The organism is Isoptericola sp. AK164 (assembly GCF_029643425.1).
In the GTDB taxonomy this organism is placed as follows: domain Bacteria; phylum Actinomycetota; class Actinomycetes; order Actinomycetales; family Cellulomonadaceae; genus Isoptericola; species Isoptericola haloaureus.
This window is the reverse complement of sequence record NZ_CP119106.1, coordinates 169,507-226,787: the sequence shown is the minus strand read 5'-3', so window position 1 is coordinate 226,787 and position 57,281 is coordinate 169,507. Positions and strand designations below refer to the sequence as shown.

50 protein-coding genes and 1 riboswitch (2 of these 51 only partly in view) are annotated in these 57,281 nt (G+C 71.8%); of the genes, 21 read left to right on the top strand and 29 right to left on the bottom strand.

Features of this window, described 5'->3' with window-relative positions; genetic code table 11:
• On the top strand, positions 1-375 hold the 3' portion of the coding sequence (locus tag PO879_RS01015; protein WP_278236090.1) for a family 78 glycoside hydrolase catalytic domain. It extends 1,872 nt beyond the left edge of the window; 375 of the gene's 2,247 nt are visible here — the last part of the coding sequence; its start codon lies beyond the left edge, outside the window; it ends in the stop codon at positions 373-375.
• A gap of 81 nt (positions 376-456) precedes the next feature.
• Here PO879_RS01015 and PO879_RS01010 read toward each other — a convergent pair whose 3' ends face one another.
• The 9 genes from PO879_RS01010 to PO879_RS00970 form a co-directional block, all read right to left on the bottom strand.
• Positions 457-1,458 (bottom strand): aldo/keto reductase family protein, encoded by a 1,002-nt coding sequence (locus PO879_RS01010; RefSeq protein WP_278236089.1) that lies wholly within the window; start codon positions 1,456-1,458, stop codon positions 457-459.
• 10 nt (positions 1,459-1,468) lie between these two features.
• Positions 1,469-2,299 (bottom strand): carbohydrate ABC transporter permease, encoded by an 831-nt coding sequence (locus tag PO879_RS01005; RefSeq protein ID WP_278236088.1) that lies wholly within the window; start codon positions 2,297-2,299, stop codon positions 1,469-1,471.
• Positions 2,296-3,228, bottom strand: a complete 933-nt coding sequence (locus PO879_RS01000; protein WP_347568609.1) for a sugar ABC transporter permease — start codon at positions 3,226-3,228, stop codon at positions 2,296-2,298. The genes PO879_RS01005 and PO879_RS01000 overlap by 4 nt, the downstream gene beginning before the upstream one ends.
• Positions 3,229-3,301: 73 nt before the next feature.
• Positions 3,302-4,636 carry an ABC transporter substrate-binding protein gene (locus PO879_RS00995; RefSeq protein ID WP_278236087.1) on the bottom strand — a complete coding sequence of 445 codons (1,335 nt, stop codon included), beginning with the start codon at positions 4,634-4,636 and terminating at the stop codon, positions 3,302-3,304.
• 250 nt (positions 4,637-4,886) lie between these two features.
• Positions 4,887-8,345 (bottom strand): family 78 glycoside hydrolase catalytic domain, encoded by a 3,459-nt coding sequence (locus PO879_RS00990; protein ID WP_278236086.1) that lies wholly within the window; start codon positions 8,343-8,345, stop codon positions 4,887-4,889.
• 334 nt (positions 8,346-8,679) lie between these two features.
• Positions 8,680-9,735, bottom strand: coding sequence for a rhamnose ABC transporter substrate-binding protein (gene rhaS / locus PO879_RS00985; RefSeq protein WP_278236085.1), 1,056 nt, complete (start codon positions 9,733-9,735; stop codon positions 8,680-8,682).
• A gap of 50 nt (positions 9,736-9,785) precedes the next feature.
• Entirely contained in the window at positions 9,786-10,841 is a 1,056-nt protein-coding gene (locus PO879_RS00980; RefSeq protein ID WP_278236084.1) for an ABC transporter permease, read from the bottom strand.
• Positions 10,838-11,866: an ABC transporter permease gene (locus PO879_RS00975; RefSeq protein WP_278236083.1), complete on the bottom strand. Its 1,029-nt coding sequence runs from the start codon at positions 11,864-11,866 to the stop codon at positions 10,838-10,840. Before PO879_RS00975 ends, PO879_RS00980 begins: the two co-directional genes overlap by 4 nt.
• Positions 11,863-13,383, bottom strand: a complete 1,521-nt coding sequence (locus PO879_RS00970) for a sugar ABC transporter ATP-binding protein (RefSeq protein ID WP_278236082.1) — start codon at positions 13,381-13,383, stop codon at positions 11,863-11,865. The genes PO879_RS00975 and PO879_RS00970 overlap by 4 nt, the downstream gene beginning before the upstream one ends.
• A gap of 161 nt (positions 13,384-13,544) precedes the next feature.
• On the opposite strand from PO879_RS00970, the gene PO879_RS00965 reads away from it, so the two are divergent.
• Entirely contained in the window at positions 13,545-14,552 is a 1,008-nt protein-coding gene (locus PO879_RS00965) for a LacI family DNA-binding transcriptional regulator (RefSeq protein WP_347568608.1), read from the top strand.
• 58 nt (positions 14,553-14,610) lie between these two features.
• Here PO879_RS00965 and PO879_RS00960 read toward each other — a convergent pair whose 3' ends face one another.
• Complete coding sequence (locus PO879_RS00960) at positions 14,611-16,932, bottom strand: glycoside hydrolase family 3 C-terminal domain-containing protein (RefSeq protein WP_278236080.1); 2,322 nt, start codon at positions 16,930-16,932, stop codon at positions 14,611-14,613.
• A 120-nt stretch (positions 16,933-17,052) separates the two neighbouring features.
• On the opposite strand from PO879_RS00960, the gene PO879_RS00955 reads away from it, so the two are divergent.
• The gene (locus PO879_RS00955) at positions 17,053-17,889 is read left to right on the top strand and encodes a Cof-type HAD-IIB family hydrolase (protein ID WP_278236079.1); all 837 of its coding nucleotides are present in this window, start codon (positions 17,053-17,055) and stop codon (positions 17,887-17,889) included.
• A gap of 48 nt (positions 17,890-17,937) precedes the next feature.
• On the opposite strand, the gene PO879_RS00950 is transcribed toward PO879_RS00955, so the two are convergent.
• From PO879_RS00950 to PO879_RS00940, 3 genes are all read right to left on the bottom strand, one after another.
• Positions 17,938-19,428, bottom strand: a complete 1,491-nt coding sequence (locus PO879_RS00950; RefSeq protein ID WP_347568607.1) for a VaFE repeat-containing surface-anchored protein — start codon at positions 19,426-19,428, stop codon at positions 17,938-17,940.
• 240 nt (positions 19,429-19,668) lie between these two features.
• Entirely contained in the window at positions 19,669-21,171 is a 1,503-nt protein-coding gene (locus PO879_RS00945; RefSeq protein ID WP_278236078.1) for a DUF5979 domain-containing protein, read from the bottom strand.
• Positions 21,172-21,216: 45 nt separating this feature from the next.
• A complete protein-coding gene (locus PO879_RS00940; RefSeq protein WP_278236077.1) occupies positions 21,217-21,726 on the bottom strand; it encodes a collagen-binding domain-containing protein in 510 nt (169 codons plus the stop codon).
• A 132-nt stretch (positions 21,727-21,858) separates the two neighbouring features.
• Between PO879_RS00940 and PO879_RS00935 the strand changes: the two genes are divergently transcribed.
• The gene (locus PO879_RS00935) at positions 21,859-22,512 is read left to right on the top strand and encodes an MBL fold metallo-hydrolase (RefSeq protein ID WP_278236076.1); all 654 of its coding nucleotides are present in this window, start codon (positions 21,859-21,861) and stop codon (positions 22,510-22,512) included.
• 153 nt (positions 22,513-22,665) lie between these two features.
• On the opposite strand, the gene PO879_RS00930 is transcribed toward PO879_RS00935, so the two are convergent.
• On the bottom strand, positions 22,666-23,046 hold the full coding sequence (locus PO879_RS00930; protein ID WP_278236075.1) for a DUF3817 domain-containing protein: 381 nt from the start codon (positions 23,044-23,046) through the stop codon (positions 22,666-22,668).
• A gap of 101 nt (positions 23,047-23,147) precedes the next feature.
• Between PO879_RS00930 and PO879_RS00925 the strand changes: the two genes are divergently transcribed.
• Complete coding sequence (locus PO879_RS00925; RefSeq protein WP_278236074.1) at positions 23,148-23,906, top strand: GH25 family lysozyme; 759 nt, start codon at positions 23,148-23,150, stop codon at positions 23,904-23,906.
• Between the two features lie 50 nt (positions 23,907-23,956).
• Here the strand turns inward: PO879_RS00925 and PO879_RS00920 are convergent, their stop codons facing one another.
• Positions 23,957-26,023 carry a thioredoxin domain-containing protein gene (locus tag PO879_RS00920; RefSeq protein ID WP_278236073.1) on the bottom strand — a complete coding sequence of 689 codons (2,067 nt, stop codon included), beginning with the start codon at positions 26,021-26,023 and terminating at the stop codon, positions 23,957-23,959.
• 148 nt (positions 26,024-26,171) lie between these two features.
• Here PO879_RS00920 and PO879_RS00915 point away from each other — a divergent pair, with 148 nt between their 5' ends.
• A complete protein-coding gene (locus PO879_RS00915) occupies positions 26,172-27,287 on the top strand; it encodes an endonuclease/exonuclease/phosphatase family protein (protein WP_278236072.1) in 1,116 nt (371 codons plus the stop codon).
• Positions 27,288-27,426: 139 nt separating this feature from the next.
• Here the strand turns inward: PO879_RS00915 and PO879_RS00910 are convergent, their stop codons facing one another.
• A complete protein-coding gene (locus tag PO879_RS00910; protein ID WP_278236071.1) occupies positions 27,427-28,590 on the bottom strand; it encodes a GNAT family N-acetyltransferase in 1,164 nt (387 codons plus the stop codon).
• Between the two features lie 105 nt (positions 28,591-28,695).
• Here PO879_RS00910 and PO879_RS00905 point away from each other — a divergent pair, with 105 nt between their 5' ends.
• From PO879_RS00905 to PO879_RS00895, 3 genes are all read left to right on the top strand, one after another.
• Positions 28,696-29,265, top strand: coding sequence for a GNAT family protein (locus tag PO879_RS00905; protein ID WP_278236070.1), 570 nt, complete (start codon positions 28,696-28,698; stop codon positions 29,263-29,265).
• Between the two features lie 78 nt (positions 29,266-29,343).
• On the top strand, positions 29,344-30,576 hold the full coding sequence (locus PO879_RS00900) for an MFS transporter (RefSeq protein ID WP_278236069.1): 1,233 nt from the start codon (positions 29,344-29,346) through the stop codon (positions 30,574-30,576).
• Between the two features lie 39 nt (positions 30,577-30,615).
• Positions 30,616-32,067, top strand: coding sequence for an ATP-binding protein (locus PO879_RS00895; RefSeq protein WP_278236068.1), 1,452 nt, complete (start codon positions 30,616-30,618; stop codon positions 32,065-32,067).
• A 63-nt stretch (positions 32,068-32,130) separates the two neighbouring features.
• On the opposite strand, the gene PO879_RS00890 is transcribed toward PO879_RS00895, so the two are convergent.
• The gene (locus tag PO879_RS00890) at positions 32,131-33,591 is read right to left on the bottom strand and encodes a nucleobase:cation symporter-2 family protein (protein WP_278236067.1); all 1,461 of its coding nucleotides are present in this window, start codon (positions 33,589-33,591) and stop codon (positions 32,131-32,133) included.
• Between the two features lie 181 nt (positions 33,592-33,772).
• Between PO879_RS00890 and PO879_RS00885 the strand changes: the two genes are divergently transcribed.
• Together PO879_RS00885 and PO879_RS00880 are read left to right on the top strand one after the other, a co-directional pair.
• On the top strand, positions 33,773-34,894 hold the full coding sequence (locus PO879_RS00885; RefSeq protein ID WP_278236066.1) for a Fic family protein: 1,122 nt from the start codon (positions 33,773-33,775) through the stop codon (positions 34,892-34,894).
• A 365-nt stretch (positions 34,895-35,259) separates the two neighbouring features.
• Entirely contained in the window at positions 35,260-35,739 is a 480-nt protein-coding gene (locus tag PO879_RS00880) for a very short patch repair endonuclease (RefSeq protein WP_278236065.1), read from the top strand.
• A gap of 78 nt (positions 35,740-35,817) precedes the next feature.
• Here PO879_RS00880 and PO879_RS00875 read toward each other — a convergent pair whose 3' ends face one another.
• The gene (locus PO879_RS00875) at positions 35,818-37,242 is read right to left on the bottom strand and encodes a hypothetical protein (protein WP_278236064.1); all 1,425 of its coding nucleotides are present in this window, start codon (positions 37,240-37,242) and stop codon (positions 35,818-35,820) included.
• Between the two features lie 146 nt (positions 37,243-37,388).
• Here PO879_RS00875 and dcm point away from each other — a divergent pair, with 146 nt between their 5' ends.
• On the top strand, positions 37,389-38,861 hold the full coding sequence (gene dcm / locus PO879_RS00870) for a DNA (cytosine-5-)-methyltransferase (protein ID WP_278236063.1): 1,473 nt from the start codon (positions 37,389-37,391) through the stop codon (positions 38,859-38,861).
• A gap of 810 nt (positions 38,862-39,671) precedes the next feature.
• Here the strand turns inward: dcm and PO879_RS00865 are convergent.
• From PO879_RS00865 to PO879_RS00855, 3 genes are read right to left on the bottom strand one after another with little or no spacing between them, the layout of a single operon-like run.
• The gene (locus PO879_RS00865; protein ID WP_278236062.1) at positions 39,672-39,896 is read right to left on the bottom strand and encodes an ATP-binding domain-containing protein; all 225 of its coding nucleotides are present in this window, start codon (positions 39,894-39,896) and stop codon (positions 39,672-39,674) included.
• Between the two features lie 36 nt (positions 39,897-39,932).
• Positions 39,933-40,214 (bottom strand): hypothetical protein, encoded by a 282-nt coding sequence (locus tag PO879_RS00860; protein ID WP_278236061.1) that lies wholly within the window; start codon positions 40,212-40,214, stop codon positions 39,933-39,935.
• Positions 40,190-41,335: an NERD domain-containing protein/DEAD/DEAH box helicase gene (locus tag PO879_RS00855; RefSeq protein ID WP_278236060.1), complete on the bottom strand. Its 1,146-nt coding sequence runs from the start codon at positions 41,333-41,335 to the stop codon at positions 40,190-40,192. Before PO879_RS00855 ends, PO879_RS00860 begins: the two co-directional genes overlap by 25 nt.
• 102 nt (positions 41,336-41,437) lie before the next feature.
• Between PO879_RS00855 and PO879_RS00850 the strand changes: the two genes are divergently transcribed.
• A complete protein-coding gene (locus PO879_RS00850; protein WP_278236059.1) occupies positions 41,438-42,127 on the top strand; it encodes a PepSY domain-containing protein in 690 nt (229 codons plus the stop codon).
• Between the two features lie 26 nt (positions 42,128-42,153).
• On the opposite strand, the gene PO879_RS00845 is transcribed toward PO879_RS00850, so the two are convergent.
• Complete coding sequence (locus PO879_RS00845; RefSeq protein ID WP_278236058.1) at positions 42,154-42,444, bottom strand: hypothetical protein; 291 nt, start codon at positions 42,442-42,444, stop codon at positions 42,154-42,156.
• Between the two features lie 71 nt (positions 42,445-42,515).
• Positions 42,516-42,634, bottom strand: a riboswitch (SAM riboswitch).
• Positions 42,635-42,701: 67 nt separating this feature from the next.
• The gene (locus tag PO879_RS00840) at positions 42,702-43,514 is read right to left on the bottom strand and encodes a DUF4352 domain-containing protein (RefSeq protein ID WP_278236057.1); all 813 of its coding nucleotides are present in this window, start codon (positions 43,512-43,514) and stop codon (positions 42,702-42,704) included.
• Between the two features lie 396 nt (positions 43,515-43,910).
• Between PO879_RS00840 and PO879_RS00835 the strand changes: the two genes are divergently transcribed.
• The 5 genes from PO879_RS00835 to PO879_RS00815 all read left to right on the top strand — a co-directional run bounded on the left by PO879_RS00835 (position 43,911) and on the right by PO879_RS00815 (position 47,289).
• The gene (locus PO879_RS00835; RefSeq protein ID WP_278236056.1) at positions 43,911-45,209 is read left to right on the top strand and encodes a histidine kinase; all 1,299 of its coding nucleotides are present in this window, start codon (positions 43,911-43,913) and stop codon (positions 45,207-45,209) included.
• Positions 45,210-45,311: 102 nt separating this feature from the next.
• Entirely contained in the window at positions 45,312-45,950 is a 639-nt protein-coding gene (locus tag PO879_RS00830; protein WP_278236055.1) for a response regulator transcription factor, read from the top strand.
• 28 nt (positions 45,951-45,978) lie between these two features.
• Positions 45,979-46,371: a YchJ family protein gene (locus tag PO879_RS00825; RefSeq protein WP_278236054.1), complete on the top strand. Its 393-nt coding sequence runs from the start codon at positions 45,979-45,981 to the stop codon at positions 46,369-46,371.
• 49 nt (positions 46,372-46,420) lie between these two features.
• Positions 46,421-46,723 (top strand): putative quinol monooxygenase, encoded by a 303-nt coding sequence (locus tag PO879_RS00820; RefSeq protein ID WP_278236053.1) that lies wholly within the window; start codon positions 46,421-46,423, stop codon positions 46,721-46,723.
• A gap of 146 nt (positions 46,724-46,869) precedes the next feature.
• Positions 46,870-47,289, top strand: coding sequence for an Hsp20/alpha crystallin family protein (locus tag PO879_RS00815; protein WP_278236052.1), 420 nt, complete (start codon positions 46,870-46,872; stop codon positions 47,287-47,289).
• Positions 47,290-47,431: 142 nt separating this feature from the next.
• Here PO879_RS00815 and PO879_RS00810 read toward each other — a convergent pair whose 3' ends face one another.
• Together PO879_RS00810 and PO879_RS00805 are read right to left on the bottom strand one after the other, a co-directional pair.
• Positions 47,432-47,965 carry a nucleotidyltransferase domain-containing protein gene (locus tag PO879_RS00810; RefSeq protein WP_278236051.1) on the bottom strand — a complete coding sequence of 178 codons (534 nt, stop codon included), beginning with the start codon at positions 47,963-47,965 and terminating at the stop codon, positions 47,432-47,434.
• Between the two features lie 126 nt (positions 47,966-48,091).
• On the bottom strand, positions 48,092-49,300 hold the full coding sequence (locus PO879_RS00805) for a cobalamin-independent methionine synthase II family protein (RefSeq protein ID WP_278237420.1): 1,209 nt from the start codon (positions 49,298-49,300) through the stop codon (positions 48,092-48,094).
• A gap of 126 nt (positions 49,301-49,426) precedes the next feature.
• Here PO879_RS00805 and PO879_RS00800 point away from each other — a divergent pair, with 126 nt between their 5' ends.
• A complete protein-coding gene (locus tag PO879_RS00800; protein WP_278236050.1) occupies positions 49,427-50,152 on the top strand; it encodes a methyltransferase domain-containing protein in 726 nt (241 codons plus the stop codon).
• Between the two features lie 212 nt (positions 50,153-50,364).
• Positions 50,365-51,612, top strand: a complete 1,248-nt coding sequence (locus tag PO879_RS00795; protein ID WP_278236049.1) for an endonuclease/exonuclease/phosphatase family protein — start codon at positions 50,365-50,367, stop codon at positions 51,610-51,612.
• A gap of 54 nt (positions 51,613-51,666) precedes the next feature.
• Here PO879_RS00795 and PO879_RS00790 read toward each other — a convergent pair whose 3' ends face one another.
• The 4 genes from PO879_RS00790 to PO879_RS00775 form a co-directional block, all read right to left on the bottom strand.
• Complete coding sequence (locus tag PO879_RS00790) at positions 51,667-52,173, bottom strand: GNAT family N-acetyltransferase (RefSeq protein ID WP_278236048.1); 507 nt, start codon at positions 52,171-52,173, stop codon at positions 51,667-51,669.
• A gap of 68 nt (positions 52,174-52,241) precedes the next feature.
• Positions 52,242-53,243 (bottom strand): NAD-dependent epimerase/dehydratase family protein, encoded by a 1,002-nt coding sequence (locus tag PO879_RS00785; RefSeq protein ID WP_278236047.1) that lies wholly within the window; start codon positions 53,241-53,243, stop codon positions 52,242-52,244.
• A complete protein-coding gene (locus tag PO879_RS00780; RefSeq protein ID WP_278236046.1) occupies positions 53,240-55,975 on the bottom strand; it encodes an alpha/beta fold hydrolase in 2,736 nt (911 codons plus the stop codon). Before PO879_RS00780 ends, PO879_RS00785 begins: the two co-directional genes overlap by 4 nt.
• Positions 55,972-56,994: a 3-oxoacyl-ACP synthase III gene (locus PO879_RS00775; RefSeq protein WP_278236045.1), complete on the bottom strand. Its 1,023-nt coding sequence runs from the start codon at positions 56,992-56,994 to the stop codon at positions 55,972-55,974. Before PO879_RS00775 ends, PO879_RS00780 begins: the two co-directional genes overlap by 4 nt.
• A gap of 251 nt (positions 56,995-57,245) precedes the next feature.
• Between PO879_RS00775 and PO879_RS00770 the strand changes: the two genes are divergently transcribed.
• Positions 57,246-57,281 carry the start of a beta-eliminating lyase-related protein gene (locus PO879_RS00770; protein WP_278236044.1) on the top strand. It continues 1,197 nt past the right edge of the window, so only the first 36 of its 1,233 coding nucleotides appear in the window; its start codon is at positions 57,246-57,248; the stop codon falls past the right edge of the window.

The window sequence follows — 57,281 nt, the reverse complement described above, 5'->3', positions numbered from 1 at the left end:
GGCGCGACCACGGTGTGGGAACGCTGGGACTCGATGCTGCCCGACGGGTCGATCAACCCGGGCGAGATGACGAGCTTCAACCACTACGCGCTCGGTGCCGTGGCCGACTGGATCTACCAGGTCGTCGGCGGCCTCCGTCCCGCCGCCCCCGGCTACGACCGCGTCCGGGTCGAGCCCGTGCCCGGCCCGGGGATCGACTGGGCCGAGACCGCGTACGAGACCCGGCACGGTCGGGTCTCGGTCGCGTGGCGGCGCGACGACGACGGCTTCACCCTCGATGTCGCGCTGCCCGACGGGCTCCCCGCCGAGATCGTCCTGCCGGACGGCCGCGTCGAGGAGGTCGTGGGCGGCACCCACCACCTGACCGCGGCCTGAGCACGACCGCGGCCTGAGCACGCACGACCGCGCCCGTCGTCCCCGGCCGGGGACGACGGGCGCGGTCGCGCTCCGGGGCCCTCAGCGCACGGGGGACTCCGCGGCGGTCTTCGCCGGGTCGCGCTCGACGACGTCGCCGAGCGCCTCGTCGATCCGCGCCATGAGCTCGGCGGGGATGACGACGCCGGACGCCGCGACGTTCTCGGCGACCTGCTCGGGACGCGAGGCCCCGATGAGCGCCGCGGAGACGTTGTCGTTCTGGAGCACCCAGGCCACGGCGAGCTGCGCCATGGTGAGCGAGAGCTCGTCGGCGACGGGCCGCAGCTTCTCGACACGCTCCAGGACCTCGTCCCGCAGGAAGCGGGTGATCATCTGGGCACCGCCGTTGCCGTCGGTGGCGCGGCTGCCCGACGGCGGCCGGTGACCGGGCCGGTACTTGCCGGTGAGGATGCCCTGGGCCACGGGCGACCAGACGATCTGCGAGATGCCGAGCTCGCGCGAGGCGGGGACGACCTCCGCCTCGATGATGCGCCAGAGGGCCGAGTACTGCGGCTGGTTCGAGACGAACGGGATCCGCAGCTCGCGGGCGAGCGCGGCCCCGGCGCGCAGCTGGTCGGCGGTCCACTCGCTCACGCCGATGTAGAGCGCCTTGCCCGACCGGACGATGTCGGCGAAGGCCACCATCGTCTCCTCCAGGGGCGTCGCGTTGTCCCAGCGGTGCGCCTGGTAGAGGTCGACGTAGTCGGTGCCGAGGCGCCGCAACGACCCGTCGATGGACTCCATCAGGTGCTTGCGGGACAGCCCCCCGTCGTTCGGACCCTGGGGACCTACGGGGTAGTAGGCCTTGGTGAAGATCTCGAGCGACTCCCGGCGCTGCCCTCGCAGGGCGTCGCCGAGAACCCGCTCGGCCTCGGTGTCGGCGTACATGTCGGCGGTGTCGAAGGTGGTGATGCCGGCGTCGAGCGCCGCGTGCACGCACGCGGCCGCCGCGTCGTCCTCGACCTGGGACGCGTGCGTCAGCCAGTTGCCGAGCGTGATCTCCGAGATCTTCAGTCCGGAGCTGCCGAGGTATCGATGTTTCATGCGGACGAGGTCACCCCTTGACGGCGCCGGAGGTCATCCCGGCCACGATCTGACGGTTGAAGAAGATGTACATCACCAACGGCGGGATGGTGATGAGCAGGATGTCGGTGAACAGCAGGTTCCAGGTCGTCTGGAACTGGCTCTGGAAGTTGAACAGCGTCAGCTGGACGGTGGCGTTCTCCTCGCCCGGGGCGAAGTACAACGGGTTCGCGAAGTCGTTGAACACCGTCACCGACTGCACCACGATGGCCGTGACGATCACGCTCTTCATCAGCGGGAAGCCGATCTTGAAGAACAGCCGGATCGGTCCGGCGCCGTCGATCGTCGCCGCCTCGTCGAGCTCCCGCGGGACGTTCGAGACGAACGCCCGGAAGAGCAGGACGCAGAACGACATGCCGAAGGCGACCTCGATGAGGACGAGTCCGCCGATCGTGTTGAAGATGCCGAGGGTCTGCATGAGCCGGGCGGTGGGGACGATGGCCGGCGGCACGATCAGCCCCGCCAGCACGAAGAACGTGATCACCCCGTTCCAGCGCGACGGCCGCCGGGCGAGCACCCAGCCGATCATCGCCGCCAGCACCACCATGATCGACACCGACAGCACCGTCAGGATCGTGCTGTTGATGAACGCCGTGATGAGCATGTAGTCGCGTGCCTGGAAGACGGCGACGACGTTCTCCCAGAAGACGATGTCGACCGGCCAGGAGAACTCCAGGCCCGCCGAGTCCGGACCCGTCTTGAGCGACTGCAGGACGATGAACGCGAACGGGACGAGGAAGATGGCCGCCGACAACAGCACGGCGACGGCGCCGTAGACGTGGCGCGAGACGGTGCGGCTCACAGTTCTGTCTGCTTTCGGTTGAGCCACCAGAACAGCGGCAGGATGACAGTGCTCACGACCACGAAGAGGACGACGTTGCCCGCGGTGGACAGGCCGAAGAAGCCGTAGGCGTACTGCTTGTAGATGACCGACGCGAGCACGTCGCTGGCGAACCCGGGTCCGCCACCGGTCATGACCCAGATCAGCTGGAACTCCCGGAGCCCGCCGATGAGGGACAGGATGATGACCGTGGTGGTCGCCGGGCGGACGAGCGGCACGGTGACGTTCCAGAACCGGTGCCATCCCGTGGCACCGTCCACCCGCGCCGCCTCGTAGTACTCCTGGGGGATCGCGACGAGTCCTGCCATGTAGATGAGCGCTGCCAGCCCGACCCCGCGCCACACGTCGACCAGGATGATCGAGTAGAGGGCGAGGTCCGGGTTCGTCAGCCATCCCGGACCGTCGATGCCGAAGATCGCCAGGAACTCGTTGATGACGCCGTCGTACGGGTCCATCAGCGCCTGGAAGGTGATCCCCACGCCGACGACGCTCACGAGCACGGGGAAGAAGACCACGGCCCGGAGGTACCCGCGTGCCCAGATGTTGGAGGTGAGCAGGACGCCGAGGAGCAGCCCGAGCACGATCTTCAGGCCGGAGGTCAGGGCGCCGAAGATCAGGGTGTTCGTGAAGCCCTTGCTCAGCTGCGGGTCGCTGAAGAACGTGACGAAGTTGTCGAAGCCGATGAACTCGACGTCGAACAGCGTCCAGCGGGTGAACGCGTAGTAGAACGACGCGAACGTCGGCACGATGAACAGCACGACGAAGACCGCGGCTCCGGGCAGGAGGAACCAGTGCGGGTACATGCGGTGCGCGTACTTGCGCGAGGACGAGCGCCGTCCGGGCGTCCGTGCCGCGGTGTCCGACGCGTCAGGAGGGGCGAGTGTCGCCATGATGTGAGCCCTTGGGGTGAGGCGGGGCGGGGCCGCCGGCGTGCCGGCGGCCCCGCGGTGGACAGGCGTCGGCTTACCAGCCCGGAAGGCCGAGCTGCTGCGCCTGCTTGGCGGCGTCCGCGTCGTACAGCTCGGCGCCGCTCTGGCCGTCACGGACTCCCGAGCCCACCTCGACGGAGATCTGCATGAGGTTCGGACCCTTGACGGGCGAGAGGAACTCCAGCGCGGGCGCGACGTTGCCGGACTCGAAGTACGGACCGAAGTCCGCCACGATCCGCGGGGCCTCGTCCGGCACGGTGCACCCGTCGACCAGGTACTGACCGGTCGCGCCGAGCGCCTCGGTGACCGCGTCGCAACCCGCCGGGCTGGCGACGAAGGCCATGAACTCCTTGACGGCGTCCGGGTGCTCGGTGTCGGCCGGCGCGTAGAGCGCGGGCGGCATCCAGATCGTCGTGCCGGGCTCCGTGTCGGCCTCGCCCGGGACGCCGAAGAAGCCGACGTCCTCGGCCTGGTCGGGCCAGTTGGTGGCGATCGTCGCCTGCGCGAACCCGAGCATCGGGTAGTGCCCGGCCTCGCCGGTCGCGACGGCCTCGAGCCCGTCGTTCAGAAGGGCCGACGCGTAGTCCTCGTTCAGGTAGTCGCGCTCGTAGACGTCCTGGAGCTTCGTGAAGCCCTTGACCGCGACCGGGTCGTCGGCGAAGTTCACCTCGTTGGCGGTGTACTTCGACGCCCAGTCGTTGTCGTTCGCCCACACGTTGTAGTAGTCGGCGAGGACGATGATCTGGGCGGTCCAGGCGTCGCCGTGCGTCTGCTGGACGGCCGTGTAGCCGGCGTCCCGGATGGCGTCGGAGTTCTCCAGGAACTCGTCCCAGGTGGTCGGCACCTCCAGCCCCAGCTCCTCGTAGATCGGGATGCTGTAGAACATCCCGCCGCCGCCGGCCGTCTGGACCGGGACGCCGAAGATGCCCTCGTCCGTCGACACGGCCGAGACCCACGAGTCGTCCAGGTCGCCGACGAAGCCCTCGTCGGAGATGTCGAGCATCGTCTGGTCGGGGTTCAGCGCCTGCAGCAAGGACCCGCTGTTGTACCAGAACATGTCGGGCATCTCGCCGGTCGCCAGGCGGGTCTTCATGAGGTTGTCCAGCTCGGCGGAGTCGCTGGGCCCCGACGCGTCGACCTCGACGACGATGTCCGACTGCGATGCGTTGAACGTGTCAGCGAGCGCCTCGGCGGTCGCGATGTTGGTCTCGACGCCCGATCCCTGGAACCACTCCAGCGTCACCGGGCCCTCGGCCGACGCCTCGGCGTCGCTCGAGTCCCCGTCTCCGGCGCAGCCGGCCAGCACGAGACCCGTGGCCGCCAGCCCGGCCAGTGCGACCGGACCTGCTCGATGTGTGTGCGCAGACATGCCTACCTCCTCGTAGGAATCCATCTGGTGCGTCCGCCTCTGCGAAAACTATTCACCGATGGGCTTTCGTCGATCGTACGGCGCTCCGACGAAGCGCGTCAATCACAGTCGCATCACGGTCTGCAGGGGAATCGTCGGCGGCGAGGGGCCGACGAGCAGGGGCGGGTGCGCACGCGTTCCCGCGTGCGCACCCGCCCCGTGGCGTGGCCGATCGGGTCACCTCGGCGGCGTCGCCGCCGAGGTCACCCCGTCACCGGTCGACCGGGATGCCTCCCTCCTGGCGCAGCAGGGCCTGCAGATCCGCGGCCATCTCCGCGAGCTCCGCCACCGCCTCGTCGGAGGCGCGCTTCGAGTTCGCGTTCTCGATCTGGTTGCGGAACGCACGCAGCGCGCTGTCCGCGGTCTGGGCCTTGCCCTCGGCCGAGGCCTCGCGGGCCCGGTCGATGAACTTGCTCAGATTGTCGGCGAGCTGCTCCGACAGGGCCCCGTCACCGGCGAAGGACTCCACCGCCGCGGCGATGTCGTCGTAGCCCTCCTCCGCGGCGACGAAGGTGAACTCGCCGGCGCCCACGGAGTACACCGCGAACTCGCCCTCGACGCGCTCGAAGGTCGCCCGCGAGGGGGTGAGCACCGCCTGGTCGCCACCGGTCGGCACCCAGACCTCGGCCGTCGTGTTCGCCGGCACCTCGATCGTGAGGGTGAAGTGCTCGTCGGTCTTGTCCCACCGGCTGCTCGCCACCCCGCGCGGGGTGTCGAAGCTGCCCTCGACCCAGGTCAGGTCGCCGGCGGGCTGCGGCTTGAAGACGAGCTCGTCGTACCCGACCGAGCCGTCCGCGCGGTCGATGCCGACCAGACCCGTCTGGAACCACTCCACGATCTGGGCGAGGATCATGTGGTTCTTCGAGCTGCCACGCGTCCACCGCTCGCCGATCGTGGTGAACCCGTCCGGGTTCGCCGTCGTCGACTCCATGAAGTAGCCGTAGCCGGGCTCGGTGTCCGTCTGCAGCGCGTCGAACAGGACCTCGCCGTGACCGTTGTCGGTCAGCTGCCGCACGACGGCGGCCAGCCCGATCGTCCCCGCGCTGAAGTGCGGGCCGTCGTCGGGACCGAACTCCTGGACGTCCTCCACGAGCCGCTCGAGCACCGACTCGCGGTACTCGTCGGGCACGATGCCCGCGTCGAGCGGCAGCGCCTGCGCGGCCTGGGTGGCCCCGTCGGCGCCGGTGCCGTCCTCGGTGTAGTACCCGAGGTCGGTGTTGAGGAACGCGTCGTTGAACGCGGCCTTGATGTCCTCTGCCGTCTGGGCGAACTCGGCGGCGTCCTCGTCGTGGCCGGTCAGCTCCGCCATCATGGCCATCTTGGTCATCATGACGTAGTAGCCCCAGGTGCCGGTGATGCGCCCGGAGGTCTGCTCGGCCGAGACCCAGTCGGCGAGAGCGCCGTCGACGATGTGGCCCTCCGCCTTCTCGCGCTGGATGTACTCGACGAAGTAGACCATCCGGTCGTAGGTCTCGGTCATGACCCGGGTGTCGCCGTAGTACTCGTACAGGAACGCCGGCACCAGGATGATGCCGTTGCCCCAGTTGATCTCGTCGCCGAAGCGCCGGGTGTAGCCCCAGTCGTGGACCGGCGTCTTCAGCGCGACGTTGCCGAACATGTACGAGTCCGCGATCGACTGCCCCTCCACCAGGTGGCGCTGCGTCGTGCGCAGGTAGGCGTCGAACTCGAACATCCGCGAGAAGCCGTCCATCGGCATGGTGTAGTCCGCCGGGTAGGACTGCTTCTCACGACCCGGGCAGTCCGTGAACGTCGAGAAGATCTGCGACGCCATGGAGTAGCGGGCCATCTTGTTGATGCGGTTGATCCGGTCGTTCGACGAGTCGAACGTCCCGACCTCCGGCGTCGCCGCCTGCAGGCGCAGGCCCGTGACGATGTCGGCCGTCGGGGTGTAGTCCGCGGGCAGACCCTCGATCTGGACCCACTGCATGCCGAAGTAGTTGAACATCGGCGTGCGCGACTCGCCGCCCTCGAGACCGGCGGTGATGTAGGAGTTGAACAGGTCGTTGCCGCGGAACCCGGGCCCGAGCGAGCCCTGGTCGACCGTGCCGTCCTCGGCGAGGCTCTCCGCCGGCTTGACCTTGACGACGGTGCCCTCGGGCAGCTCCGGCAGGTCCAGCTGGGCGAACCCGGCGAAGTTCTGGCCGAAGTCGAAGACCCACACGCCCTCGGCGGGGTTCGTGATGTTCTGCGGGGTGAACCGCTCGGCCTCGTAGATGCCCTCCGCCTGGCGCGCGACCAGCTCGGTGGCGAGGTTCGGCGGCGGGGCGATCCCGGCCGCGGCCCAGTTCATGGCCGACCCGTCGCGACGCTCGGCCCCGTCCGTGAGGTCGGCGCCCGGCGTGTTCCAGCCGACCTGCTCGCGGCGGGCGTCGTAGTCCTCGCCGGAGTACCAGGCGTCGGTGACGAGCGCACCGGAGGCGGCCCGCCAGTCACGGTCCGACACGACGACGTCGCTCGACCCGTCGGCGTAGGACACCTCGAGACGCGCGATCATCCGCGGGGTCACCGCGGCGCCCGCGCTGGGGTCGGTCTCGGCGATGTTGTTGCCCGACGCCGTCACGTGCGCGCCGACGGCGTGCGCCGCGTCCAGGCCCGGCTCGAACGAGATACCGGTCCCGTCCTCGCCCGCGGTGCCGATGTCGGTGATGACGCGCGACTCGAGGCGGTCACCGCCGTCGCCGGTGTCGATGTTGATCGTGCCGCCGACGTGGTAGTCCTCGGTGCTGGTCAGGAGCACGGTCGTCGCCCCGGCCTCCACCGGTGCGACGAGCTCGCCGCTGCCCTTGATCTGGCTCTGCCACCAGGCGTACGGGGAGGTGCGACCGACCTCCTCGTTGTGGATCGAGCGCCGCACGTACGCCGTGCCGTTGCCGAGCTCGACGCCGACGGCGTTCTCCCCCGGCTCGAGCACGGACGAGACGTCGTAGGTGCGGTACTCGGTCGAGAGCTGGTAGTTGGTGTTGCCGGGGGCCAGGTGCTCCTCGGTGACCTTCTCGCCGTTGACGGTGGCGTGGTGCAGCCCCGCGCCCGACACGTAGAGGTGGGCCGAGGCGACGTCCTTGTCCTCGTCGAGGTCGAACTGACGCGCGAAGATCGGCAGCGGGTCCGCCGGGTCGCGGTCCGCCTGCTCGATCCAGCGGGCGTCGCCCCAGTCGCTCTGCTGGAGCAGCCCGATCTTGAAGGTGGCCGGCTCGCTCCACTCCGAGGGGTGACCGAGCGCGTCCCAGACGCGCACCCGCCACGCCACGCTGTCGCGGGACTCCAGCGGGTCGTCCCCGCCGTAGGCGATGTTGGCCTGCCGGTCGGAGGAGATCTTGCCCGAGTCCCAGAGCAGGTCGCCGGCCTCCAGGTCGGCGACCGAGGACGCGGCCTCGATCTCGTAGGCCGTCTGCTCGTCGATCGCGCAGGTGCCCGCGGCCGACGCGTCGTAGCAGGGGTTCCCGGGGGTGTCCTCGCTCGACATCGTCCAGCCGAGCAGCGGACGGTCGCTGTCGACGTCGAGCGGGGTGTCGTCGCGTCCGTCGACGCTCAGCCCGGAGACGGACACGGGGTGGTCGCCCGGACCGGCGGACGCCGGCACCGTGGCGAGGGGCAGGGTGAGCGCCGCGGCGGCGGCGGTGACGATGGTGGTTCGTGCGATGCGGTTCATGGCAGGGCCACCCCCGTGGGGGCGACGAGGGCACCGTGGCAGGCACGGTCCGTCGCGGTCGCGGTCCTGGACATCATGGTGAACACACTCCGATTCCTCGAGATCATGACTCGTCGTTGAGCGGCGATGATCAGCCGGGGCGACGGGCCGCAGCCCGTCGGGGGTGGACGCTTCCGACGTCGTCGTCGAGCGTCCTAAGATCGAAGTACCCCTCCTTCCGTGGAGCGGGGGCCGGGACGGCCGTGCTGACGGCCGTGCTGACGGCCGTGCTGACGAAGCCGGTGCCCGGTTCACTGCCAGGTGATCTCCCGGGCACCGGCTTCCATTCGACTTCTCAGAAGTCGAAGTCTCCGATGTTGTCCGCGTCGAACACGAACGGGTCGCCGAGCAGCACGGTGCCCTCCTCGTCGACCTCGTAGGACCCGAGCTCGCCCGCCTCGAACGTGTCGCCGGCCTCGCCCGAGATCTCACCGGTCGCCAGGGCGTTGGCGGCGTAGGCCGACAGGTAGCCGAGGTCCGCGGGGTTCCAGAGCGCGAAGGCCTCGACGGTGCCGTCCTCGACGTACTCGCGCATCTGGTTCGGCGTGCCCAGGCCGGTCAGCGCGACCTCGCCCTGGTACTCCGACGTGGACAGGTAGCGCGCGGCCGCCGCGATGCCGACCGTGGTCGGCGAGACGATGCCCTCGAGCTCCGGGTACGTCTGCAGCAGCGCGGCCGTCTTGTCGAACGAGGTCTGGTCGTCGTCGTCGCCGTAGGCGACCTCGACCAGCTCGACGTCCGGGTGGTTGGCGTCGAGCTCGGCCTCCATGAGCTCGATCCACGCGTTCTGGTTCGTCGCGTTCGCCGAGGCCGACAGGATCGCGATCTGGCCCGAGTCGTCGATCTGCTCGGTGATGAGGTCCACCTGGGCCTGGGCGATGCCCTCGGCCGTGGCCTGGTTGACGAACAGGTCGCGGCACTCCGGGTTGGTGTCGGAGTCGAAGGTGACGACGGCGACGCCGACGTCCCGCGCCTCGTTCAGGGCGTCGCAGATCGCCTCCGGGTCGTTCGCCGACACCACGAGCGCGTCGACTCCCTGCTGGGCGGCGGTCTCGATGAAGCTGACCTGCGAGGTCGGGCTCGCCTCGGAGGGACCGACCTCCTCGAAGGTGCCGCCGAGCTCCTCGACGGCGTCGGCGCCCCCGGCGTTCGACGTGTCGAAGTACGGGTTGCCCAGGCTCTTCGGCAGGAAGGTGATCGAGGCGGCCTCCTCGCTGCCGCCGCCGCCGGCGTCCCCGCCGTCGGACCCGGCGTCGTCACCGCCGGAGCAGGCGGACAGGGCGAGCGCGGTGCCGGCGGCGAAGGCCGTCAGCGCGAGACCGCGGCGTGCACGGTGCTGGAAGGAGAACATCGTCGTTCCTTTCGTCAGGTACGGGGATTGCGGTCAGTGTCGGGTCGGGGTCAGGACGAGGTCCCGGGCGATCGGCCGCGCCGTCGGCCCAGGGCGGCGACCCGTCGCTGGTGGACCCAGCTCAGGGCACTGGCGGAGACGACCGACAGCACGAGCAGCAGGCCGGTCAGGACGTTGATGATGTCGCTGGTCACGCCGGCCAGGCGCAGTGCGCTGCCGAGCGTCCCGATGAGCAGGACACCGGCGATGACGCCGTGCAGGGCGCCGCGGCCGCCGAAGATGGACACCCCGCCGAGCAGGACGGCGGCGATGATCTGCAGCTCCATGCCGATGGCGTTGTCACCGCGGGCGTTGTTGTACAGCAGGGTGAAGTAGACGCCGGCGAAACCGGCCACCGTCCCGCTCATCACGAAGAGCCAGAACTTCGACCGTCCGACGTCGATGCCGGAGAAGGCCGCGGCCTCCTTGTTGAGCCCGATCGCGTAGAGCGACCGGCCGAACGGGGTGAAGTGCAGCAGCACCGCGAACCCGAGCGCCAGCACGGCGAACGCGATGATGACGACCGGGACGGGCGTCCCGGGGATGTTGGTGCGGGCCAGGTCGGTCCACGTCTCAGGGAAGTCGCTGATGGCGGTCGTCCCCAGGAGCCCCACGGCGATGCCGCGGAACAGCGCGAGCGTCCCGATGGTCACCGCGAGGGACGGGAGCCCGACGACGGTCACCAGGGCACCGTTGATCGCCCCGGCCATCGCACCGACCAGGACGGCGACCACCATGGCCACGGGGAGCGGCCAGCCGGCCTGGACCCCGAGCCCGGTGACGACGCTGGCCAGCCCCAGCACGCTGGCCACCGAGAGGTCGATCTCGGCGGTGATGATGATCAGGGTCATCGGCAGCGCGATGAGCAGGATCGGCGCGGTCTCGCGCAGCAGGTAGGTCACCGTCAGCGGGCTGTCGAAGTTCGGGACCGTCGCCATCGCGACGGCGATCACCGCGAGCAGGAGACCGATGATGGACGCCTCCCGCGTCACGAGGACGCGGCGCCAGAGCGGCTGGGCGTGGGCGGCGTACGTGCGGGGCGCCGCTGCCTCCGTGGTGGCGGTCATCGGGTCTCCTCCCTCTGTGCGACGAGTCGTCGGTGCTGGCGCTGCGCGGCGATGCGGTCGAGCACGATGGCGCCGATGATGAGCACGCCCACGACGGCGCGCTGCCAGAAGTCGTCCACGCCGATGATCGGCAGGGCACGGTTGATGGTCAGGAGCAGGAACGCGCCGAGCGCCGCTCCCCAGACGGTGCCGACACCGCCGAAGATCGCCACGCCGCCGATGACGGCCGCGCCGATGGCCTCGAGCTCCCAGCCGAACCCGGCGTTCGAGCTGACGGTGCCGTACCGGGCGGCGTAGAGGACGCCCGCCAGTCCGGCCGCCGAGCCGCTGACCACGAAGGCCGCCAGGACGCGACGGGTCACGCGCAGCCCGTAGAGCTGGGCGGCGGCCGGGTCGGACCCGATCGCGTAGAGCTCACGGCCGCTGCGCAGGTTGCGCAGGTGCCAGGCGGCGTACACGAGGACCACCAGGGCGAGCAGGGTGAGGACGGGCAGCCCGAGCACCGTGTCGGTGCCGAGGCCCCGGAAGGACGCCGGCATGTCGGAGGCGTTGATCCGGTCGGAGCCGGTCCACGCGACGTTGATGCCGCGGTAGATGTACATCGTGCCGAGCGTGATCACCAGGGCGGGCACCTTGGCGAAGGCGACGAGGGCACCGTTGATCAGGCCGAGCACGGCGCCGAGCGCGATGCCCGCGACGAAGACGACGACGATCGGGAGCCCGGGCACCTGCACGAACAGCGTGCCGGTCAGGTACGCCGTGAGGCCCACGACGGAGCCGACCGACAGGTCGACGTTCCGCGTGATGATGACGATCGCCTGCCCGATCGCGACGACCATGAGCAGCGACGGCGTCAGCAGGAGGTCCCGGAAGCCGTCGTTCGAGAACAGGAAGCTCGGGTTGAGCACCGTCGCGAGCGTGACGACGGCGACGATGGCGATCGCGATCCCGGTCTCGCGGGCGCGGATCAGGCGACCGAGGCCCGCCAGGACGGGATGCGTCGGAGTGGTGGCCGTGGTGGTCATCGGGCGGGCTCCTCGTCTGCGGTGGCGGCGAGCATCACGGCCTCGGGGGTCGCCTGCTCCCGCTTGAACTCGCCGGTCAGCCGGCCCTCGCGCATGACGAGGACCCGGTCGGCCATGCCGAGCACCTCGGGCAGCTCGGAGGAGATCATCAGGATGGCGATGCCCTGCTGGGCGAGCTGCGACAGCAGCCGGTGGACCTCGGCCTTGGTCCCGACGTCGATGCCGCGGGTGGGCTCGTCGACGATGAGGACCTTCGGGTCGGTGGCGAGCCACTTGCCGAGGACGACCTTCTGCTGGTTGCCGCCGCTGAGGGTGCCGGACTCGGTGTCGAGCGCCGCCGTCTTGACCTCGAGGCGGCTGGCCCAGACGCGGGCGGACTCGTTCTCGCGGCTCCCCCAGATGAGCCCGAAACGGGCGAGCCGGTCGCGGACCGCGAGGGTGATGTTGCGGGTCACCGGGAGGTCGAGCACCAGCCCCTGGCGCCGGCGGTCCTCGGGCACGAGGGCGAGGCCGCGGGCCATCGCGGCCCGCGGACGCCCCTTGGGCAGGGGTGCGCCGCCGACGTGCACGGTGCCCTCGCGGTAGGGGTCGACGCCGAACACGGCACGGGCGACCTCGCTGCGACCGGCGCCGACGAGGCCGGCCAGGCCGACGATCTCGCCGGCGTGCACGGTGAAGGAGACGTCGTGGAACACGCCGGGCTGGGTGAGCCCGTCGACGGCGAGCACCTCCTCGCCGATCTCGGCGGGGAGCTTGGGGAACATCTCGGTCACGTCGCGACCGACCATCATGCGCACCATGTCGTCGACGGTCGTCTCCGCGATCGGCATCGTGTCCACGTGGGCGCCGTCGCGCATCACCGTGACGGTGTCGCACAGGTCGAAGACCTCGTCGAAGCGGTGGGAGATGAAGACCAGCGCACGGCCCTCGTCACGCAAGCTGCGGGCGACCGAGAACAGCCGGTCGACCTCGACGCCGCTCAGCGCGGCCGTCGGCTCGTCCATCACCAGGACGCTCGCGTCCAGGGAGATCGCCTTGGCGATCTCGATGATCTGCTGGTCCGCGATCGAGAGCCCGTCGGTGGGACGGTCGGGATCGATCGACACGCCCAGGCGCTCGAAGATCTCGGTCGCCTCGGCGCGCATGGCCGCCCGGTCGATCCGGCCGAGCCGACCGGTGGGCTGGCGCCCCATGAAGATGTTCTCCACCACGGACAGGTCCGGGAAGAGGGTGGGCTCCTGGTAGATGACGGCGATGCCGTTGGCCTTCGACTGGGCGGTGCTGTGGAAGTCGACCTCCTCGCCGCGCAGCCGGAACTCACCGCCGTCACGGCGGTAGAGCCCCGCGATGATCTTGACCAGGGTCGACTTCCCGGCCCCGTTCTCGCCGATGAGCGCATGGATCGACCCGTCGTGGAGCCGGAGGCTCCCGGATCGCAGCGCCACCACGGCACCGAACGACTTGACGACGCGCGACAGCTCCAACGCTGGCGTCGCCGACGTGGTGTCCGACTGCACCGATACCTCCTCGTCGAGGCGGACTATCCTGAGGTCACTGAACGAACGATGAAACGTTTCAAGGTCGTTCAGGTTTAATCTACGGACCCGACCGACGGTGGTCAAGGCCGACGCTCGATCGTGATCTGCTTGATGTCTGAGGAGGAGACAACGTGGGCCAAGTGAGTGTCCGGGACGTCGCGCGGCACGCCGGCGTGTCCGTCGGGACGGTGTCCAACGCGCTGAACCGACCGGACAGCGTCTCCCCGGACGCGCTGGCACGCGTGCGCGCCTCCATCGGCGAGCTCGGCTACGTGCGCAACGAGGCCGCGCGGAACCTCCGGTCCGGCGTCACGGCCAGCATCGGGCTGATCGTCGTCGACAGCCAGGTGCCGTTCTTCCAGGACGTCGGACGCGGTGCGGCCGACGAGGCGGCCGACCGCGGCATCGCCCTCCTCTACGGCAGCTCGGCCGAGGACCCCGCCCGCGAGCGCATGTACCTCGACCTGTTCGAGGAGCACCGCGTCCGCGGGCTGCTCATCGCTCCGGTCGGCGACGTGAGCCGACGCCTCCACCAGCTGCGGGAACGCGGTATCCGGTCGGTCCTGGTCGACCGGTTCAGCGGGGAGGAGCCGGTCTCGTCGGTCTCGGTGGACAACGTGGCCGGCGGGCGCATGGCCGTCGAGCACCTGCTGGCGACCGGCCGGCGTCGGATCGCCTTCGTCGGCGGGCCGCTGACCCTGCGTCAGGTGACCGACCGGCTCGCCGGGGCGCGGGTCGCGGCGGACGAGTCCGGCCTGCCCGTGTCGGTGGAGGTCGTCGCGACCGAGACCACGAGCGTCGCTGCCGGCGTGGCAGCCGGCGAGCGTCTCCTCGCGAGGGAGCCCGCCGACCGGCCCGACGCCGTCTTCGCGGCGAACGACCTGGTGGCGCTCGGGCTGCTGCAGGCCATCGTGGGCGACGGCCGTCTCCGGGTCCCCGAGGACGTCGCGATCATGGGGTTCGACGACATCTCGTTCGCCGCGGCCGCCGCCGTACCGCTGTCCTCGATGCGGCAGCCCAGCACGACGATCGGCGCCACGGCGCTGCGGATCCTCCTCGAGGAGTCGGAGGACCCCGACACGATCCCGCGCCAGACCGTCTACCAGCCGGAGCTGGTCGTGCGACGCTCCACCGTCGCGAGCGCGTGACGCACCGCGCGCGCCGGCCGGACCCTGACGGTCCGGCCGGCGCGCTCCCGGTTCCGGGTCAGTCCTGGCCGTGCTGCGCGAGCAGCTCCGAGAACTTCTCGGGGGTGAGCCCCTCGGCGAAGCCCATCGTGGTGACCTTGACCGCGGGGATCGCGGAGAGCATGGCCGCCATGGCGGGGTCGGACTCGGTGTCGAACATCTGCGCGGCGTCGCCCATGGCCGCCGACAGGGCCGCCCACGCCTCCGGCCGACGACGCCACTCGTCGATGGTGGAGTCGGCGCGCAGCGGCACCTCCGCCGTCGGCGCGACGAGGTCGACCGCGGCGGTCAGCGGCAGGTCGCGGGACGAGGCGCCGACGGCGACCTCGACCGCGCCGGGCTCGACGACCCAGCCGTGGGTGGCGGTGTCCCAGTGGGACAGGTCGCGGCGGGTCAGCGCCAGCTCGACCCGCTTCGTCTCGCCCGGCTGCAGCGCGACGGTCCGGAAGCCCCGCAGCTCGCGCGGGGCCCGCGCGACGGCGGAGCCGGGCCGGCCCACGTAGAGCTGCGGCACGGCGACACCCTCGCGGGACCCGGTGTTGGTGACGGTGAACGCGACGCGCCCGACGACGTCGTCCGGGGCCGTCGCCGGGGTCACCGCGTCGGCGTCGACGGTCAGGTCGGCGTACCCGAACGAGGTGTAGGTCAGGCCGTGGCCGAACGGGTAGGAGACGTCGGCCCCGGTGGCGTCGAGCCCGCGGTAGCCGATGAACAGCCCCTCGCCGTACCGGACGGCACCGTTCTCGCCCGGGAAGTTGAGCTGGGCGGGCACGTCGGTGAGCGCGACGGGGATCGACTCGGCCAGGCGGCCGGACGGCGAGGCCTCGCCGAGCAGCAGCGCGACCGTCGCCGACCCGGAGGCCTGACCGCCGAGCCACGTCTCCAGGATCGCGTCGGCGGCGTCCTCCCAGCCGGAGACCGTCACGGCCGAGCCGTTGGAGAGCACGACGACCGTGCGCGCGGCGACGGCGGCGACCTCGCGGACCAGGGCGAGGTGCGCGGCCGGGAGGTCCATGTGCTCGCGGTCGTAGCCCTCGGACTCGTCGACCGCCGGCAGCCCGGCGAAGACGACGGCGGTGCGCCCGTCCGCGGCCGCGACGGCCTCGGCCCGGAGCTCGGCGTCGGTGCGGTCCTGCCCCGGCTTCCCGGCGGCCTCGGCCAGCACGTAGCCGGGGTGGAACGGCACGTCGAGGCCGCGCTCGGCGAACGCGTCGAGGGCGCTGACCAGGCGGGTGGGGTTGACCTGCGAGGACCCGGCGCCCTGGTAGCGCGGGGTACGCGCCATCTCGCCGACGACGACGAGGTCGGCGGCCGCGGACGGGTCGAGCGGCAGCACGTCGCCGTCGTTCTTGAGCAGCACGGCCGTGCGGGTGGCGACCTCGTGCGCGAGGGCGTGGTGGGTGGCGGCGTCGAACGTGCCCGGGTCGGCTGCGGCCTCCAGCGCACGGGCGACCATCGTCAGGACCCGGGTGGCGGCCTGGTCCACGACGGCCTCGTCGAGCTCGCCGGCGCGCACGGCGGCGACGACGCGGGCGTCGTTGATCCCGGCGGAGGACGGCATCTCGAGGTCGAGACCGGCGGCGACGCCCTCGACGCGGTCGTCGACCGCGCCCCAGTCGGAGACGACGAGACCCTCGAAGCCCCACTCGTCACGCAGGACCTCGGTGAGCAGCCAGGGGTCCTGGGAGGCGTAGACGCCGTTGATCTTGTTGTAGGCGCACATCACCGTCCAGGGCTGGGAGCGGGTGACGACGGTCTCGAACGCGGGCAGGTAGATCTCGCGCAGGGTGCGCTCGTCGACCTCGGCGGAGACGCGCATGCGGTCGGTCTCCTGGTTGTTGGCCGCGAAGTGCTTGAGCGAGGTGCCGACGCCCTGGGACTGGATGCCGTCCACGAGGTCGGCGGCGAGCTCGCCGGCGAGGTGCGGGTCCTCGCTGAAGTACTCGAAGTTGCGGCCGCACAGGGGGCTGCGCTTCATGTTGACGCCGGGCCCGAGCAGCACGCCGACGTCGTTCGCGCGGGTCTCGACGCCGAGCGCCTCGCCCACGCGGCGGACCACGGAGCGGTCCCAGGTGGAGGCGAGCCCGGCGGCGGGCGGGAAGCAGGTGGCGGGGACCGAGTCGTTCAGCCCGACGTGGTCGGCGGCGCCGGCCTGCTTGCGCAGCCCGTGCGGTCCGTCCGTGACCATCACGGCCGGGATCCCGAGGCGCTCGACCGCCTGGGTGTTCCAGAAGTCCTGCCCGGAGCAGAGGGAGGCCTTCTCCTCCAGGGTCAGCTCGGCGACGAGCCGGGGGACGTCGGCGACGGCGAGACGCGTCGTCGCGGTGGTGTCGACAGCCATGGGTATCCCTTCGCAGTGTGTCCGTCGACGACGGTAGCACGAATATCTACCACGCGGTCGGTAAACGTCCACGGGGCGGTCGTCGCCGCCGTCGCGCCGGAGATCGGGGATCCTGGTCCCATGCTTCTCCCCCCGGTTCCCCGCCCGGCCGACGTGCGCCTCGTCGTCACCGACATGGACGGCACGCTGCTCGACCCCGACGGCCGGGTGCCCGACGGCCTGTGGCCGCTGCTGGCCCGGATGCACGACGCGGGCATCACCCTCGTGCCGGCCTCGGGACGACAGCACGCCACCATCGCCGCCGCGTTCCCGCCCGAGCGCACCCCCGGGCACGAGGAGCTGGTGATCATCGCGGAGAACGGCACCTACGTGACCCGCGGCGGGGCGGCCGTCGCGACCGACGACCTGGCCCCCGAGGCGGTCGGCGCGATCGTCCGTGCCGTGCGCGGCATCGATCCCGTCCGCGGCGGCGCCGTGGTCGCCGGACGTCGCTCGGCCTACGTCGAGCGGGCCGACCCGGGGTTCGTCGACCACGTGCGCACCTACTACACCGACCTCACGGTGGTCGACGACCTCCTCGCGGTCGACGACCAGGTGCTCAAGGTGGCGGTGTACGACGACGTCGACTCCGCGACCGGCACCTACCCCTCCCTGGAGCACCTCGCCGGCACGCTGCAGGTGGTCGTGTCGAGCCCGCACTGGGTCGACGTGATGAACCCGGGCGTCAACAAGGGGGTCGCGCTGCGTCGGCTGCAGGCGGCGCTCGGGGTCACCCCGGCGCAGACGGTGGCGTTCGGGGACTACCTCAACGACCTCGAGATGCTCGACGCCGCCGACTGGTCGTACGCGATGGCCGGCGCCCACCCGGACGTGCTGGCCCGCGCCGCGCACACCGCCCCGGGCAACGCCGACCACGGCGTCGTCCAGGTGCTCGCGGCGATGCTCGACGAGCGCTGAGCCCCGGGCCGCGCCGGGCGCCGGGGACCCGCACGCCGGGCCACCGGGTCAGCCGAGGGTCCGACGGCGCCACCGCAGCAGGCCCAGCCCGGCCAGCAGGCTGAGCACCGCGACCGCCAGGAGGGCGCCCACCGCCCCGGGCCCGGTGACCGGGAGGTCGCCGCCGCCGTCGGGCGCGGTCGGCACCGGCGCCGGGGTGCTCGGGCTCGGCGATGGCGCCGGGGACGGCGCGGGCCGCGGGACGACGATCTCGAACGTCTGCGCCTCGTCGGCCAGGTCGGCGTGCCCGACCACGAGCTCGCCGTCGAGGAAGATGGCCTGGAACGCCACCAACGACTCCCCCGCGTACGCCGCCGTGACCTCGAAGGTCACGTCCACGGTGCCGTCCGGGCTGTCCGGGACGAACGCCGTCGCCCCGACGGGGCCGACGGAGGCCGGCCCGTCGGTCACCACGGCACCGGCCACCGTGTACTCCAGCCCGGGGGTCAGACCCGTGTAGCTGATCGTGTCGACCACGGTGGCGCCCTCCAGGCCGACCCTCTTGCCATCGGTGCCGACGACGGCCACCTGCGAGGACAGGGTCGGTGGCACAGCGACCGTGAAGGTCTGGTCCTGGTCGGTCGGGTCGGCGTGCACGACGACGACCTCGCCGTCGACCCAGACGGCCTGCAGGGCGACGAGATCCTGGTCGGCATAGGTGTCGGCCTGCTGCTGCGTGAGCTCGAACGTGACATCCACCGTGCCGCTGGACGACTCCGGCACGAACGTCTCCGGCCCGGCCGTGATCCCGGTGGAGGTGCCGTCCGGGGTCGCGAGCAGTCCCGCGACCGTGTACTCGACACCCGGCTCGAGGCCGGTGTACGTGAGAGTGTCGACGACGGTGCCGCCGGAGTAGGCCAGCATCCCGGAGGCGGTCTGGTCGAGGACGGTGACCTGGGACGACAGCGTCGGGGCCGGCTCGGCGGTGTTCGTCACCGTCACGTCGACCGTCTCCGCCTCGGAGTCGAGCGTCAGCTCGGTCGGATCGATCGTGACCTCGCCCCAGGTGATGCCGTCGACCGTCGGGGTCGACGCCTCGGAGAGCTCCAGGACGTCGCCGTCCGTCAACGTCGGGCCGTCCACGACGGTGCCGTCGGCCGGCAGGTCGAGCGTGCCGACCACGCCGGCGGACGGTCCGTCGACCACCTCGTAGTGCAGGCCGAACGTCGCGTCGTCCGGCACCAGGTCGGCCCCCGACCCCACGATCTCCTTGTGCGCGGTGAACGTCGCGTCGGCGATGTCGTAGGTGTTGGTGACGTCGACGGTGATGTCGACCCGCTGGTCGACGATCACGGTCCGCGCCGGGGAGTAGGTCACATCGGTCAGGTCCACACCGCCGTCCGGGCAGTTCGCGACGCACCCCACCTCGTCGATCTCCACGACGTCCCCGATGTCGAAGGGTTCCACGTCCTCGCCGGGAATGTCGATCGCGCTGCCGTCCGCGGGGACGTCGACGGTCCCGGTGCGCCCCGTGCTCTCGGGGTCAGCCGATTCGATCACCGTCCAGCGGAACCGGTACTCGGGCGGGTCCGCGCAGTCGCCGCCGTCGCCCTGAGGGGCGCAGTCCGGGTTGTCGAAGTCCGGGTAGACGACACCGGCGCCCTCACCGGCCAGGTACTTGGCGATCGAGATGTCCCCTGCGGAGGTGCGTTCGGAGGACGCCCTGTTGGTGACGGTGACGGTCGCCGGCTCGGCGGCGCCCGCGTCGAGAACCAGCGGGTCCGGCGTGATGACGGGCGTTCACCAGACGACACCCTCGGGGGGCTCCGGCAGGGAGACCTCCGTGAAGGAGACGGCGTCGCCGTGCCGCAGCCCCTCCACGACGACGGGATCGCCGTCGGCCGGGAGCTCGACGGTGCCGCTCTCGTCGACGTCGGGTCCGACGGTGACCTCCCATTCCACGGTGAAGAACTCACCCTCGAAGTCGGAGGCGTCGACCACGGAGCCCTCGGCGAACTCCTTGTGGATCGAGAAGGGCACGTCGGCAGCCTCGTAGGTGTTCGTCACCGTGATGACCGGCGTCGTCGGGGACGCCGGGTCGATGGTGATCGACTCCGGGTCGATGGTCACGTCGGAGAAGTCGGCGTTCTCGACGTCCGGGGCGGTCAGCTCCGAGAACTCCACGACGTCGCCCTCGAGCAGGTCGTCCGGTCCGGCGACGACGGTGCCGTCGGCCTGCACCTCGAGCGTGCCGGACCGCCCGGTGGAGGGGCCGTCGACGACCTCCCAGGTGACGGTGAACGTCGTGGTCGGGTCGACGAGTGGTGCCCCGTTGCCGTCGATCGCCTTGACGACGTCGAAACCACCGGTGGCCGGGATCGGGGCGACCCCGAACGTCTGGTCCGGGTCCTGCAGGTCCTCGTGGCCGGCCACCTCGGTGCCGTCCAGAGCGACGGACTGGAAGATGACGAGGTCCTGCCCGGCGTACAGCGCCGCCTGCTCCGGCGTCACCGGAATCGCGACGTCCACGGTGCCGCTGGACGACGTGGGGGTGAACGTCGTCGTCGCGGTGATCCCGGTGTCGGTGCCGTCGGCGGCCATGACGGTCGCGGTGACGGTGTACTCGGTCTCCGGCTCCAGCCCGGTGTAGGAGACCGTGTCCACGACCGTGCCGCCGTCGGCCGGCAGCAGTCCGTCCGCGGAGTCCGCGACCACGGCCTGCGAGGTGATCTCCGGGGTGTCGTCGACGTCGCACAGGAGCTCGCCGAGGAACGTGTGGTGGTGCAGCTCGCCGCCGCCACCACCGTTCTCACCGCCGGTGGTGAAGTCGTCGATGAACCACTGGCCGTTCGTCGTGCGCGAGGACGTGTAGACGACGTCCACCCCGGGCGCCCAGACGGCGCCGTACTCGAGACCGTCGACGGTCACCGGACCGGAGGCCTCGGACATGTCGAGCATGATGAAGGACGACAGGTCCTGGTCGTTCCAGCCCTCGAAGTTCAGCGGACCGACCGTCGTCGTCGGGTCCGAGACGCGCACGACCAGCGGCGCCTGCGCCGACGGGATGTACCCGCCGGCGTCGTCGAGCTTGACGACGGTGCCGGCCACGTCCTCGTAGTCGATCCAGTTGGGGATCGTGGTCGAGAAGTCGGAGACGGACGTCAGGTTCCCGTCGCCGGTCACCGTGACCTCGTGGCCGAGCTCCGGGTCGAGGAACATGTCGGCCAGGCACTGGTTCGTCCGGGCGACCTGGGCGTCGAGGTCGTCGAAGTAGTCGGCGACGCTCGCGCGCTCCGTCGCCACGTCGTCCTGCCAGGTCGCCCCGTCGTACGGCAGGCGCTCCAGGTCTTAGGTACCCCCGGCGGCGTTGGTCAGGCGCGTGTACCCCGAACCCCGCTCGGCCGCCGAGACGCCCGCGAGGTCGACGAGCTTCGCCGTCGCGGTGGCCTCGGGCGAGTCCGGGGCGATCGTTCCCGAGTCGTCGCGGTTGGTCACCGTGAACGCCCCGGCGCCGGTGAAGCGGTCCGCGAGCGCCCGCACCGGGTCCCCGTCGACGGTCGGCACGGTGTAGTCCGGGCTGCCCGCGGCCTGGTGGATGAACGGGTAGTTCTGGCTGGTCGTGGACAGGCTGCCGAACGCGGCGACCGACCCCTCGAACTCGCCGTTGTTGAGCCGGGCGTCGCCGGTCGCCACGGCGGAGAAGCCCTGGTTCACCGCGAAGGGGTCGTACCGCTCGACGACGGCCTGGGCCGGGGCGACCGCCGCGGCCCCCACGAGTCCCGTGGCGACGGCGAGGGCCCCGAGCCGGGCCGTCGCGCGGCGGACGGAACGGCGGATCTCCCGAGCGGCACGCGTCATCCCAACTCCTACTTCACCGGCGGCGCCCCTGACGCGTCCTGCGCGCGCCCCGGGCAGCAGTTGCTGCCAGCACGCTAAACGCGAGATCGTGGGAGCGCACGTCGGAGCGCGCCGGCGCTAGGGTCGGGAAGCATGACCGAGCCAGCGTTGCGGATCGTCACGCACCACCACGCCTGCCTCGAGATCGTGGCCGACGGCGGCCGGGTCCTGGTCGACCCGGGGGAGTTCTGGCCCGCGCCGGACCTCGACCGGGTGGACGCCGTGCTGGTCACGCACGAGCACCCCGACCACGCCGACCCGGCGGTCCTGGCCGACGCGCTGCGGCGCGGGATCCCGGTCCTCGGACCGGCCTCGGTGCGCGCCGCGCTCGACGCGGAGACCGCCGCGCGGTGGCAGGTCCTCTCCCCCGGCGACGAGGTGTCCGTCGCCGGTCTCGACGTCGTCGTCGGAGGCGGGGAGCACGCCGCGATGCACCCCGAGACGGCCGGGCCGGAGAACCTCGCCTACTTCGTCGCCGGGACGGTCCTCGTCACCGGCGACCGGCACACGCCCTGGGACGGGCCGGTCCCCGTGCTGGTCACCCCGGTCGACGCCCCGTGGCTGCGGGCCGTGGACCTCGTCCGGTACGTCCGCGAGATCGCGCCGCACACCGTCGTCGGCGTGCACGACGGGCTGCTCAACGACACCGGTCTGTCGATCGCCGACCGCGTGCTGACCTCGCTGCAGCGCGAGGGCGTGACCCGCACGGTGCGGCCCGCCGTCGGCGAGGAGATCACGGTCCCCTGACCGGGACCTGCCGCTCGCCGGCGAGCGGTGAGCACGGGTGCGGTCTCCCTGAGGGTGTGGGTGACGTCACCCTCGCCAGGGAGTCCGACGCGTGTGCGCCGAACGGGTCATGATCAGGCAAACAGCCGACCGGCACTCGTCACCGGTAGCGCGTCATCCGCGCGGGGCCGCCCCGGCGACGGGCTCGCGCTCGGCGCGCGCCTCGGGCGCGGTGAGGTGTCCCGTGCGGCGCAGCCACACCTCGGCGAGGATCGTCGTCAGCGGCGGGACCGCGGCGGCGAGCGCCACGAGGGTGCGCCACAACCCCCACCGGTACCGCACGGCGACGACCAGCGCGACGACGCCGTACGCGACGAACGCCCCGCCGTGCAGCCGCCCGAACAGCCAGACGCCGAGGTCGGTGACGCCCGCGACGTGCTCGAGGTACATGCCCACGAGCAGCCCGGCCCAGGTGAAGGCCTCGACCCAGGCGACGACGGCGAAGAGGCGGCCGAGGCCGGTCAGCGGCGGGACGGCGGTGGCAGGCGCGGGCATTCGAGAGGTCCTTCGGGGTGGACGGGCGGGGTCGTCCTGGGCAACGTGCGGCCGCGGCACGGGGTTCCGTGATCTGCCCCACGACCTGCGAGGATCGACGCATGGGCGTGCGGAGGGCCGGACGACGGCGGTGGCTGCGGTGGACGGCGGCGGGTCTCGGCGCGCTCGCGCTGGTGACAGGCGTGCTGGCGGTGCTGGTGTGGAACGGCGTGGTCTGGCCGAACCGGTTCCTGGTCGGCGGGTACGAGGTGCGCGGCGTCGACGTCTCGAACTATCAAGGAGAGATCGACTGGCCGGTGCTGGCCGCCCAGGACCTCGACTTCGCGTTCATCAAGGCGACCGAGGGCTCCAGCCACGTCGACGAGCGGTTCGCGGCCAACTGGGACGGTGCACGGAGCACGGACCTGGTGGTCGGCGCCTACCACTTCCTCAGCTTCGAGAGCCCCGGGGAGCGCCAGGCGGCGCACATGATCTCCCAGGTACCGGCCGACGCCGGCACGCTGCCGCCCGTGGTGGACGTGGAGTACTACGGCGAGTTCATCACCGACCCGCCGAGCCGGGACGAGCTGCGCGGCATCCTCGACCCCCTGCTGGCCGACCTCGAGGCGCACTACGGCGCGCCGCCGATCATCTACACGACCCAGGAGCTGCGCAGCTCCTACCTCGGCGACGACTACGACCGGTACCCGCTGTGGATCCGGTCGGTCGCGCTCACCCCGGACCTGCCGCGCGAGAGCTGGGAGTTCTGGCAGTACTCCGACCGGGACCACCTGGACGGGTACGTCGGCGAGGAGGAGCACATCGACATGAACGTCTTCGACGGCTCGCTCGGCGACCTGGACGCCCTCACGCTGCCCTGACCGGGCCGTCCCCGAGACCCGGGCCGCCTGCCCTGTCGACCGGTCGCGGGTCAGCGTTCGAGGACCGCGGTGAGCTCCTCCGGGGTGGTCACCGGCCGGTCGCACACGAACCCGCGGCACACGTAGGCGGCAGGTTCGCCGTCCACGAGCTGCCGGTCGGCGAGCAGCGGCACCCCGGACATGTCCGGCATCCCGGGGACGACGACGGCGCCCGCGGTGTGCGCACGACGTGCGGCGTGCAGCAGCTCGGCCGCCCGGCCGGACCCGACGTCGTCGTCCACGTGGCGTACCCCGATCCCGGCGCGGCTCGCGTCCAGGAGCACACCGCCGTCACCGCCGGCCCGCGCCCCGACCACGGCGACCTGCCGCGGCCCGTCCGCGAGCGCCTCGGCCGCGGCGAGGACCCCGCCGGCGAACCGGGGGGCGCGCCGGGCGAGGGTGCCGGAGGCCCGCACGGCGTCCTCGGCGAGCCGGCGGTACCGCTCGGACCCGGTGAGCGCGGCGGCGGTGAACAGCGCCTCGGCCATCGCCGACTGGCCCGACGGCTCGGGGCCGTCGCTGGGGTCGCGGGTGCGCACGACGAGGCGCTCGGCGTCGGACCCGACGTCGTAGAAGCTGCCGTCCTCCGCCGCGAACAGCTCGATCGCGGTGTCCAGCAGCTGCACCGCGGAGTCGAGCCACTGCGCCTCGCCGGTGGCCTGGTGCAGGCACAGCAGGCCGCGCGCCAGGTCGCCGTGGTCGGCGGCGACGGCCGGCGCGTCCCCGACGAGGCCGCCGCGGGACGCCCGCCGCAGCCGCCCCTCGACGACGTGCTCGGCGAGCAGGAACGAGGCGCAGTGGCGGGCGGCGGCCACCCACAGCGGCTGGTCCATCATGGCGCCGGCGTCGGCGAGGGTGGCGATCGCGATGCCGTTCCAGGCGGTGACGACCTTGTCGTCCCGGTGCGGCTGCGGGCGCTCCAGGCGGGCGATGCGCAGCCGGGCCCGGACGTCGGCCCACCACTGCGGATCGGGGTCGGTCGGCATCTGCAGCGTGGAGGTGCCGTGCTCGAAGGTGCCCTGCTCGGTGACGCCGAGGACCTGCGCGGCGCGGTCGCCGTCGTCGTTCCCGAGGACCTCACGCAGCTGGGCGGGCGTCCACACGTAGGTGAGGCCCTCGACGCCGCGTCCGTCGACCACCGTGTCCGCGTCGAGGGAGGAGGCGAAGCCGCGCGAGGAGGTGGCCAGGTCGCGCAGGATGAAGCCCGCGGTCTCCTGGGCGACGCGCTCGGCGAGCGGAGAGCCGGTGGCGCGCCACCAGCGGGCGTAGACGCCGAGGAGCTGGGCGTTGTCGGCCAGCATCTTCTCGAAGTGCGGCACGACCCAGGCGGCGTCGACGGCGTACCGGGCGAACCCGCCGCCGAGCTGGTCGTAGATGCCGCCGCGGGCCATCGCGGTGCAGGTGCGCTCCACCATCTCCAGCGCCGCGGGGTCGCCGGTGCGGGCGTGGTGGCGCAGCAGGTGGTCGAGGGTCATCGACGGCGGGAACTTGGGGGCGCCGCCGAACCCGCCGTGCGTGGTGTCCGCCTCGCCGCGCAGGGTCTGCACGGCGGCGGCGAGCTCGGCGTCGTCCAGCGGGGCGGCCGGCATGCCCGACGTGGTCCGTGCGATCGCCTCGGTGACGGCGCCGGCGCGCTGGGTGACGGCGTCGCGGGCGTCGGCCCAGGCGTCGCGGACGGCGCCGAGCACCTCGAGGAACTGCTCGCGCGGGAAATAGGTGCCGCAGTGGAAGGCCTCGGCGTCCGGCGTGAGGAACGCCGTCATCGGCCAGCCGCCCTGCCCGGTCATGGCGGTGGTGGCGGCCATGTAGACGGCGTCGACGTCGGGGCGCTCCTCGCGGTCGACCTTGATCGGCACGAAGTGCTCGTTGATCACCGCGGCGACCTCGTCGTCCTCGAAGGACTCGTGCGCCATGACGTGGCACCAGTGGCAGGCGGCGTAGCCGACGGAGAGCAGGACGGGCACGTCACGACGGCGGGCCTCGGCGAAGGCGGCCTCGCTCCACGGCCACCAGTCGACCGGGTTGTCGGCGTGCTGCCTCAGGTAGGGGGACGTGGCGGAGCGAAGTCGGTCGGCCATGCCCCCCACGCTACGCGCCCGTGCCGACCACGTGGTGTCGAGGGCTCTGCGCGGATCCGCTGCGAGCGCGGCAGCGCCGGAGCAGAATGAGTCTCGCCGAGCCCCCGCCACTCCGGCAGGGAGCCGGTCTCGTCGAAAGGCGGCCGTGATGCGACGGAGCATCCCGCCCACCCGGTTCCGCGCGCTGCCGGCCGCCCTGGCCGTGGCCCTGCTCGCCGCCGTCCCCACGGCGCCCGCCCAGGCCACGCCGCCAGGCGGGGACGACCTGGTGGTCATGACCCAGAACCTCTACGTGGGGACCAGCCTGGACCCCGCCCTGACGGCGACGACGCCGGACCAGCTCGTGGCGGCCGTGGCGCAGATGTACGCCACGGTCCAGTACACCGACTTCCCGGCCCGTGCCGAGGCCGTCGCCGACGAGATCGAGGCGCACGGCCCGGACCTGATCGGCCTCCAGGAGGTCGCCCGCTGGACCACCACGGGGCCCGGTGCGCCAGAGGGCTACGACTTCCTGGCGATCCTCCAGGCGGCGCTCGACGAGCGCGGTCTGGACTACTCGGTCGCCGCGGTGTCGGAGAACGCCTCGATCGGGCCGGTCCCGTTGGCGCTCCCCGGCTGCCTGGTCCCCACGCCTCCCTTCGTCACGTGCGCGGTGCAGCTGGACGACCGTGACGTCATCCTCGTCAACGACGACACGCCCGGCCTGCGCTGGGACGACCCCCGCAGCGGTCGGTACGCGGCGCAGGGGGCCTTCGACACCCCCATCGGTCCGATCTCCTTCGACCGGGGCTGGGCCAGCATCGACGCGACCCTGGACAGACAGCCGTTCCGGTTCGTCACCACCCACCTCGAGATCGCGGCCTTCCCGGAGATCCAGCAGGCCCAGGCGGCCGAGCTCCTGGCCGGCCCGGCGCGCGGCGGCACGGTCATCGTGGTGGGCGACGTCAACTCCGCCGCCGACGGGTCGACCACGACGAGCTACGCACAGCTCACCGCACGGGGCAAGCTCCGGGACGCCTGGGACGAGGACGTGCTGGGCGCGGGCTCCACCTGCTGCCAGCGGTCGAACACGCCGCCGCTGGCCCCCGGGGCGCTCAACAACGTCGACTCGACGCTGGACCACCGGATCGACCTCGTCCTCGGACGCGGCGCCGCGCGGTCGGACGGCAGCCGGGCCGAGCTCGTCGGGGACCAGCCGTTCCAGGCGGCGCCGCCCTTCTGGCTCTCGGACCACGCGGGCGTCGTGGCCGAGTTCCGGCTCTAGCGGTGGGGGCCGTTCTGCGCTGACCGGCGGCTCGTCGGCGTCAGGTCGGCATCGGATCGGCAGTTCGTGGCCGGGTCGGCACTTTGAACTGCCGATCCGACCACGAACTGCCGATGTGATGCCGATCCGACCCGTCAGATCAGCGGGACAGCGGGCCCACGGCGGCGACGTCGCCCTCGAGGACCGCCGACCCGCCGGCCGGCCGGAACCCCATCGCGACGTTGATCGCGAGCATGTGCGGGTTGTCCTCGTTGTTCCACGTCCAGATGCGTTCGGCGTCGGGCCACCGCCGGGCGTGCTCGCGCAGGTTGGCGCACTTGACCAGCATCCCGAGCCGGCGCCCGCGGTGCTCCGGCATGACGACGGTGGTCTGCTGGTCGGAGTAGGCCGGGTGCTGCGGGTCGTGGTCGAGCAGCGTCGCCGCGACGAGCTCGCCGGTGGGCTCGTGCTCGGCGCAGGTGGTGACGAACCGGCTCCCCACGGCGCGGGCCTGCTCGATCTCGTAGCGCAGCCGGGCGGCGTCCCAGTACTCGGGCTCGAGATCGAGACCCGGGTTGGGCTCGTCGATGGTCAGCCGCTCGATGAGGGCCGCGTACCCGGCGAGCCACCGGTCGGGGATGTCGTCCTCCCACACGTGCAGGCGGTAGTCCGACCCCGCGGCGGCGCGCGCCTCGTGCTCGAGGCGGGCGACGACGTCGGCGTCGGCGGGCAGGTCGAGGACGGAGCGGCGGGCGATCATCTTCAGGTCCAGGCCGGCGGCGCGGGCGAGCCGGAGCCCGGGCAGTCCGGCCGAGATCCGGCCGTTGCCGGTGGGCGCGACGACGGCGTCCGGGGCGTCGGCGGGCGGCTCGACGGCGAACTCGACCTCGACCAGGAGACGGCTGCGCCCCACGGCGCGGGAGCGGTCGACGACGGCGTCGACCAGCGCCGCACCGATCCCCCGGCCCCGGTGGTCCGGGTGGACGGCGACGTGCACGTCGGCGACGTCGACGTTGTCGAGCAGGTCGCAGCCGACGACCCCGTGCCCGAGGACGCGCGGCCCGCCCGCCGGGGTGCCGCCGTCGGGCAGGGTGCCGCCGTCGGCCGGTGTGGCGCCGTCGTCCACCGCGACGAGGCGGTGGCGGCGGCGGTAGGTCTGGTCGGCCATGGCGACCGTGATCTCCCGCGCCGTGGGGGCGCCGTCGGCGAGGCCGCGGTCGGCGAGGGAGACCGCGCGCTCGACCTCCGCGATCCCGCGGTAGGCCCACGCGTCCGGGTGGTCGGGGCCGTCCGCGTGCGGGGCCTCGACGATGCGCCAGTGCATGACTCCACGATGACCGGAGCGTGGCGCGGACGCCATGGAATTTCGCCTCCGACGCCGGGTCTCGCGGCGGGTGAGCGCCGCCGCGGCGGGTTAGGGTTCCACACCGTGACCGATCCGACCGCTCCCCTGCGCGCCGTCCTGCCTGTGCGGACGAGCCGCCTGGTGCTGCGCACCTACCGGGAGGACGACGTCGAGCCGATGCTCGCGTACTACAGCGACCCGGAGGTCGCCCGGTTCCTGCTCGAGGAGCCGTGGACGCGCGAGGAGGCGGAGATCAACGTCGCGCGGCGGATGCTGCGCGACGGGATCCACGAGCCGGGGTCGGCGCTGGCGCTGGTCGTGGAGCACGAGGGGGTCGTCGTCGGCGACATCGCCCTGTGGACGACCGGGGACACGTCCTCGCGCGGCGAGGTCGGCTGGGCGTTCCACCCGCAGCACACCGGCAAGGGGTACGCGACCGAGGCGCTGCGGTCGCTGCTGGCGATCGCGTTCGACCGGTACCGGATGCACCGCGTGGTGGCCCAGCTCGACGCCCGCAACACGGCGTCGGCGAAGCTCTGCGAGCGTGTCGGGATGCAGCGCGAGGGGTACCTGCGCGCGGACTGGTGGTCCAAGGGCGAGTGGACCGACACCCTGGTCTACGGGATGCTCGACAGCGACTGGAAGCGTCCCTGATCCTCCCTCTCTCCTCGCCGACCATGCCCTGAGGGCTCGTGGGGGCGGCGCGACGCGACGACTCGTAGAATCGATTCGATGAGCACTGCCGGGCCCGCCGTCGACCCCCGCCGCGCCACCGTCATCCTCCTGGCGATGGCCTCGTCGACGTTCCTGTTCGTCACCGTCGAACAGCTCCCCGCGGGCCTGCTCACCCTCATGGCGCCCGACCTCGACCGCACCACGGCCGCCATCGGGCTGCTCGTGACCGTCTACGCGCTCGTCGTGCTGGTGACCTCGGTGCCGCTGGCGCACCTGACCCGGCACCTGCAACGTCGATGGGTGCTCGCCGCCTGCGCGGGCGTCGCCGCGGTGGCGACCCTGTGGGCCGCGCTGACGCCGTCGTACGAGCAGCTCATGGCGGCGCGCGTGGTGACCGCGATGGCGCAGGCGCTGTTCTGGGTCGCCGTCGTCCCGGCGACGGCCGGGCTCTTCCCGCCCGGCGTCCGCGGCCGGGCGATGGCCCGGCTGGCGATCGGCAACTCGCTCGGCCCGGTGCTCGGCGTGCCGGCCGGGACGTGGCTCGGCGAGGCGACGTCGTGGCGGTGGTCGTTCGCCGCCGTCGCCGCCGTGTCCGCGGTCATCATGGTCGTCGTCATCGTGCTGTTCCCGGCGGTGTCGCCGCGGTCCGGCGGGGCGAGCGAGGCGCCGTTCCCCTCGATGCGGCGGTACGTCTCGCTCATGGTCGTCACCGTGCTCGCCGTGACGGGGTCGTTCGGCATGATCACGTTCGTCACCCAGTTCCTCATCGACGTCGCCGGGTTCTCGCAGTCCGACCTGCCCGTGCTCCTGCTGCTGCAGGGCGGGGCGGGTGTCGTCGGGGCCGTGACGGTCGGGCGGTTCCTCGACCGGCGGCCCGTGGGGGCGCTCCTGGTGGGCATGATCGTGCTGGTCGTGGCACTCGTCGGGCTGTGGACCCTCGGGTCGTGGCCCGTCGCCGCGGTGGCGTTCCTCGCGCTGTTCGGGTTCTCGTTCTCCACAGTGCCGCCCGTGCTGTCGCACCGGGTGCTGCTGATCTCGCCGCGCGGGACGAACATGGGCCAGGCGATCTCGTCGTCGCTGTTCAACCTCGGGATCGCCGGCGGGTCCGGCCTCGGGGCGCTGCTCGTGTCGCTCGTCGGGGTGCGGTCCGTGCCGCTGGTGGGGGCCGGGATCGTGGTGCTGGCGCTGGCCGTGGCGCTGTGGGAGGAACGGACGAACCCGCCGATCGGGTCGCTCGTGGAGCGCGGGGTCGGGGAGGTCCTGGCCGAGGACGGCGGCGGCGCACGCTAACCCTGGCCCGATGAGCCTAGTTACGATTAGACTAACTCGATGATCGACCGTTACGACTGGCCGCGCGTCGAGCAGTTCCGCAACCGCACCGCCGAGCTGCGCCGGATCGAGGCCTGGTGGACGGCGGACAGCCCCGAACCCCTGGCCGTCTCCGGACGTCGGCGCGTCGGCAAGTCCTGGCTGCTGCACCGCGCCGCTCACGGCAAGCCTGCCGTCATGCTCGTCGCCGACCGGATCGCCCCCGGTATGCAGCTCGACCGGATCGCCGCCCAGCTCGCCCCGCACCTCGGCGTGACACCACGGCTGGAGAACGCCGCCGACCTCCTGCGAACGCTGTTCCGGCTGGGCCGCGACCAGAAGATCCTCGCGGTGGTCGACGAGTTCCCCTATCTCCTGGGAACGTCGGCCGCGGAGCAGGACCGTCAGCTGACCGAGGTCCAGGCCGTCCTGGAGGAGGAGCGCGACCGGTCGCGGCTGCAGCTCGTCCTCGCGGGTTCGACCCTGTCGGTCATGGAGTCGCTGCAGGCCGAGAAGAACCCGCTGCACGGGCGGACCCTGCCGCTGCGGCTGCGCCCCCTGCGGTTCGCGCACGCCGCGAAGTTCATGCCCGACGACGACCCCGAGACGCGCCTGCAGCGCTACGCCGTCGCCGGCGGGATGCCGCGCTACCTCGCAGCCCTCTCGGGACGTCCGCTGCTGGAAGCCGTCACCGATCAGGTCGTCGATCCCTACGGACCGCTCTTCAACGAGCCGTTCGCGCTGCTCTCGGCAGAGCTCCGCGAGCCCACGACCTACCTGTCGATCCTCGCCGCGCTCGCTGCCCGACCGCAGAGCGTCGGGGACGTCGCGAACGCCCTGCACACTCCCGCGCAGAGACTGAGCGAGTACCTCGCGACGCTGGAGGAGCTCCACCTGGTCTCGCGCCACCGACCCGTCGGCGCCTCCTCGCGGAGCCGCAACACACAGTGGCGCTGCGACGACGACTTCCTGCGGTTCTGGTTCCGGTTCGTGCACCCCCGCCGGGGAGACCTCGAGGCCGGGCTGGACCCTCGCGGATATGTCGAGACCCAGGTGGCGCCGTCGTTGGCCGACCACGTGGCCCCCACCTTCGAGCGGGTGCTCCGCGACTGGATCCGTGCCCAGCGGGGAGCGGACGCCCCCGAGGTCGGCGGCTGGTGGGGGTCCGCGCTGCACCCGCTGCGCCGCGCCCGGACGCGGTTCACCGAGGAGATCGACGGCGTCGCGCTCGACGGCTCGTCCGTGCGGGTCGTGGCCGAGGCGAAGTGGACGTCCGCGCCGATGGACGTCGACGTGCTGCGCGACCTGCGCGGGTACAAGATCCCCGCGCTGGCGCAGGCCGGCCTCGAGGTGGGCGAGGCGGAGATCGTGCTGGCCGCGCGGTCGGGATTCACCGAGCGGCTGGAGGCGGCTGCAGCGTCAGACCCCTCCGTGCGGCTCGTCCCCGCGGCCGAGGTGCTGACCGTCGGGTGAGCCCGGCTCGGCCGGACATCTCGTGCCCGACGGCGTCTCCGCCGTCGGGCACGAGAGGTCCGGTCAGGGGCGTTCGCTCGTCTCGCCGGCGGTCTCCGGCTCGCCGTCCGGCTCGGCAGGTGCCGGGTCCGGGGGCGAGACGTGGCCCAGCACGGCGGGCTGCACGCCGCGGACGGCGTCGTGCGGTGCCATCTCCTGCGTGTCCTGCTCGGTGAGCTGGTCCCCGTTGAGGAGCAGGTTGAGCAGGATCGCGGTGATCGCACCGGCGCTGATGCCGGAGTCGAAGATCAGCTGGAACCAGGTGGGGAACTCGGCGTAGATCTCGGGCGTGACCGTCGGGAGCATCGCGACGCCGAGGGAGACGGCCACCACCAGGATGTTCTTGTTGTTGAAGCGGACCCGCGTCAGCGACCGGATGCCCGAGGCCGCGACCATGCCGAACAGCGCGATCCCGGCGCCGCCGAGCACGGCGCTCGGCACGCCCTCGACGACGGCGCTGACCTTCGGCACCAGACCGAGGACGATGAGGATGAGGCCGGCCATCGTCGCGACGAACCGCGAGGCGACGCCCGTGAGGCTGACCAGGCCGACGTTCTGGGCGAACGCCGTGTAGGGGAAGGTGTTGAAGAAGCCGCCGAGCACGGTGGACAGGCCGTCGGCGCGCAGGCCGTCGGCGAGGCGCTTCTTCGTGACCTTCTTGTCGACGATCTCGCCGACGGCGATCATGTCGCCGGTGGTCTCGACCATGATCACCAGGCCCACGACCAGTATCGAGAGCACGGCGGCCGGCGGGAAGGTCGGCACGCCGAAGTGCAGCGGGGTGACCACGGCGAACCAGCCGGCCTCGCCCACGCCCGACCAGTCGACCTTGCCCATCGGCAGCGCGGCGAGGGTGCCCAGCACGAGGCCGATCAGCACCGAGACCCGGGCGATGGCGGCCGGGGCGAACCGCTCGATCAGCACGATGAACAGCAGGGTCCCGGCAGCGAGGCCGAGGTCCGACGGCGCGGCGGACTCGTTCTGGTTCGTGATCCAGCCCGCGGCGACGTCCATGAGCGAGACGCCGATGATGAGGATGACCGTGCCGGTGACCAGCGGCGGGAAGAACCGGAGCAGCGCCGAGAAGAACGGCGCGACGAGGATCATGAACAACCCGCAGGCGATGGTGGCGCCGAAGACCGCGGTGATGTCGTAGGTGGTGCCGATGCTGATCATCGGGCCAACCGCCGCGAACGTGACACCCTGCATCAGCGGCAGCCGGACACCGAACCGCCAGAAGCCGACGGACTGGATGATCGAGGCGATGCCGGCGACGAACAGGTCGGCGCTGATGAGGAACGCCAGGTCCTCGGCCGAGTAGCCCAGGGCGCCGCCCACGATGAGCGGGACCGCGACGGCTCCCGCGTACATGGCGAGCACGTGCTGCAGCCCGAGCGGGAAGAGCCGTGCGAGACGGGGGATCTCGTCCACCGGGTGCTTGCCGGGCGGAGCTGCTGGTTCCGTGGTGGTCGTCGCGTCGCTCATCGCCGGTCCCTTCGTCCTCGGGAGATCGCGCCGCGGGCGGCGCGCGTTGAGCCGACGCTAGAAAGGGCGCGTTTCGGACGGGGTGAGGGCGTGTTACGGGTGCGTGAGTTCTTGCGCCGGGTCGCACGGATGACGCGATGACTCAATCATTGCGTCACGGGTGGCGTCGATGACACAATAATTGAGTCATAGTATCATCGCCGAGATCCGCGACCTGCGGGACTCGCTCGCCATGATGCTGCGGACGCCGCGGCGCTGGACCAGCGGCATGCGGAGGACGACGCAGGCACGCGCCATCCAGGGATCGAACACGATCGAGGGCTACACCGTCTCGGACCAGGACGCGCTCGCTGCCGTGGACGACGAACCCCCGATGAGCGCCGATCAGCGCACCTGGTCCGAGATCCTCGGCTACCGGCGCATGATGACGTACATCCTGCGCATGGCGCCCGACGACGGGTTCACCGTGGACTCCCAGACGTTGCGGTCGCTGCACTTCATGCTGCTCGAGCACGACCTCTCCGTGGACCCGGGGCGGTTTCGACCCGGCCCGATCTACGTCCGCGACGAGGCCGCCGACGCCACCGTCTATGAAGGACCGTCGGCGGACGACGTCCCCGGGCTGGTCGACGAACTGGTCCGCTCCCTGCGCACCGACGGCACCGACACGCTGGTCGACGCGGCGATGGCGCACTTGAACCTGGTGATGATCCATCCGTTCAAGGACGGCAACGGTCGGATGGCCCGCGCTCTGCAGACCCTCATGCTCGCCCAGGACCGGGTGCTGGAACCCACGTTCTCCAGCATCGAGGAATGGCTCGGCAACAACACGGACGACTACTACCGCGTCCTCGCGGTCACCGGCGAGGGCTCCTGGCACCCCGAGAACGACGCGGGGCTGTGGATCAAGTTCAGTCTGCGCGCCCACCACATGCAGGCACAGACGCTGCGCCGCCGATTCGACGAGGCCGACCGGACCTGGGTCGAGCTCGACGAGCTCATCGCCCAGCACGGCCTCCATGAACGGACGGGCGACGCGCTGTTCGATGCTGTGCGCAGTCTGCGCGTCGTGCGGCCGACCTACGTCAAGCAGGCCGGCGTCGAAGAGCAGACGGCAAGCCGCGACCTCCGGGGGCTGGTCAGCGCAGGGCTTCTCCAAGCGCACGGGCAGACACGGGGGCGCTACTACACCGCGAGCGGGGCGCTCCGCGCGCTGGCGGAGGAGATCCGTTCCGACCGGACGGCGCTGGTTGATCCATACCCTTGGCTGCTCGGGGTGCTGCGGCGAAGCGCTGGGAGGTAGCGCATCCCGCGGTATCCGGCGAGGTACAGGCGACGAGCTGGGGAGGTCAGGAAGGTTCAGCAGGAAACGCCAAGGACGTCGAATGTCGTGCATGAACAGCCACAACGATTGATCGCTCTGGGGCCACGATCCGGCCGCGCGTGCCGTGACTCGTCTGCTCCCAATTGTTGCGCTATAGCCACCCTTGCGGTCACACCGATGACTCACTCAGTGCTTGGCATCGGCCTGATCACCAACGCAGACATGGCGCGTGCACTCGCGGCTCCAGGTCGGCTAGAATGACAGCATGCTGACGATTCAGCCGCAGCACCCCTCATCAACACGAAATTCGTGGACCCGAGGGCCGCGTCCATGACGAGCCACCAATGACTTCGGCGCCGAGGCCGCAGCACGTGCCCGCACACCCAGGGAGTTCGTCGAGGACCGTCTCGCGGCGTATGAGCCGGGCCAAGAGACGCGACACCGCTCCTGAATTTTCCTTACGACTACGACTTCACGCGCTCGGCCTACGATATCGGGTCGCATATCCAGTTCCCGGGCAGCGGCGTCGCTCCATCGACATCGCCTTTACTCGTGCAAGGTTGGCGGTTTTTGTTGATGGCTGCTTCTGGCATGGCTGCGAGGAGCACGGCATTATGCCGACCGCAAACAGTGAGTGGTGGCGCACCAAGATCGGTGCCAACAAGTCACGCGACCGCGACACGGATCGAGTTCTGATGCAACAAGGCTGGATGGTGCTTCGCGTGTGGGAACACGAAGAGCCAGCGACGGCCGTAGATCGAATCGCTGCCACGTATCACTCCAGAATGAACCCCGTGACGGTTAGGCGGAAACTGTCGAACTAAGCCACGGCGTCCACTTCGGAGCCCACGCGCGGCCCGGCTCTCTGAAGCCGGGATCATGACCGTCGGACACGGGCCTCATCAGGCTTTTGAGGTGGGCGACGGCCATGCATACGAAGCGACCTGCCAGCCATCCGCTCTTGCCAACTTACACTGGAACTTGTCCCTACGCGCCCTTCGGGCCTCACCGGCCCCCCAGTCCGGCTGCTCTTTCTGGACTATCCAACCTGCTGCAATTGCTGAATCTAATGACGCAATGTCTTCGATCCAAAGAGCGCGCAAGAGAAGGGGAGCCCAGGATGCCTTGCGAGGGCGCGAGTTTCCAGTGCTCGCAACATATCCGCTCAACGGGCGCCCGTCTGACTCTGCAAAGGCCCTGTGCCAGTCTCGAAAGTCGCCCGTGACATCAACTCCCGCTGTTCCATCAACAACGATGAACCCTAGCCCCTGCTCCGCGATGCACTCCCTCACTGCCCACGCATCGTTGAGCCACATCGTCGATGCGGACCGCTTGGCCGGCAGGCCATCGCTCGGGTGGGCATGGGTCCACGCCGTGTGCGCTTTTGCGTCCCAAACACGCGTCGACGAAGCGTAGTCGAAGACGGTGCTGCCGAATCGGGTCCGGGGTCCACCGACCGGCGGCGTCGGGAAGGTTTCGTTGAGGATCTCACGAAGTCGCTCTTCGAAATAGAACCCTGGCCACTCCATCTGCCGCCACTGCGTCGAGCCGCTCTCCCGCATCCACTGGACACACTCACGGCCGTCCCAGTGCGCAGGCAGGCCGCGCTGTAGCGCCTCAACGAGTTCGGCGGCCTCCTCAGTGGCGCTCGCCCAGGCGGAAGAGGAAACCTGCGCACGCCTTTCAGCGCCCGCAAGCATTAGATTCAGGCCCTCGCGGGTCACAGTAGCGCCGGTCGAACCAGCGGTGCGCAGCCATGGCACGCCGAACTCCCGGCATAGGGCCTCGGCAAGTTCCTGCTTCCGCAAGCCTCGTTCGAGCAAGTTCGGCGCAAACCGACGTGCGAGATCCTGGAACGTCCAGATGTGCTCCTTGCCACCCGGGCCCAGTCGGTCGGGCGGCACGCCCGCAAGTTGGCACAGCCGGTCCACCGCTTCTTGCTTGGACCGGGCGGCCCTGAACCCCGCGAAGGCCCTCAAGACCTGCTGAGCCGTCCGATCGGTCGGAAGCGACTCAGCGCGTGAAAGCCGAGCGAGGCTCTCGGATGCCGCTCGCAGCAGTCGGTTCATCCCCGAGAGAGTGACCTGCAGGCCCGAGAAGTCCATGCCTTGCCGCCAGCTGACACCCAACACATCGGCGATCTGGCCACCCAGTGTCGCGTTGACAGAGCTAAGGTCGACGTCAAGCCCCAGGCTCGTGGCCAGAGCGACGAGGGAGCGCTTCGGCCCACGTGTCCCGACCGTCGCGGCGCCAGTCAGCGCGAACATTCGCGCACTGGCCTCAGGGATCGACGCGGCGGGGTTGAAGTTCACCACAGAATCCGACACAGGCCACACCCTGGCACACACGCTGAGGGCACTCGCCGTGGGATACTCAGCGGTCGCCCAAGACACGCGCGTCGAGACTTGCGCTCGGCAGCAACATCGGGTTAGCTGTACACATGTTCGATCCTGCCAGCCCTGGAGGTGCCGCCGTGAGCGAGCACGCGTTCCGGTACGTCGACCTCTTCGCGGGGATCGGCGGATTCCACGCCGTACTCGACGCCATGGGCGGCGAGTGCGTGTACGCCGTTGAGATCGACTCAGCCGCACGCGCTGTGTATCGGGCCAACTGGGGCATCTCGGCGCTGGGCAACAACGACAAGGGCGACATCACTCTCGACACACAGAGCCAGCCCGTCAACGTCCCGAAGCACGATGTGCTCGTCGCGGGATTCCCCTGCCAGCCGTTCTCCAAGAGCGGCGCGCAACGCGGCATGGAAGAGGCGAGGGGCACGCTCTTCTTCCACATCATGCGCATCATCGAGGACCGCAGGCCGGCGGTGGTCCTGCTTGAGAATGTGCGCAACCTGGCGGGACCTCGCCACATACACGAGTGGGAGGTCATCATCAAGGCGCTACGCCAAGCCGGATACCGCGTCAGCGAATCCTCTTCAATTCTGTCACCTGCAAAGATCTCACCGGAGGACGGGGGGCACCCGCAGACTCGCGAGCGCGTATTCATTGCTGCTACGCGGATCAAGCCGCTCGAGCCATCGGAAAAGTATCTCGCAAGAGAAGAACCTCGCACTCGAAGTCTGCCAAGCCCATTTGAAGATGTTGCGCCGATCACGCTTGAGGCCTACCGGATGACAAAGGAGTGGAACCTCTGGGAGGACCTACCACTGAACCGGGACCGCTCCGATGATGGCACGGTATCTCCGACAGAGTGGATGTGGATCGACCACTGGGATGAATGGGTGCAGAAGACGCGAGAACTGCTCGCATACGAAGCCAGACAGACAGATGCCCCCACAACAGCGCTTCCTGGCTTTCCCATCTGGGCCAATGTCTGGACGACCGACGACGCCGCCCGAGCAACAGCGTTGAGCGATGCTCAAGAGATGCCTTGGAAAACTGGGCATCTGACCAAGAACTACCGACTGTACGACCGGCTTCGGAAATTCGATTCCGAATGGACCGCGACGTGGCTCGGAAAGACTCGCCAGTTCCCGGAGTCGCGACAGAAATTCGAATGGCAAGCACAGATGGCAACGTCCGTTCGTGACTGCGTAGTCTCATTCCGGCCATCGGGCCTACGGGTGAAGCGGCCAACCCATCTTCCTACCCTCGTCGCCATTTCCCAGACTCCGGTCATTGGACCATTGAAGCGACGCCTTTCAGTGGAGGAGGGCGCCCTCTTGCAGGGACTCCCGGCTGACTTCGATTGGGCCGGCCAGCGCGAAGCCGCCACCTGGAAGCAACTTGGGAACGGTGTCAACACAGGCGTAGTGGCACAGGCTCTGCGCGCCCAAGTCGAGAGAGATGCCGACCTACTCGAACTCGATGTGCGCGGTCAGAGGGTGTTTGAAGCGGTTACCAAGACAATGGCAGATTCGGGCGGAGACCTGAGAACAAGGATCGCAGAAACTCTTAGCAGTCAGCGAATCTCTGGCCGCTCCGAATAATTGGTCTGTTGTTTTTGTTTTCCATTCCTCAATCACCACATTTCGACGAATCGGCGCTCTCGCCGACATAGTGATTGCTCTGCCCGATCCTACGGTCGCAGGATTCGGAGCGCCCTGATCAGGACGTCGAGACCCTTGGCAGTAACTGTCGATCCGCCGCCCGAGATCGAGCCTCGGCTGTCACAATCGGACCCCCATGCGATCCCTGCTTCTCGTGCGATCGCCTCAGCAATTTCAGGCATTGACCCCGCCGCCACCCCAACATGCTGCGCAGCGGCATAGAAGACACTAGATGGAAGGCTGCTACCGCCACCTCGCGGGAGGTGGACTCGTGGGTGCCCAACAATGTCGCAGATCTCGTTGATCTGATCCTCCTTGGTGCACCCGCCGTAGGGACCTGCGGATCGTCCGTCGCCGCCTGCCTGCGGGTCCAGTCCCCGACAAATCCCGCACCAGGACTCCTCCATCCCGTGCATACATTCAGTTCCCATTTGCCCTCGTCTCTCATTGGCCAACTAGCACTTCTGCTGCTCCAAGGCCTGTCCGATCGACCGCCCCATGCTGCGTGCTAGCGTTCGGCTCAAACTTTCGTTGCGCGGCCCGGTTCACCGCGTCCCGCGACTGACACCTGGGCGGATTCCTAGAGTAGTCAATAGTCTGCCTGAGCGGGTCGGTCGTCGCGCTGAATCTCGATACTCACCAAGTATTCGAGATTCGTCTCTCCGCCCGGTAAACTTCAGAGAGCCTGCAAATCCACAATACTCACGGCGTGGATGTGGTACCCAGTTTGCAGCATTGCGGAGATCTGAACTATGCACGCCACCCCTCCGCCTTCTCCAGCCTCTTGCACACGGCTTCCCCGCCGATCACCTCGATCCACTCGCGATCCCCGACCACGACGAGCAGCGTCCGCGCCCGCGACAGCCCGGTGTACAGCATCTCCCGCGCCCGCTCGAGGTCTCGCACCCCGTTGACGGCCAGCACCACCACCGACCGCTCGAGCCCTTTGAACCCGAGGACGTGCCCGTAGAACACGTCCTGCTCGGCGAAGAACGCGTCCCAGTACTCCGCCTACCCGCCGAGTTCCACCTCGTTGACCTGCTCGGGGTGCCGGCGTCCGGTCGCGAGCAGCGCCATCGAGCCGGGTTCCCATCCCTCGGCGAGCAGCGCCTCGACGGCGTCGTCCGCCGCCTCGACCGCGGCCTCGGCGGGCACGTCGACCACCCGCACGGGTGGTCCGTCGAGCCCTCGGGGCTTCACCACGTCGTCGGACAGCGCACCGAAGACCTGTGCGATCTGCTTGGTGGACCGCAGGTTCTCGTCCAGGGTCACCGGCGTGAGCTCCAGCGGCACCTGCCGTCGCGGGGGAAGACCCGCTGCGCGTCGTCGAGGAACACGTACACCCCACCGGTGTCGGCGTCCCGCAGGCACCGCAGCAGGGAGGGCCACCACAGGTCGCCGAAGTCCTGCGCCTCGTCGACGACGACGGCGTCGAACAGCTCGTCCGGTCCGCGCAGCGCCGCGAGCCGCCCCAGCTCGGTCGGCAGGTGCCGCTCCCAGTAGTCGGGGTCGTCGTCGCGCCCGCCGACGGCACCCCAGGAGACCGGCAGCTCGTGGAACAGGCCGACGTAGGCGGGTCGGTCGCGGCGGGGCCAGGTCGCGGTGATCCGCTGGAAGTACCGGCCGAGGCCCCGCGAGTAGCACAGCAGCGCCACCCGCTCCCCCGCCCGGGTCCGCCGTCGGGCCTGCTCCAGCGCCAGGTAGGTCTTGCCCGAGCCGGCGCCGCCGACCACCCGCATCCGCCGCACCTGCGACAGGGCACGCAGGATCTGCACCTGGTCTCGGGTCATCTGCTCGAGCCGGGTCTCGTGCTCCAGCGCGCGCGTCAGGTGCTCCGACTGGCTGGGGAACCCGCCGGCCACGCAGGCGACGAGCCCGTCCAGCGCGTCCTCGTCGAGCGGGGCGTACCCCTGGCCGTGCCGCTCGATCGCGTGCTTGACGCGGTCCGCCACGCCGCCGGGACTCTCGAGGTCGTCGCGCCCGATCACCATGTCCCGCGGCAGGTCGAACGAGTCCCACCCGCCCGAGACGTAGCGGTGCGGGAACGCCACGAGGTGCGCGGTGCGCGACGACGACGCCGGCTCGCCGCGCTCGCGCAGCAGCGCCTGCAGCACGTGGCGGGCGCTCTGCACCTGCCGGACCGGCTGGATGCGATGCCGCGCGTCGCCGCTGCCCTGGTACCAGGACCCGCCGGACCGCTCGATGTACCCACCCTTGACCTCGACGACGGCGATCCCGACGCCGGGCCAGGCGACGAGCAGGTCGATCTCGTACTCCTGGTCGTACTCCTGAAGGTTCACCCCGTGGCAGACGACGACGTCGTCCGGGAGCTCCGCGCGCAGCGCCTCCCACACCGCACGTTCGGCTCCGCCGTCGTCCGGGAAGTCCGGCGTCGAGGGGTACGTGCGCGGCATGCTCCCTTCGTACTCGACGAATCGGTTCAGGTCACGGACGTTCCCCAGGTCTCGCAGCGAGCGCCTGTCCCGCTCCCGTCCAACTCCGCCACAATGGCCGCCATGCCGTCCTGCCCTGCCCACCGCCTCGCCCCGGCCCGACGGGCGGCCCGCACCGGTGCCGTCGTCGTCGCGGCAGCCCTCGCTCTCGCAGCCTGCTCCGCCGACGTGGCGCCCGCTCCCGACGCGGCCACGCCGGCTGCCACCCCCGCGGAGACGTCGCCCGCACCGAGCAGCACGCCGACCGAGCCGTCGGCGGACCCCAGCCCGTCGCCGTCGGACACCCCGAGCCCACAGGCCGAGGAACCCGCGCCGGCCGACACCCCCACCTACCCGTCGTTCGACCCGCACACCGACCGCGCCCTGCAGACCATCGCCGCGATGGAGGCGACATTCGGCGCGGGCGCCTTCAAGGTCGAGGGCGACGACGACGGCACGCGCTGGAAGCTGGAGCTCACGCAGGGCGGCGACCGGCTCAAGGTCAAGGCCGAGGCGAACGACACCGGCATCGCGACGACCGACACGAAGCGCGACGACCTCGGCGACGACGACCGCGAGGCCCTCGGACGCGCGCAGGTCAGCCTGAGCGAGGCGATCGTCCGTGTCGTCGAGTCCTCGGGCGGCGTCCTCGACAAGGCCGAGCTCGAGGAGGACGACGGCATCGCCTACTGGGAGGTCGAGGTCGACCTCGGGGACGACGACGAGCACTACCGCGTCGACGTCGCCACCGGCACGCTCTCGCGGGAGTCGTAGGGGCCGCACACCGGCGATCCCGGCGGTCACGGGTCCTCCCCCACCATCGGCGGGCGCGTGACGTCGCCGTCGCCCTCAAGCCTGGGGACGACGTAGAAGCCGTCGGGCGTCTTCCAGTCGTAGACGACGACCGCGTTGACCTCCCGCAGACTCCCACGCCACGACGCCAGGCGGTGCCGGTCCACCCACCGCAGCCCGAGCCCGGCCTGGTCGCGCACCGCACAGCTCAACATCGCCAGGTGGTACGAGTTCCTGTGCTGCTCGTGGATCTCCCATGGCAGCCGGGCGAGGACCTGCTCGTCGAGCTCGGGAAACATCTCTGCTCCTTCGTCCGGGGAGCCGGCCGACAGCCACCCGGACGCGCGAACGAGCCCGGAGGCCGTCAGCGACCCCGCTCTTCCCCGCGCCGGTCGGCGCGAGGCCGGTCTTCCTCCTGAGGCACCGTGCGCGAGGAGCGCGGTTGCCGGATCGGCACGCGGAGGACGTGTCGCCGATCACTCGTTGACCTGGGCAGATGTCTACCCGACACCGGAGGCGGGCCGCAACCGGAACGGCCCGCCCCGGACGTCCGGTCTCACTGCACCGAGACCTCGACACCGCCGGAGAACGCCGAGTCGTGCAGCTCGAGCGTCGCGGGCGTCGCGTCCGTCGGGACGTCGAAGACGACGACGCCGTCCACGGTGTTGCCCGGGTTGATCTCGTTGAGGAAGCTGTTCGAGTCGTCGAGGTAGATCGCCGCCTCGGAGTCCGCCGAGTGCGTGCGGCCCTCGGTGTCGACGAGCTTCTGGCTGCTGCCGTCGAAGTACTGCGCCTCGTCGCCGATGTTCTCCACCGCCATGTGGACGAGCACGAACTGTCCCTGCGCCTCGGTGTTGAGGTACTCGTTCCCGATCTGCGCCACGCCGTCCTCGAGCTCGGTCACGGTGAACTCGAACTTGCCGTCGCGCGCGGCGTCGCCGAGCCCCGGCAGGTCCGCGGCGTCGGTGCCCGGATCCTCCGCCTGCTCCTCGGCATCGGCCGCGTCCTGACCGTCCGCGGCCGCGCCGTCGTCGGTCCCGGCGTCCTGACCGGAGTCCTCGGTCGTCGCGGCGTCCTCGGAGGCGACCTCCGCCGTCGTGCCCGCGTCCGCCGGCGCCTCGTCGCCGCCACCGCCGAACGCGGCGCCGACGACGGCGATCCCGACGAGCACGCCGAGGCCGGTGAGGACCTTGTGGCGCGCGAACCAGCTCTTCTGCGGCCCCGGCTCGGGAGCCTGCGGCGCTCCGGACCCGCCCGAAGGAACGGGCTGCTGCGGGACCTGTCCCTGCGGGGCGGGGACCTGGCCCTGCGGGGCGGGCTGCTGCGGGGTCTGCGGAGACCACGCGGGGTGCTGCTGCTGGTCGGACATGATCGCTCCTTCGTCGAGCCGGTGATCGAACGAGATCGATCCTCGGCTCCGGGTGCCCGACGGCGGATCCCCCGGACGGCTCGACCCACCGACCCGAACGGGGGAACCTCGGGCCGCGCTGCCGACCCGATCGGGTGATGACCGGCGTCGGAGGCGCGCCGTACGCTGCCCGGTATGTACCCGCCGTCGCCCACCCCGGGAGGGCCGCCGCCGGACCCTGCCAGCGGTCCGGGCGGCCCCGTGCCGGGCTACCCCGGCTCCCACGAGGGAGCCGCCGCGCCCGATCCGTACGCCGGCTCGTCCGCGGCGCCCTTCCCGGCCTCGTACGCCGGTGGGGCTGCGCCGTCGCCGTACCCGCCGTCGCCCTACCCCGGCCCGACGCCGTACCCGGGTCCGATGCCGCACACGCCCTACCCCGGGCCCCCGCCCACCGGACCGGCACCGAGGCCGCCCGGCCAGGGGCGTCGCACGGCGAGCCGGTGGGGGTCGATCGGCGCCGTGGCGGTCACCTGGTTCTGCGCCGTCACGGGCGCGGCCTTCGCGGCACCGGCCGAGCTCACCAACACCCAGGTCGCCGTCTTCCTGCTCTGGTTCGTCGTCGCGGCCGGGGTGGCAGCGGCCGTGTGGTGGCGCACCACGCACCCGGTCGCGGTGTGCCTGGCGACCGCCGCGGTCGGGATCGTCAGCCCGCTCGGCGCCGTCGCCCCGCTCCTCGCCCTGCCCTGGGTGGTGGCGCGCACCGACCTGCGGCGCAGCCTGCTGTGCGGCGGCGCGACGGCGCTCGCGCTGATCGCGACGTTCTGGCGCGACGCCGCCCGCGAAGGCGACAACGTCATCTTCTCCGCGACCGCGGAGGACGGCGGCGCGACCTCCTACATGACGCCTCTCGGCTACCTGATCCTCGGCGTGCTGGCCCTGGGACTCGCCGTCGGCGTCGGGCTGCTGCGACGGGTCGCCACCCGGGCCGGGGCCGACGCCGACGCCGCCCGTTCCGTCGCCACCGCCGAGTCGCGACGGGCTGCGACGCTCCAGGCGCGGTCCGAGACGCTGCAGACCGAGCTCTCGCGGCAGGAGGAGCGCGACCTCATCGCCCGCGAGATGCACGACACGGTGGCGCACCAGCTCTCCCTGATGTCGCTGCAGGCCTCGGCCCTGGAGGTGTCGTCGGAGGACGCCGAGACCGGGGACGCCGCCCGGTCGATGCGGTCCTCGGCGCACCGTGCGCTGGAGGAGATGCGCACGCTCATCACGTCCCTGCGCGAGGGCGCCGAGGACTATGCGGGTCGGGACTGGACCCTGGACGACCTGGCCGACCTGCTCGACGGCGCCGGGGACCGGGGCGTGGACCTGGTGGCGACGGTGTTCGTGACCGACGGTGACGCCGCGCCGCCGACGCTGACCCGCACGGTGTACCGCGTGGTGCAGGAGTCGCTGACCAACGCGGCCAAGCACGCCCCCGGCGCGCGGGTCGCGGTCAGCGTCCGGGCGCGACCGGTCGACGGCATCGACGTCTCGGTACGCAATCCGACCCTCCCGGTCGCCGGGCCCGCGGCGGCGCCCGGGAGCGGCTCCGGCCTGCGCGGGATGCGGGAACGCTGCGAGGCTCTCGGCGGCACGTTCGACGCCGGCCGCCAGGACGACGACTCGTTCCTGGTCCGCGCCCACCTGCCCTGGTCGCCGACGCCGGAGGCGTAGCCGGGCAGGTCCAGCGCCCGCGCCGCTCCCGCGCCACTCCCGCGGCCGGCCCGGGCTGGAGCTGCTCCGACGATGTCGCAGGTCACCAGTAGTGTCGAGGCCGTGACACGGGTTCTGGTCGTCGACGACGACACGATGGTGCGGCAGTTCCTGCGACAGATCCTCACCGCACGCGGCCTGGAGGTCGTCGGCGAGGCCACCGACGGGGACGAGGTGGTCGCCGCCGTCCGGGCGCACCGTCCCGACGTCGTGCTCATGGATCTGCGCATGGCACGCCTCGACGGTGTGCGCGCCACCGCCGCCGTCGTCGAGCTGCCCGACCCGCCGGGCGTGGTCGCCATGACGTCCTTCGACACGGAGTCGGCCATCCTCGACGCCGTGCACGCCGGCGCCGCCGGGTTCCTGGCCAAGGACTCCGGCCCGGACGAGCTGGTCGCAGCCGTCGAGGCCGTCGCCGCCGGGGACGGGGCCCTGTCGCCACGGGCCGCCCGGGTGGTCGTGGAGCAGGTCGGCAAGGCGTCGGGCGCCCGAGGGCGGGACGAGGCCCGCGCGGAGCTGGCACGGCTCACCGACCGCGAGCGCGAGATCGCCCACCAGGCGGCCCGGGGCCTGACGAACGCCCAGATCGGCGCCGAGCTCTACCTCGGGGCGGCCACCGTGAAGACCCACCTCAGCACGGCCTGCCACAAGCTCGGGGTGAACCGGGTGCAGCTCGCGGTCCTCGTGGACCGCGCGGCCTGATCCCGGTCAAGTACGCGACCATGGACCTGTGGACGACGCGACCCGCTGCCCCTGCCTGTCCGGCCTGCCCTACGGCGAGTGCTGCGCCCCGCTGCACCGCGGCGAGCGCACCGCCCCGACCGCCGAGGCGCTGATGCGGTCCCGCTACAGCGCCTTCGCCGTCGGCGACGCCGACTACCTGAGCGCGACCTGGCACCCGGGCACCCGCCCGTCGTCGCTGGACCTGGACCCGGGCCGCCGCTGGCGGCGCCTGGACATCCTCGGCACCAGTGCGGGCGGACCGTTCGACGACGCCGGCGAGGTCGAGTTCGTCGCGACGTTCACCGACGACGACGGCGGCCGCGGCCGGCTGCACGAGCTCAGCCGGTTCGTGCGCGAGGGCGGCACGTGGCTCTACGTCGACGGTGACGTCCGGCCCTGACGCCCCGACCAGCCGGGACGTGTCGGGGGCCGTCGCTACCGTCGCCGGCATGACCTTCGTGAACGTCGGTACCCTCGGTGCCGCTCCCGGCCAGCGCGACGAGCTGGTCGCCCACCTCACGGCCCGCAGCGACGAGCTCGCTGACGCCGGCTGCCTGTCCTACGAGGTCGGCGTGAACGACGAGCACCCCGACACCGTCTACGTCGCCGAGATCTGGACGTCGGCCGCGGCGCACCGCGACTCGCTGCAGCTGCCCGGCGTGCAGGCGTCCATCGCGGCGGCCAGGCCGCTGCTGTCCGGGGAGATGGGCGGGTTCCGGTTCGACGTCGTCGGCTCACCGCTGCGCGACTGAGCCGTCACGGCCCTGAACCGTCCGGGCCCGGCCGGGGCCTGTCGTCCGCGCGAACCCGACACCGCCGTCCGCCCACGGCGAACCCGGAAATTGAGTCGGGGTGACTCAAGTTGTACTCCTCGGAACCATCCACGAGAGGAGCACTCATGACTGCCACCCTGACCCGCACCCCGCTGACCGACGCGCTGTTCCGCGACCTGTGGACCCCGCGCCCGGCAGCCCCCACCGATGCCAAGCCCGCCGCGGACGTGTACCGCGAGGGCGAGGACCTCGTCGCCCGCCTCGACCTGCCGGGCATCGACCCGGCCGAGGACGTCACCGTCGAGGTCGAGGGCCGCAAGCTCGTCGTCCGTGGCGAGCGCAAGGACCAGCGCGGCGAGGAGTCCGAGGGCCGCCGCGTCTCGGAGGTGCGCTTCGGCGCCTTCCGCCGCGTCGTCACGCTGCCGAAGGCCGTCGAGGCCGACGCGGTGACGGCGTCCTACGACGCCGGTGTCCTGACGGTCACCGTGGCCGGCGTGTTCGCCGGCACGACCCCGCAGCGCATCGAGGTCACCACCGCGGCCTGATCACGAGATCCCGGGCCACCCGGCCCGGCCGCGCACGGCGACGGCGCTCGACCCTCGGGGTCGGGCGCCGTCGTCACACACGGACATCACCGCGAGATCAGCTGCTCGAGCGCCTCCAGGGCGTGATCGACGTCGTCGCGCCTCACAGCGGGATCGCCACGACGGATGCTCGCACCGCGGGACGGAGCGACTGCTCGGGGACGATGTCCACGGGCCGGCCCAGGATGGCCGAGAGCTCGGCCTCCAACGCGCCCAGCGCGAACAGGCCCACGCCGTCGTCGACGTCGACCAGCAGATCCACGTCCGATTCCGGGCCGTCCTCGCCGGAAGCGACGGAGCCGAAGACGCGCAGGTGACGCACTCCGCGCCTGGCCGCTGCATCGACGACGTCGTCCCGATGCTGCCGAAGGACCGCGTCGAGCATGCTGCTGCCCCCCGCCTCGGTAAGAGCTACGGCCTCCGAGGCGACGGCACGGCCCAGGAGGCGCTTGACCTCAGGCTGGCTGCGCCCCAACGACCGCGCGATCCGGCGCTGGCTCCACCCGAGATCATGCGCCTGGCGGACACCGCGTTCCAGCGTCCGGCTCGCTTCGGCGCGCAGGTCGTCCGCACGGGATCCCAGACCTGCCAGATAGTCCGCGAACGCATGCTCGACGGCCGACTCCTCGCCTTCCATGCGGCCACCTCCGATAGCACATGCTATCGAAGTCCACTCGGCCGCGCACCGCCCGATCGAGCGTCTCTGTTCCTCAGGAATCGCGACCTGATTCCTGAGGAACAGAGACGCTCGACGGGAGACAGCTCAGCCCCAGAGCCGCTCCGAGGCGATCCGCGCGCCGGCGGCCAGGGACTCGAGCTTGGCCCACGCGATCTGCGGGTGCACGCGCCCACCGAGCCCGCAGTCGGTCGAGGCCAGCACGTTCTCCCGGCCGACCCGCCGCGCGAACCGCTCGATGCGCTCGGCGACGAGCTCGGGGTGCTCCAGCACGTTGGTCGCGTGCGAGACCACGCCGGGCAGGATCAGCTTGCCCTCGGGCAGCTCGATGTCATCCCAGACGCGGTACTCGTGCTCGTGCCGCACGTTCGCCGCCTCGAAGGAGTACGCCCCGGCGTCGATGTCGAGCATGAGCCCGACGATGTCGCGCATCGGCAGGTCCGTGGAGTGCGGCCCGTGCCACGATCCCCAGCACAGGTGGTACCGCACCTTCTCCGGCGGGATGCCGCGCAGCGCGTGGTTGAGCGCCTCGACGTGGATCCGCGAGAAGTCCAGGTAGTCGGTGACGGTCGGCTCCGGCGTGACCTGGTCCCAGGACTCGGCCAGCCCCGGGTCGTCGATCTGCACGATGAGCCCGGCGTCGACGATCGCGAGGTACTCCTCGCGCAGGACGTCGGCCCACGCGTAGGCGTACTCCTCGTGCGTCGCGTAGTGCTCGTTGTGGATCCGCGTCGCCGACCCGGGCGCGATCGAGGTGACGAACGCGTCGGTCACCCCGGCGGCGTCGGCAGCGGCCCGCAGGTTCGCGGCGTCCTGCGCGACGGCGGCCTGCCCGGTGTACGTCAGCGGCCCGGTGACCTTCGGGAACTGCCCCGGCCCCTCGCCGTGGAAGATACCCGACGTCGGGTCGGTGTACGCCTCGCGGAACCGCGCCTGGTCGCGGCGGTTGCCGAACCCGGTCAGCCGCACGTCGCCGGGCGCGGACTGCACGTCCGCCAGCACCCACTGCGCGTCGGTGTCGAGCTCGAGCCCGCCGGTGCGCTGGAACGAGTACGACCACCAGGCGCCGAAGTCCATCGGCGAGGACATCGACTTGCCGTACTCGCCGTCGCCGACCACGGAGATCCCGGCCTCCTGCTGGCGGCGCACGACGTCGGCGACGGCGTCGCGCAGCAACCGGCCGAAGTCGCCGTCGGCGTCCCCGCTCTCGCGGGCCGCGTTGGCGGCGAGCAGCTCGGCGGTGCGCGGCAGGGAGCCGGCGTGGGTGGTCTCGATGCGGTCGGTGCTGCGCAGCACGATGTCCTGCCTCTCGGTCACGGGAACGGATCTCGGGCGATCGTCGCACGGTTGCCGGAACGGCAAACCGGCTGTCCCTCAGCCGGACGGCGGGGCACCATGAAGCCTCACGCCACCGGAGGTCCGATGCCCGCCACCGTCCGCCTGATCGACGACGTCCGCCCCGAGGAGTCCGACCACGACTTCCTGCCCGGCATGCGGCGCGCCTGGCTCATGCCCTGGTACGACCTGACCGCCCGCCTGCGCGGCGTGCACCGCCTCTACCGGCGCACGGTCGAGATCGCGGGGATCACCGCGGGGCAGCACGTGCTCGACGTCGGCTGCGGCACGGGCAACCTGAGCCGCGAGGTGCTGCGTGCCACGCCGGACGCGGTCGTCACCGGGCTGGACCCCGACGGCGACTCCCTGCGCCGCGCGGCCCGCAAGCTGCGCCGTCGGCGCTCCGGCGACGTGACGTTGATCCGCGGGTTCGCGCACCGCCTGCCCGTGCCGGACGCCAGCCAGGACCACGTCGTCTCGTCCCTGGCGCTGCACCACGTCCCGCTGGCCGAGAAGCAGCAGCTCGCCGCGGAGCTGGTGCGGGTGCTGCGGCCGGGCGGGCTCGTGACGATCGCCGACTTCGCCGGCGACCACGCCGGCGACCACGCCGCCGGTCACGGACGCGGGCACCGCCACGGCGGCGAGGGGCACCAGCCCGGGCACGGTCCCGGCAGCACGGCCTACGACGCCGACAACGCCGACGGGGGCATCGAGAAGCTGCTCACGGCGGCCGGGCTGGAGGACGCCCGGGCGCTGGAGCGGATGCCGCTGCTGGGCGACTCGGTGGTGTTCGTCCAGGCACGGCGGGCCTGAGGCGCCGAAACGTCACCCCGCGCTCCGGCGGCGAGCGCTCGGGACCGGACCAGGGGAGGACCCGTTGCGTCCCGCTCCGGAGAGGAGTCCTCCTGTCGATCCGCCGACGGCGAGTAGTCCCCGGCGCGGAGCACGGACGGCGGACCGGTTGTTCACGCAGCCGTCGCCCCGAGGTCCTTCCCCGGTGCCGCCGCGGTGTCTAGCGTGAGGTCATGACGATGCGACGCCGCACCCTGTCCGCCGCCACGGCCACCGCCGTGGCCCTGACCACCTGTCTCGTCCCGGCCGCCGCGCACGCCGCCGACCACGGCCGCTCCGGCGACGCTCCCGGGCAGCAGTCCCTGCGCGTGGCGACCTACAACCTGTCGCTGAACCGCGGCACCGAGGGCGAGCTGGTCACCGATCTCTCGACCCCGACGAACCCGCAGGCCCGCACGGTCGCGGAGATCATCCAGCGCACGGACCCGGACGTCGTGCTCCTCAACGAGTTCGACGTCGACGCCGCGGGCGAGGCCGTCGACCTGTTCCGCGAGCACTACCTGGAAGTCTCCCAGGGTGGCGCCGCCCCGGTGGAGTACCCGTACGCCTACACCGCGCCGTCGAACACGGGCGTGGCCAGCGGGTACGACCTGAACAACGACGGCTCGGTCGGCGGGCCGGACGACGCGTTCGGCTTCGGGTTCTTCCCGGGCCAGTACGGCATGGCGGTGCTGTCGAAGCACCCGATCGCGACGGACGAGGTGCGCACCTTCCAGGACTTCCTGTGGAAGGACATGCCGGGCGCCCTGCTGCCCGACGACCTCGACACCCCGGAGCCGGCCGACTGGTTCAGCGCGGAGGAGCTCGAGGTGGTGCGGCTGTCCAGCAAGTCGCACTGGGACGTGCCGGTGGAGGTCGACGGCACGACGGTGCACGTGCTCGCCTCGCACCCCACGCCGCCCACGTTCGACGGTCCGGAGGACCGCAACGGTCGCCGCAACCACGACGAGATCCGGTTCTGGGCGGACTACGTCACCCCGGGCCAGGCCTCGCGCTACATCTACGACGACGACGGCGGTCGCGGCGGTCTGCAGCCCGGCGCACCGTTCGTGATCCTCGGCGACCAGAACGCCGACCCGGACGACGGCGACTCCTCCGACGCCGCGATCGACCAGCTCCTGGAGCACCCGCGGATCACCGACCCGCTGCCGACGTCGGAGGGAGCCGTCGAGGCCGGGGCCCTGCAGGGCGGCGCGAACGACGACCACACCGGCGACCCGGCCTACGACACCGCGGACTTCGCGGACGGGGCGCCGGGCAACCTGCGCGTCGACTACGTGCTGCCCTCACAGCACCGGCTGCGCGTCCAGGACGCGGGCGTCTTCTGGCCGGTGCAGGCCGACCCGCTGTCGGCGCTGACCGGCACCTACCCGTTCCCGAGCAGCGACCACCGGCTGGTCTGGGTCGACCTGGCCCTCTGAGGACCGGCCCCGGGTGCTGTCCCGCGCTGCGGGCGCGGGGCGGCACCCGGCAGGTCACCGCGGGGTGATCCAGTATCGCCGCTTGGGCGACTCCCCCGCGACCGGGCGCAGGCCCTCGAGCACGCCGCCGCAGGCCTCGATGACGGCGCCGGAGCCGACGTTGTCGTCGTCGCACGTGACCAGCACCTCCTCGACGCCCAGGCCGGCCAGCCGCTCGACGGCGAGCCGCAGCATCGCGGTGGCGTACCCGCGGCGACGGTGCCCCGGCGCGACGCCGTAGCCCACGTGCCCGCCGACCTCCCGCAGGAACCCGGTACCGAGCGAGCGGCGGATCGAGACCCGGCCCACGGGCACGCCGTCGACCTCGGCGACGAGCCAGTCCGCGCGCACCCACCCCGGCGGGAGGTCCTCGCCGGCCGCGTCCCGGGCGACGCGATCGAGGATCTCGTCCCACGTGCCCTCGGCGAGCAGGAAGGAGAAGCCCTCGTCCAGCATCTCGGCGTGGATGCGGCGCAGGGCGGCCTCGTCGTCGGGGTGGGGCGGGCGCAGGACCATCGGCATGCGGGCAGTCTGCCGAGCGGGGACCGCGGCGCGCACGGGAATTCCGGACGGAGCCGCGGCCCCGGCGCTCAGGGCGCCGTACCGCCGTAGTAGGCGGCCAGCCGCCGGAGCCCCTCGTCGATGCTGACGGCGGGACGCCACCGCAGGTCGGCCCAGGTCTCACGCTGGTCGAACCAGTGCGCCGTGGAGAGCTGCTCGGCCAGGAACCGCGTCATCGGCGGCTCGTCGGTACCGGGGCGCACGCGCCACACGGCCTCGACGGCGCCACCCGCGACCCTCGCCAGGCCGGCAGGCACCCGCCACCGGGGCGGTTCCACCCCGGCGGCGCGACAGATGCCGGCCAGCAGGTCGGCCACCGGGCGCGGCTCCCCGTTGGTGATCACGTACGCCCGGCCGTGGACGGCCTCGGGGGTGTCGTCCAGCCGGTCCAGGGCGGCGACGATCCCGTCGGCCGCGTTGTCCAGGAACGTCGTGTCGATGAGCGCGGCGCCGTGCCCGAGCAGCGGCAGGCGCCCCGACGACGCGCGATCGACGACCCGCTCGACGAGCTGGGTGTCCCCCGGGCCCCACACGATGTGCGGCCGCACGGCCACGACCCGCAGCCCGCCGTCGGACCCCGCGCCGTCCCGCGCCAGGGCCAGCAGCTCGGAGACGGCCTTGGTCCGGGCGTACTCGCCGCGTGCCCGCTCGGGGTCGGCCGGTCCCGCCCCGACGCCCACCAGTGACGTCCCGGCGTGCGCCACCGACGGCGAGGACACCTGCACGAACCGCCGCACCCCGGCCCGCTCGGCGGCGTCCAGCAGGGTGCGCGTGCCGTCGACGTTCACCGCGGTGAACTCGTCCGGGTCCCCGGCCAGCGACACCTTCGCGGCGAGGTGCACGACGGCGTCGGCCCCGTCGACGGCGTCGGCCACCGCGGCCGGGTCGGTCAGCGACCCGGGGACGTCCTCGACGCCCGGCACCCCGGAGGGACGGCGCTGCAGGGTGCGCACGGACTCGCCGCGCGCGACCAACGCGCGCGCCACCCCCGTGCCGAGCATCCCGGACGCGCCCGTGACCAGCATGGTCATGGCGCGGTCACCCGGCCGCCCGCCAGGACGCCGGACGCCCAGTCCGCGAGCCGGGCCCGGTCGATCTTGGAGTTGTGGCGGACGTCGGTCGGCATCTCCGGCACCACGAGCACCGCGGCCGGCGGCACGGACGAGGACTCCCGCACCGCGGCGTCGAGAGCCTCGGGCGCCAGCCCCGGCCGCACCCGACCGCTCGCGCGCTCCGGCTCGACGACGGCCACGGCCTGCTGGACCCCGGCCGGTCCGACACCGACGACGGCGGCGCGGCGCACGCCGTCGACCCGCTCGATCGACTGCTCCGGACCGACCGGGGCCAGCGGACCCGCCGACGTCGTCAGCACGTGGGCGAGCCGCCCCTCGATCCACAGCCGCCCGGCGTCGTCCAGGTGGCCGACGTCGCCCGTGCGGTGCCAGTGCCCCGGCGGGGTGTCCCGCTCGGCCGCGACGTCGGTGAGCCACCGCCGGTCGTACCGCTCCTTGAGGTGCGGCGCGCTGACCAGCACCTCGCCCAGCGCCCCGGGGTCGGCCGACGGCGGCCCGGTGGCCGCGCCGTCGTCGTCCAGCGCGCTGATCAGGACGCCGCCGTCGGCCGGGTCGACGATCGGCCGGCCCACGCAGACGCCGGTGTCGGGCGCGCCCGCGGCGTCGCGGATGCCAGCCAGCGTGATGTCGGTGACCAGCAAGCACTCGGTCATCCCGTACGGGGTGTGCGCCTCGGCCGCCGGCATGAGCGACTGCGCGGCCTCGAGCAGCGCGGCGCCGATCGGCGCACCCGTGGACAGGAACGTCTCGACGCGCCCCAGCGCCTCCCGGTCGACGGCGGTGAGCCGGTCCGCCGTGTCGACGACGTGCAGGATCGCCGCCGGGGACAGGAACACCATGCGCGCGTCGGTGGCCTTCACGGCGTCGGCCACCGCACGAGCCGTCAGCGTGCGCGGCGCGGAGACGTCCATGTCCGGCGTCACCGAGCGGGTACCGAGCGCCGGACCGAGCAGCGCGAACGGCGCGAACCCGGTGACCAGCCCGGTGTCCGGGCCGACCGCGAAGTGCTCGGCCAGGACGTCGCGCAACGCGGACAACCGGCGGTGCGTGTACAGCACGCCCTTGGCCGGACCCGTCGACCCGGAGGTGAACAGCACGGCCGCGTCGTCGTCCGGCCCGGGTTCCGGCGGCAGCTCGAGGCCCTCGCCGGCGCGCGCGACGTCGATCAGCTCGTGGTCCACGCCCAGCGCCCGGCGTCGCACCGGGTCGAGAGGGTCGACGGCGATCCGCACGCCAGGCCAGCCGGCCGCGCGGGCGGCCGCGAGCGCCGTCGTCTGCCCGATCAGGTACTGCGGCCACGCCCCACGCTGCGCGCGGGTCAGCCCGCGCAGGCCCAGGCCGGCGTCGGCCACGACGACGACCGCACCGATCCGCAGGCAGGCGTACACCAGCGCGGTCAGCGTGGGCCCGGGCCGGACCAGCAGCGACACCCGGTCGCCGCGGCGCACCCCGATCTCGTGCAGGCCGGCGGCGAGGCGCCGCACCTGCCGGTCCAGCGCTCCCCAGCTCACGAAGCGTCCGGCGCCGGTGGCGGTGAGGTCCAGGACGGCCTGGTCGGTGCGCGACACGGGGTCGGCGGCGCGCTCGTCGAGCCCGGCCCAGATCGGCCGGAACTCCGTGCTGTCCGGTGCCGTCGACGACGCGGTGGTTCCCGAGGGCTCCGGCGGGGACGTCGTCCCCGAAGTGGAGGGACCCCCAGGGCCCGTGAACGCGTCTCCGCCGGAGCCCTCGGGAACCGCCGCCGCCGAGCCCAACCAGCTCAGCACCGGCCCGGCGTAGTCGACGTCCTCGGCGATCAGGTGCCCGGCGTCCTCGAACCGGTGGACCCCGGCGTGCGGGAGCCGACGCAGCAGGTCGTCGAGATAGCGGTCGGAGAACACCGGGTCGTGGGCTCCCCAGAGCAGCAGCGCCGGGACGTCGAGCGCGGCCACGCCGTCGGCGATGCGGTCCAGCTCGGGGCGGCTGACGTGGTCCGGCGCGGCGGGGATGTCGGCGACGAACTGCTCGATGCCGTCGCGGTCGTCGGCGGAGCGGTAGGGCAGCCGGTAGGCGTCGGCGACGTCGCGGTCCAGCCGCGGGCGCGCGAGGCCCAGCGTGGTCTCCAGGAAGGCGCGCGTGGTGCGCGTGCCCCAGCGGTGGACGCCCCGGGCCAGGGCGAGGCGCAGCGGGGCGGGGATCGCGACGTCGTCGGGCTGGTGCACGGCGGTGTTGAGCAGCGCGACCCCGGCGAGCCGGTCGGGGTGGTCGACGGCCCAGCCGAGCGAGACGACGCCGCCCCAGTCGTGCCCGAGCGTGACGACCGGCCCGTCCAGGCCGAGGTCGGCGGTGAAGGCGGACAGGTCGGCGACGCGATCGGCCAGGGTGCGGCGTCGTCCCGTGCGGGCGGACAGCCCCATCTCGAGCTGGTCGACGGCGACGACGCGCCAGGCGCCCCGGACGCCGTCGGGGTACTCACCGACGGCGGCGGAGGTCTCGATCGCCCGCTCCGTGAGTGTCTCGATCAGGTCCCGCCACAGGTAGGACCACGTGGGGTTGCCGTGCACGGCCAGCACGGTGCCGACCGGCTCGATGCCGTGCGCCGACAGCTCGGCGCCGTTGTCCAGGTAGTGCCAGTCGCCACGGACGTGGCTGAACCGGGACTCGAGGCCGGGCAGGTCCGGCGGGACGGTGCTCGCGGGGCGCAGCGTCACCAGGCCAGCTCCAGCATGGCGGTGTTGATGCCGGAGCCGACGCCCATGAGCAGCACACGGTCGCCGCGGCTGAGGGTCTCGGCCTCCTGGACGAGGGTGATGGGCACCGACGCCGGGCCGACGTTGCCGAGCGTCGGGTACGTCGTGGGGACCTTGGCGCGGTCCAGGCCGACGGCCTCGACGATCGCGTTGGTGTGCACCCGGGAGACCTGGTGGGTGACGTAGCGGTCCATCGCCTCCCAGTCCCACTCGGCGATGGCGTCCTTCCAGGCGTCCACGACCAGCTCCAGGCCACCCTCGAGCAGCCCCTCGGCGTCGGTGAACATGCCCTCCGGGCTGCCGACGCACAACCGGTGGTGCTGGGTGCCGGCGCGCGTCACGCCGCCGAGCACACGGTGGCCCTCGGGGTGGGCGTCGGCCGGGCCGAGCACGGCGGCCGCGGACCCGGAGCCCAGGGTCAGCGACGCGAACTCCTCCATGAAGCCCTCGCGGCCGACGTCCTGGGAGAGCAACCGGTCGACGGTGTGGTGCTGGATGTCGTCGGCGTCCTCGCCGTTGACGATCACCGCGTAGCGGATCTGCCCGGACTCGATCATGCCGGCGGCCAGCGTCATGCCGTTGATGAACCCGAGGCAGGCGTTGGCGACGTCGAAGTTCACGGCCGAGCTCGGCAGCCCCAGCCCGTGGTGCAGGCCGACGGCGACCGAGGGCTCGAGGTGCTTGCGTGTCACCGAGGTGTTGATGAGCAGCCCGACCTCGTCCGGCTCGACGCCGGCCCGGTCGAGGGCGTCCAGGCCGGCCGCGATCGTGGCCGCGTCGGCGTCCTCATCGGGTCCCCAGTTGCGCCTCTCCTCGACGCCCGCGACCCGTTCGAGCAGGTTGCGCGGCAGCCGCAACCGCTTCAGCGCGGGAGCGAGCCGCTGCTGGATCTCGGACGACGACGTGACCCGTGACGGCAGTCGGCGCGTCACGGACAGCAGCGCGACGTTGCCGAACCGGGTGGTGGCGTTTCCAGACACACGAGCTCCAGACATCCGGACGCCCGTGCGGCGCCGGAACGACGACATGTCACCGGACCGTCACGTGGCGGTCGGTTTCGCGGGCGCAAGGACACCCGTCCTCGAGAGTAGGACGCTCGAGGCCCGCGCGCTGTTCCGTCCGGCTGTTGTGTCGTCCACCACGACGTCCGGGAACAGGGGCGAACCGGCGCAGACCGGGACGAGTCCGAGGGGCGGCGGAGCGACCCGTCCGCCGCCCGTAGTCTGGACGCGTGCCCGAGACACCCACCGCCCTCCCGCCGTTCGCC

Excerpts from the sequence above, each read along its gene's own strand:
- PO879_RS01010 (WP_278236089.1), bottom strand. The coding sequence starts at position 1,458 with ATGAAACATCGATACCTCGGCAGCTCCGGACTGAAGATCTCGGAGATC.
- PO879_RS01000 (WP_347568609.1), bottom strand. The coding sequence starts at position 3,228 with ATGGCGACACTCGCCCCTCCTGACGCGTCGGACACCGCGGCACGGACG.
- PO879_RS00995 (WP_278236087.1), bottom strand. The coding sequence starts at position 4,636 with ATGTCTGCGCACACACATCGAGCAGGTCCGGTCGCACTGGCCGGGCTG.
- PO879_RS00990 (WP_278236086.1), bottom strand. The coding sequence starts at position 8,345 with ATGAACCGCATCGCACGAACCACCATCGTCACCGCCGCCGCCGCGGCG.
- rhaS (WP_278236085.1), bottom strand. The coding sequence starts at position 9,735 with ATGTTCTCCTTCCAGCACCGTGCACGCCGCGGTCTCGCGCTGACGGCC.
- PO879_RS00980 (WP_278236084.1), bottom strand. The coding sequence starts at position 10,841 with ATGACCGCCACCACGGAGGCAGCGGCGCCCCGCACGTACGCCGCCCAC.
- PO879_RS00975 (WP_278236083.1), bottom strand. The coding sequence starts at position 11,866 with ATGACCACCACGGCCACCACTCCGACGCATCCCGTCCTGGCGGGCCTC.
- PO879_RS00960 (WP_278236080.1), bottom strand. The coding sequence starts at position 16,932 with ATGGCTGTCGACACCACCGCGACGACGCGTCTCGCCGTCGCCGACGTC.
- PO879_RS00955 (WP_278236079.1), top strand. The coding sequence starts at position 17,053 with ATGCTTCTCCCCCCGGTTCCCCGCCCGGCCGACGTGCGCCTCGTCGTC.
- PO879_RS00940 (WP_278236077.1), bottom strand. The coding sequence starts at position 21,726 with ATGACGCGTGCCGCTCGGGAGATCCGCCGTTCCGTCCGCCGCGCGACG.
- PO879_RS00935 (WP_278236076.1), top strand. The coding sequence starts at position 21,859 with ATGACCGAGCCAGCGTTGCGGATCGTCACGCACCACCACGCCTGCCTC.
- PO879_RS00930 (WP_278236075.1), bottom strand. The coding sequence starts at position 23,046 with ATGCCCGCGCCTGCCACCGCCGTCCCGCCGCTGACCGGCCTCGGCCGC.
- PO879_RS00925 (WP_278236074.1), top strand. The coding sequence starts at position 23,148 with ATGGGCGTGCGGAGGGCCGGACGACGGCGGTGGCTGCGGTGGACGGCG.
- PO879_RS00920 (WP_278236073.1), bottom strand. The coding sequence starts at position 26,023 with ATGGCCGACCGACTTCGCTCCGCCACGTCCCCCTACCTGAGGCAGCAC.
- PO879_RS00915 (WP_278236072.1), top strand. The coding sequence starts at position 26,172 with ATGCGACGGAGCATCCCGCCCACCCGGTTCCGCGCGCTGCCGGCCGCC.
- PO879_RS00910 (WP_278236071.1), bottom strand. The coding sequence starts at position 28,590 with ATGCACTGGCGCATCGTCGAGGCCCCGCACGCGGACGGCCCCGACCAC.
- PO879_RS00900 (WP_278236069.1), top strand. The coding sequence starts at position 29,344 with ATGAGCACTGCCGGGCCCGCCGTCGACCCCCGCCGCGCCACCGTCATC.
- PO879_RS00895 (WP_278236068.1), top strand. The coding sequence starts at position 30,616 with ATGATCGACCGTTACGACTGGCCGCGCGTCGAGCAGTTCCGCAACCGC.
- PO879_RS00890 (WP_278236067.1), bottom strand. The coding sequence starts at position 33,591 with ATGAGCGACGCGACGACCACCACGGAACCAGCAGCTCCGCCCGGCAAG.
- PO879_RS00880 (WP_278236065.1), top strand. The coding sequence starts at position 35,260 with ATGACTTCGGCGCCGAGGCCGCAGCACGTGCCCGCACACCCAGGGAGT.
- PO879_RS00855 (WP_278236060.1), bottom strand. The coding sequence starts at position 41,335 with ATGCCGCGCACGTACCCCTCGACGCCGGACTTCCCGGACGACGGCGGA.
- PO879_RS00850 (WP_278236059.1), top strand. The coding sequence starts at position 41,438 with ATGCCGTCCTGCCCTGCCCACCGCCTCGCCCCGGCCCGACGGGCGGCC.
- PO879_RS00845 (WP_278236058.1), bottom strand. The coding sequence starts at position 42,444 with ATGTTTCCCGAGCTCGACGAGCAGGTCCTCGCCCGGCTGCCATGGGAG.
- PO879_RS00840 (WP_278236057.1), bottom strand. The coding sequence starts at position 43,514 with ATGTCCGACCAGCAGCAGCACCCCGCGTGGTCTCCGCAGACCCCGCAG.
- PO879_RS00835 (WP_278236056.1), top strand. The coding sequence starts at position 43,911 with ATGCCGCACACGCCCTACCCCGGGCCCCCGCCCACCGGACCGGCACCG.
- PO879_RS00820 (WP_278236053.1), top strand. The coding sequence starts at position 46,421 with ATGACCTTCGTGAACGTCGGTACCCTCGGTGCCGCTCCCGGCCAGCGC.
- PO879_RS00815 (WP_278236052.1), top strand. The coding sequence starts at position 46,870 with ATGACTGCCACCCTGACCCGCACCCCGCTGACCGACGCGCTGTTCCGC.
- PO879_RS00810 (WP_278236051.1), bottom strand. The coding sequence starts at position 47,965 with ATGGAAGGCGAGGAGTCGGCCGTCGAGCATGCGTTCGCGGACTATCTG.
- PO879_RS00800 (WP_278236050.1), top strand. The coding sequence starts at position 49,427 with ATGCCCGCCACCGTCCGCCTGATCGACGACGTCCGCCCCGAGGAGTCC.
- PO879_RS00795 (WP_278236049.1), top strand. The coding sequence starts at position 50,365 with ATGACGATGCGACGCCGCACCCTGTCCGCCGCCACGGCCACCGCCGTG.
- PO879_RS00790 (WP_278236048.1), bottom strand. The coding sequence starts at position 52,173 with ATGCCGATGGTCCTGCGCCCGCCCCACCCCGACGACGAGGCCGCCCTG.
- PO879_RS00785 (WP_278236047.1), bottom strand. The coding sequence starts at position 53,243 with ATGACCATGCTGGTCACGGGCGCGTCCGGGATGCTCGGCACGGGGGTG.